Here is a 57,671-nt window from a genome sequence, read left to right on the forward strand (position 1 = left end):
TTTTTGTGAACAAGCTCAAGAGAGGAATGACGGCGTTTTCAAAATTTGGGTATACTGCTAGTAGAGTTGCCACGGTGGCACGGCGGACGCTTGAGAAATTTAGCACAAGTTGGCTTGACACTCTATAGGGCAGGCTGTAAGATGAATACGTACATTTCAGGGTGTCGAAACGGCTCGAACCAGACGAATCATTTTTTTTGTCCGAAGGCAGGGAGGTTACCAGGATGAGTGATGAACGAAAAGGCAAAGACGGACTCACCCGCCGCCAATTTTTGACCTATGCGCTGGGCGGGACCGGTGCTTTTATGACAGCATCGATCGTGGCTCCGTTGATTCCGTTTACCGTCGACCCGTTGAAGCGGGCGGGCGAAGCGAACTTTGTCGAAGTGGGAAAAGAGACGGATTTCTCGAGCGATCTGCCGAAGAAGGTGGAATTCACCGTCCATAAAAAAGACGGCTGGTACGAATCGGACGCCAAGCTGAGCGCCTGGATCATCAAGCGGGAAGACGGCAAATGGCTGGCGATGTCCCCGATCTGCACCCATCTCGGTTGCCAGGTGAACGGCTCGACAGATACGGCAGGAAATCCTGTGCCGCCGAAAGATGGCGAATGGTTCTTCCATTGTCCGTGCCATGATTCGGTGTTTGACAAGTATGGCCGGCCGAAACCGGGGGTTCCGGCGACCCGTCCGCTCGACGTGTTTGAGGTTAAGATCGAGGGCGGCAAGGTGCTGCTCGGGCCGAAAAGCGAACGAAAGGCATAGGAACAGGAGGGGTCTGACAGATGCTGAAAAAGACATACGATTGGATCGACGAACGGTTGGGCGTGACCCCGATCTGGCGGGACATCGCGGACCACGAGGTTCCGGCACACGTCAATCCGGCGAACAAGATGTCCGCATTCATTTATTGCTTTGGCGGTTTGACCTTTTTGATTATCACTACGCAAATCATCTCCGGCATGTTTCTGGCGATGTACTATGTACCGGACATCATCAATGCTTACAAGTCTGTGAAATATATCACGGATGAAGTGATGCTCGGCAACATCGTCCGCGGCATGCACTTCTGGGGTGCCAGTCTTGTCATCATCATGATGTTCTTGCATATGCTGCGCGTGTTTTTCACCGGTTCTTACAAAGCCCCGCGCGAATTGAACTGGGTGGTTGGCGTTCTGATTTTCATGGTTGTGATGGGATTCGGCTTCACCGGGTACCTGCTGCCGTGGGACCAGAAAGCGTACTGGGCGACGGCGGTCGGTGCGAAAATCGCCGGTTCCGTTCCTTTCATCGGGAAGTATATTCAGATTTTGCTGATAGGCGGAGCGGATCTGGGCGCGACGACATTGACCCGATTCTTCGCGATCCACGTGTTCTTCTTGCCTGCAGCCCTCCTTGTGCTGTTGGGATTGCATTTCTTTATGATCCGGAAGCAAGGTATCTCGGGTCCGCTATAAGAATCCGATTTTCCCGACAAATTCAAAGGAGGTTGCTCTTCAATGGCTGGTCATGACAAAGAACGAATTCCCGGCGTACCCCGTTACCGTCGCCCGAAGGACATGCCGCATGACGGGACGGAGCCGTTTTTTCCAAACTTTTTGCTGAAAGAATGGATCGTCGGTTCGGTCGTGCTCGTCGCTTTCATCATCTGGATCATCTTTAACCCGGTTGAGTTGCAGTCGGTGGCCGACCCGACCGACACGTCGTTCATTCCGGTTCCCGACTGGTATTTCCTGTTCCTTTACCAGCTCCTGAAATACATCCCGGGGGATTATATCTGGTTGGGGACCGTCGTGATTCCGCTGATTGCCACGCTGCTGCTGATGCTTGCTCCCTGGCTGGACCGGCGGAAAGCCCGTCATCCTTTCAAGCGTCCGATCGCTACCTGGTCGATGGTGCTTGCGATCGTTTTCATGGGCTGGCTTACATATGAAGCTCATACTCAGCATGAGGCGGCGCTCGCCAAGAACCCGCCGAAGAAGAAGGTGGAGCTGCCGAAAGACACGGCGATCGTCGATCAGAACGATCCGATGTACAAACAGTTCTCGCAAACATGTGCTGCCTGCCACGGTGCTGACCTGAAAGGCCAAGTCGGTCCGGCTCTGCTTGGTGTCGGGAACAAATACTCGGCCGAACAGATCGAAGAGATCATCAAAAACGGGAAACCAGGCGGCATGCCTCCCGGTCTGCTGCAGGGAGACCAAGCGAAGAAAATGGCCGAATGGCTGGCGAAACAAAAGCAGAAGTAACAAGACAAAAAACTGGCCCGCGATGGCCAGTTTTTTGCTTGCTGGCGAGCGTTTTTCATGTTGAACCGTGACGGAGGGAGGACGGGAGATGATCGTTTTGCGGTACCTGCGTGATTTGTTCGTTGACAGGCGTTTCTTATGGATGTTGTTTTGGATCAATTTGCTGGGGACGGTATACGGCTATTACTGGTACAGAAACCAGTTGTTGAACACGCCGCCGCTGTTGTGGCCATTTGTGCCCGATTCGCCGACATCCTCTTTGTTTTTCACGATCGTCATTCTGTTGTGGCTGTTTCGCAGATCATCTCCGGTGCTGGAGATGATGGCGGTGATGACTTCCTTCAAGTACGGGGTCTGGTGTGTGGCCGTTCTGTTGCTTTACGGAGTGGCGGACCGGTTCATTGCACCTGCCAACATCATGCTGATTTTGTTGCATGCCGGGATGGCGGTCGAAGTGCTGCTTTACCGGTTCGCTTACCGGTTCCGGCCGCACCATGTGTGGTGGGGGGCGGCGTGGCTTTTGCTGAACGATTTGTTCGACTATGGGTTTGGCGTGCATCCCTACCTGGAGGATGACCGGTTTGTGCCGGAAATCGCCGTCTTCACCGTACTGCTGAGTCTGTTTACGATCGCGCTGGCACTGTGGATGTGCATGAAGCGGCCGCCCGTTTCGTAACAGTCAGATCATCTTTTGCGTAAAAACAACAGCCGATCGGCGGCAGCATGCTGCCGGTCGGCTGCTTTTCAGATTGGCGTGGGTTTTTCGTTCTCAGGGCCGCTCCGCAGCTTGTCCTACTCCGGTTGTTTGACCAGCGGCGAGAAGCCTTCGCCCAATACGTCGTGCACATCGGTGACGATTACAAACGCCTGCGGATCGATGTCGTGCACGATCTGCTGCACCTTGATGATTTCTTCCCGGGAGACGACGCAATAGAGCACCTCTTTGTCCTGGCCTGTGTAGCCGCCGCGGCCTTTCAGCAGGGTGGTGCCCCGTTCCAGTTGATCGTGGATCGCCTTGGCGATCTCGTGCGTCCTGTCGGAAATAATCATCGCCGATTTGCTGGTGGCCACCCCCTCGATCACCACATCGATCACTTTCGCCGCGATAAACAGGGCGACCAGCGAGTACATCGCGATCATCATGCCTTGCAGCACGGCGATGATCGATATCACCAGGATGTCGATCGCAAACAGGGTGCGGCCGATGGAATAGCCCCATTTGTAGTTGACAATCCGGGCGATGATGTCCGAACCGCCGGTGGTGGCGCCAGATCGGAAAATCAGTCCGAGGCCGATCCCGTTCACCACGCCGCCGTAAAGGGCGGCGAGCAGTTTGTCGTTTGGCAAGGGGGGCGTGATATTCTCGGGAATCACGAGCGAAAACAGCGATACCAGCGCAACCCCGGCGAACGTTTTGACAAGAAAGCGGCGTCCGAACATGCGGTACCCGATATAAAACAACGGGACGTTCAGCAGCAGGAAGGAATAGCCGAATTTTAAATGAAACGCGTACAGGAGCAGCAGCGAGATGCCGAAAAAACCGCCTTCCGCCAACTGATTTTGGATGATGAAGTTGTTGATCCCAAACGATAGAATGGCGGAGCCCGCCAGAATGCTGATCCAGTTTTTCAGTTCACGCATGGTCGATTCCTTTCCGGTCCGGTTCAGGAAGTTTTTTTTTATAGCGGACCAGCACGATCCAGGCCAGGACAAGGACAGCGCCTGCCAATACCCATATGCCGTAACGGTGCAGGAAGACAAACAACAAGTTCCAATGCTCGCCCAACAGGCGTCCGAGCGAAATGAACGTCGATGCCCAAATGAAACCGCCGCTGTATGCATACAATGCGAACCGCCAGAACCGCATTCGGCTGGCACCCGCGGAAAAAGCGGTGACGTGCCGGATGCCCGGCAGGAAATAGCCGATCATGAGGACAAACGGGCCGAATTTTTGATACCAAACCTGCACCCGTTCCCAGTGCGATTGTTTGATGCCGACGCGATGGCCGTATTTGCGGATCAAGGGAAACCCGAACCCCCTGCCCAGCAGATAGGAGATCGTCATGCCGACGGCCGATCCGAGAAACGCGACAGAGAGCGCGAACGAGAACCGCATCGTGCCTTGCGACACGAGAAAACCGACGTAGGTCATGATCACTTCATCCGGGATCGGTAAGCCGACGATGCCGAACACGAGGCTTAGGAACAGGGCGATATAGCCGTAGACACTGATCAAATCCAACACCGTTTGTTCGATGGGTGAGCCCTCCTCGGCAGTCAAAATCGAAAACCAGCAGCGGGCCGGGGACCCGATTATCCGGTATTACTTTACCATAGTTGGCAGGCGTCGGACAACAGAAGCTGCCAGAAGATAGTGACGTCAAACTTCGAAGCCGATTCCGGCTGCTTGCCTGGGGGCCCGAAAATGCGTCGACCTACACAGCAGGAACTCACTCCGGCGGGTACAGTTCCCGTGGCCAGATCAGCAGGACGAGCAGCAGGAAGCTCAGATAACCGAACACCGGGTAGAGGTACGTGACGATATTCGAGAAGCCGATCTGGCTGACGAAAAAGGCGGCTGTCAAAATCAGGACGGTGATCAACGATCCGTTCAGCGGATAGCGAGGCGGGGTCAATTGACTGCTCAATCCGTACACGTTGGCGATCAGCGTACTGAAGATTTCCCCCCACAGCGCGAGAATGAACAAGATTTGCAAAGCGAGCCCGTAGGCGGATGTGATATGCGCCATCGGCACCTCGTAGTGCAGTATGTCGGGCATCCTGACAGACATGGCGTAATGCGCCCCGAGCAACATGCTGCCCAGGCCGATCGCACCGATCCAACCGCCCGCGATCAGCGACTTGCGGTCCTGGATTTCATTGCCCATCGGCACCAATACGGACACCGCCAGCCCCAGATTAAAAGCGGCGTACGACACGGCGGATGCCAGCCACGCCCAGGAACGGTGGGGGATTTGTGTCCATGCGGACGGTCCGGGCGAAGTGACGGCTGTTTTTATGAAAATCAGACAAATCAGGCAAATCATGACCGGAACGATGATCGAATTGGCCGTTAGGATCCCCTGCATGCCGCGGCGGATCGTAACGTAGGTGACCGCCATTGTGAACAGCACGCCCAGTTGAAACGGGATCCGCAGATTTTCCTGGAACAGGGCGCCGACGCCGGCGAGCATCGCGACGGTGACGCCGAACAACATGACCATCATAAACAGGTCGATCACCGCCGCCAAACGATCGCCGAACAGGAAGGCGGTCAGCTGCCGGTAGGAGTTTGCTTTCAGCCGCGCCCCCAAAAGCAGCATTTTGATGCCCACCCAACCGAACAAAAACGTGCTGACGGGAATCGCCACATACGCCCAATCCCCGTACATGCTGAAAAATTTCAGGATTTCCTGACCGGAGGCAAAACCGGCCCCAACGACCGTGCCGATGTATGTGAACCCGATTTGCAGCGCTTGTCGAACTGTCTTTTGATCCATGGTGCGGTTTCCCCCTCGCATGATATGTTTATGTACATGACGGAAAAAGCATGTCTATCCGCGGAAAGACCATGTATAATGGGGGAGTGAGTGATTTTCGAGGCGGAGGGGACGGATAGAAGAGCTTGCGAAGGCGGTCGTGTTGGGAGTTGTCAAATGGATGCTGGCGATTTTGCAGCGGGGCACGCTGGAAGTGTTTTCGATTTACGGTTGGATACTGGGAGCCGGGATTCTGATCGTACAATTTCTCGGCAAGTGGTAGGAGAGGAGTCACCGACATGCATGACTATTGGATTGCTGTGATTCAAGGGATCGTCGAAGGACTGACCGAATTTTTACCGGTCTCGTCGACGGGCCATTTGATTTTAACGGGAGACCTGCTGCATTTTGAAGGACCGAAAGCCGCGACGTTTGAAATCGTGATTCAGTTGGGGGCGATCCTGGCGGTCGCCGTGCTGTACTGGCGGCGGATTCTGCAACTGCTGGGATTGCGGCGCGACCGTTCCCGGTTCCGCTCGCAACTCAACCTGCTGCACGTGCTGCTGGCGATCCTGCCGGCGATGATCTTGGGGCTTTTGTTCCACAAAGCGATCAAAACCTATCTGTTCTCGCCAAAGACGGTGCTGATCGGGCTGGTGGCCGGCGGGATTTTCATGATTGCAGCGGAAAAATGGCAGCGGCGCGTGCGGGCGCGGGAGATCGACGATCTCAGCTATGGCCAGGCGTTTTCCATAGGACTCGCACAATGTTTGGCGCTGTGGCCCGGATTTTCCCGCTCCGGCGCGACGATCGCCGGCGGTTTGCTGACGGGGGCGAGCCACAAGGCGGCGGCCGATTTTTCCTTTTTGATCGCAATTCCGATGATGGTGGCCGCGAGCGGCTATGACCTGCTGAAAAGTTACAAGGATCTGTCGATTGCCGATCTCGATTTTTTTGCGATCGGGTTCGCCGTCTCGTTTCTCGTTGCGCTGCTGGCTGTCGTTTCGTTTCTGAAACTGCTGGAACGGGTCAAGTTAACCCCGTTCGCCTATTACCGGTTCCTGGCAGCCGCTTTGTTCTGGATATTCGTGCTTCGCTAAAAAAAGACTGTTGAGTGGGCTCAACAGTCCAGATGCCTGGATGGGTCATTGACTTACTTGTTGTTCATGCGGATGCGGAAAAAGATGATTTTCATCCGTCTGGTCAGGTAGATGAGAACGGACAATCCGGTCAGGCCGCTGATCAGCAGCAGCCAATTCTTCAATGAACCGAGTGCGGCGAGCCATTTGGCCGCCAGACTCGGTTCCGCGATGTCCACCGCCAACGGAGAGGGAACGAGCGGCGCCATCACGCTGGCGGCCGTTTGGCCGACTCCCAAATGGAACAGAACGACGGTCGCGACGGCCGCGATCACGCCGTGAATAAACCGCGCGACGATATAGGGAGTAAAACGGATGTCGGTGCCAGTCAGAACGGAGGCGATCTGCGCATGCACCGACAGTCCGCTCCACGCGATGATAAAGGAAATGATCAATAATTGTTGGATCAGCGGAGCGTGCGCGGCGGCAGTCTGGGCCGAACCGATGTCGATTTCAACGATCCCTGCCAAAAACGGGTTGACCAGCGAACTGTCAATCCCGATCAGCTTGAACAGGCCGACCAGCGGCAGGGCGAGCAGCGGAATCACGCCGGCGACCGTCAACACTTTGATCACCACGGCGAAGAACATGATAAAGCCGCAGATCATCAGCGACGTTTTGATGGAGTCATTGATCGCGTCGCCTAACAGTTTCCCCAATGAGCGGCCGTCCTCGGCGCGGGCACGGATCATTTCCCGGTAGGCGCGGGCAAACAGATTGCCGCGGATTGGCTGCAGCCGGGTGTCCTGTTCCACATGCTCCTGGTCGCGTCCGTAGAGTTTGTACAAAATGCCGACGCAAAATGCTCCGATATAGTGAGCGATTGCCAGCAGCATGCCGATCCCGGGGTTGCGCAACATACCGACCGCGACTGCGCCAAACATAAACAACGGATCGGCGGTGTTGGTGAACGCCAGCAGCCGTTCCCCCTCGACGCGGCTGCACATTTTATTTTTGCGAAACTTGGCGGTGATCACCGCATCCATCGGGTAGCCGGCCGCCAGCCCCATTGACAGGGCAAACGCTCCGACACCCGGCACGCTGAACAGCGGCCGCATCAGCGGTTCCAGCAGGATGCCCAGTGCGTGTACGACACCAACGCCAAGCATGATCTCCGACAGGATAAAAAACGGCAGCAGCGCAGGGAAGACAGAATCCCAAAACAGTTTCATTCCCGTCACGCTGGCTTCAAACGCCTGCTCTGGATAGAGAACGAGCGAAAGCGTGAGAAACACGACGACAAGCGCCAATAGTGTTGTCGCAGAGCGTTTCGGTGATCCAGGCATAAGCACAACTCCTTTTCTGTTTCATAGCGTGATCCGGCAGCTTTGCTGCCGTGACACGACTTGTGCCATTTTGGTGCATAGCGTGATCCGGCAGCTTTGCTGCCGTGACACGACTTGTGCCATTTTGGTGCATAGCGTGATCCGGCAGCAATGCTCCCCCCACCAAAGTGACAAGCACTTTGGCGGGAACCCATAATGCCGTGACACGACTTGTACCCCGTGGGTGCATGAGCGCAGGACTACCTATTCCGTAAATTCATATTCGGCTTGGGCTTGTTTATTCTTCCTTCTTGTGGTGGAATGTTGATAAAGCGGAAGGAGGCGTCACAATATGGAAAAATTGACCCTGTCCGCCATGCAGCAGGAGGTGGACGAGTATATCTCGCAGTTTAAAGAGGGTTATTTTCCGCCGATGAGCCTGATCGTCCGGCTGACGGAAGAACTGGGCGAGCTGGCGCGAGAGGTCAGCCATCGGTTTGGCGAGAAAAAGAAAAAGGCGACGGAAGCGAACGGCAGCATCGCAGAGGAAATCGGAGATGTGCTGTATTGCCTGACGTGCCTGGCGAATTCGCTCGACATCGACCTGGAACAGGCGCACCGGGCGGTCATGCACAAGTTTCGGACGCGGGACGCCGACCGGTGGACTCGCAAAGATGATTGACAAGCAAAATTTTGCGGGAGAGTGTACATATGACAGAATCGAACGGAAAAATTCGCGTGGTAGTGGTTGGCGCCAAGGGCCGCATGGGCAGAGAAGTGGTGAAGACGGTGCTGAACGATCCGCAGCTAGAGCTGGCCGGCGCCGTTGATCGCACACTGCATCAAGTGGACGTTGGCAGCGTGCTGGGGCTGGGTGACATCGGAGTTCCGTTTGCAAACCGGTTGGGCGAATGTCTGGTGCAATCGAACGCCGATGTCATGATCGACTTTACCAATCCGGCCGCCGTTCGCGACAATGTGTACACGGCGCTTGAGTACGGAGTGCGACCTGTTGTCGGCACGACGGGCATGTCGCAGGATGATTTGCTGGCGTGGGACCGGATTCTACGGGAAAAAGGGATCGGCGGCATCGTGGCACCCAATTTTGCGATTGGCGCCATCCTGATGATGAAGTTTGCGGCGATGGCGGCCCGCTATCTGCCGCATGTGGAAATTATCGAGTTGCACCATGATCAAAAGTTGGACGCTCCTTCCGGCACCGCGCTGAAGACGGCGGAGATGATCGCTGCCGAGCGGCAAAGCGTGCGGCAGGGACATCCGGACGAGGAAGAAAAGCTGGCCGGGGCGCGCGGGGCCGATTTTGACGGCATGCGGATCCATTCGGTACGGCTGCCGGGCTATGTGGCCCATCAGGAAGTGATTTTCGGCGGGGTCGGTCAAACATTGACGATCCGCCACGATTCGATCAGCCGCGAGTCGTTTATGCCGGGCGTCGCGCTGGCGGCCAAAAAAGTGATGGAATTGACCGGTCTCGTCTACGGCCTGGAACATCTGATGTTTTGACCGGCGGGGGAGGAGTAACGTGAATATCGCGTTGATTGCGCACGACCGCAAGAAAGAGACGTTGGTCAATTTCGTGGTGGCATACCGCCATATTTTTGCAAAAGCGAATCTGTTCGCCACCGGCACCACCGGCGGCCGGATTCAGGAGGCGACGGGCCTGCGGGTGCACCGGTTTCAGTCGGGGCCGCTGGGGGGCGACCAGCAGATCGGTGCGATGATTGCGGAAAACCGGATGGATCTGGTGATCTTCTTCCGCGATCCGCTGATGGCCCAGCCGCACGAGCCGGATATTATCGCCTTGCTGCGGCTGTGTGACGTGCATAACATTCCGGTGGCGACCAACATGGCGACCGCCGAGATTCTGGTGAAAGCGTTGGATCGCGGCGATTTTGCATGGCGGGAAACGGTTCACGGCGAGTGACGGACAGCCGCTTTGACGCGGCGCTGCAGGTGTTGGCCGAGTTGGAGCGGGCAGGCTATCAGGCGTATCTGGTCGGCGGCTGCGTGCGGGACATGCTGTTGGGGAAGCGGCCGGAGGATTATGACGTGGCGACAGACGCGTTGCCAGACGAGGTGCAAAATCTGTTTCCGCGCACGGTGCCGACCGGCATCCGGCACGGGACGGTCAGCGTGCTGATCGGTGGCGAGCGGATCGAAGTGACCACATTCCGGACGGAAGGGGCGTATTTGGACGCTCGCCGGCCGAGCGAAGTGCGGTTTGTCCGTTCGTTGGAGCAGGATCTGGCGCGCCGCGATTTTACGGTGAATGCGATGGCGATGGACCGCCGCGGCCACCTGCAGGATCCGTTTGACGGCCGACGCGATCTGCGGGAGAAGCGGATTCGGGCGGTCGGCGAGGCGGATGAACGGTTCCGTGAAGATGCGCTGCGGATGCTAAGAGCGATCCGGTTTGCAGCAGCGCTGCGGGCGCAGATCGAGGAACGGACATGGCAGGCGATCCGACGGCATGCGGGGCTAATGACGGAGATCGCCCGCGAGCGGATTCGGGACGAATGGAACAAGATGCTGCGGGCCGATCTATCGATCAGTATCAACTATCTCGCTGCATCTGGCCTGCTGCCGATCGTATTCCCCGACATTTCACCCCGCAAAGTGAAGGCAAGCTTCGCACCTCATCAAGGCGGCGAAGCCGCCAGGTCGCGCTATGTAGGGACCCAGGATTTTGTGGCTGAGAGGTGGCGGCAGGCGGCCGATTTTGCCAACCGCTTGCCGGATAAATCGGACTTGCGGCAGGCGGCCCTGTTTTGGCAGCTGGGGGTCGATGAAGCGACGGTGCAGGCCAGTTTGCGGCGTCTGCGCCAACCGAACTCGTTCGTGCGGTCGGTCGCTGCGATTTTGCGGGCGATCCCTGACTCGGATCCGCTTACCTGGACCGCGGAAACGTGGCGCGGCTACTTGTACCGCCACGGCAAACAGGCGGCGATCGATGCGATGCGGATATTAGGCGAGGCAAGTGAGGCGGATAACGGGAAAATCGGCCGCCTGCTGGACAAAGCAATCGAACGGCAGCCGATCTGGTCGGTTCGCGATCTGGCTGTGGACGGCCAGGATCTGATTCGCGAGCTGCAGATTCCGCCGGGGCCGTTGGTGGGGCAAATTTTGACGGAGCTGACAGAATGGACGTTGCAGCATCCGGCTTGCAACAACCGGCAACATCTGTTGGCTGCCGCACGGGTGCTGTACCAGCATTGGAAAAACGGTTCGCAGAAGGTATGAGACGATGAAAGAACAGATTTTGAAACTGTTGCGGGATAATCAGGACCGATATATTTCCGGCGAGGAAATCTGCCAGCATTTCAACGTGTCGCGCACCGCCATCTGGAAACATGTGAAAGACCTGCAGGAAGCAGGGTATGAAATCGACGCGGTGCGCAACAAAGGCTATCGCCTGCTGTCGATTCCGGACGTCGTGCTGGCGGCCGAAATCCGGGCGGGGCTGCAGACGAAACGGATGGGGCAGCACGTGGTCGATTTGCAGACGATCGATTCGACGAACGTGCTGGCGGCCAAGTTGGCGGAAGCAGGAGAGCCGGAAGGGACGCTGGTGATCGCCGATCGGCAGACAGGCGGCAAGGGGCGGCGCGGCAAGCCATGGTTTTCGCCGCCTGGCACCGGCATCTGGATGAGCCTGATCCTGCGGCCGAAATTGCCGATGGCGCACGCCCCGCAGCTCACCTTGGTGGCGGCTGTCGCCGTCAGCCAGGCGCTGACGGAAGCGACCGGCCGGAAAGCGGGGATCAAGTGGCCGAACGACATTTTTTTCGATGACAGGAAATGCTGCGGCATCCTGACCGAGATGAACATGGAGTCGGAAGAGATCAACCATGTGATTTTGGGAATCGGCATCAACGTCAATCAGACGGAGAGTGACTTCCCGGATGAGTTGCGAAGCATCGCCACATCGTTGCGCATCGTCACCGGGAATCACATGCGCCGGGCACCGTTGGTGCAGCGGATTCTCGAACGGTTCGAGGGATTGTACGACCAATACGTCGAACACGGCACGTTTGCCCCGATTCGCGAACAATGGAAGCGGCAGAGCATCACGCTCGGCCGGTATGTGTCGGCTCATACGCCGCGCGGGATTCTGACCGGGTTGGCGGTGGATATCGACGAGATGGGCGCCCTGATTCTGCAAAATCAGGACGGCCTGCAAAAAGTCTACTCGGCCGATATTCAGATGTCGTAAAATACTATACAAACCACCCGGTTTCCGGTTATACTGCAAGTGGAGGCGGTATCCATTTTGGAACTGTACTCCGGATTCCGAATTTGCAATTTGATAATAATAGGAATTGGAAATCTGCTCTGAGCCGTCAGCGGACCGAGACAGAGGTTCTTGCGTGAACATTCGTAAACCTTTTCGTGCTGCTGCGCGAAAAGGTTTTTTTATCCGCTGGAACGCCGGGGCTCCGGAAGGGAGAATCGGGAATGACGGAAAATGGCCGAACAAAAATGACGACCGTCAAGCTACAGGAGATGAAAGCAAATAAGCGGCGGATTTCGATGGTGACGGCGTATGACTATCCGACCGCCAGGGTGGTGGAAGAGGCGGGTGTCGACCTGATTTTGGTCGGGGATTCGCTCGGTATGGTCGTGTTGGGGCACGAAACGACGCTGCCGGTGACGATCGATGACATGGTGCACCATACAAAAGCGGTGAAGCGAGGCGCTCCCAATACGTTTGTGGTGGCTGACATGCCGTTTCTCTCCGCCCATGTCTCCATCGCCGAGACGGTCCGCAACGCCGGGTGCCTGATTCAGGAAGCGGGCGCTGATGCGGTGAAGCTCGAGGGCGGTCGCGAGATGCTGGAGGAGATTCGTGCACTGCTCAAGGCCAACATCCCGGTAATGGGCCACTTGGGGCTAACGCCGCAGGCGGTCAACCGGCTGGGCGGCTTCAAATTGCAGGGGAAAGATGCGGAGAGCGCCAAGCGGATTTTGCATGATGCGATCCTTTTGCAGGAAGCCGGTTGTTTCGCCATCGTCCTCGAACTGGTGCCGGCCCCGCTCGCTGAGATGATCTCGGAGCGGCTTTCCATTCCGACGATCGGGATTGGCGCCGGTGCGGGATGTGACGGACAGGTGCTGGTGATTCACGATCTGCTCGGCATCACGAATCAGTACATACCGAGGTTTGTCAAACAATATGCCGGATTGTACGAGACGATGGTCGATGCGGTCAGAACCTATGCGCAAGAGGTGCGCGAGGGAACGTTCCCGGGGCCGGACCACCAGTTTGGCATGAAAGAAGAAGTGATCGCCGCCTTGAAAAGGGAGCTGCAGCCATGAAAATTATCCATACGATTCGAGAGATACGCGAGTATGTTAGGGAACAACGGACGCTTGGCAAAACGGTGGGATTGGTGCCGACGATGGGATCGCTGCACGATGGCCATCTGTCGCTCGCCCGGCAGGCGAAAGCGGAATGTGATGTGGCTGTCATGAGCATTTTCGTCAATCCGTTGCAATTCGGGCCGTCGGAAGATTATGACCGCTACCCGCGCAATCTGGAAGGAGATGCGAGGTTGGCGGAAACGGCCGGGGTCGATGCAATTTTCGCTCCGCCCGTGCACGAGATGTACCCGCAACCGCAGATGACGTTTGTCGATGTGGAAGGGCTGACGGAAAATCTGTGCGGTGCGTCGCGGCCGGGCCATTTTCGCGGCGTGGCGACGGTGGTCACGAAGCTGTTCAATATCGTGCAGCCGGACAAGGCGTTCTTTGGGCAAAAAGACGCGCAACAGGTGCGCGTGATTGAACAGATGGTGCAGGATCTGAACATTCCGGTGCAAATCGTGCCTTGTCCGATCGTCCGGGAAGCGGACGGTCTGGCGATGAGTTCGCGCAACGTCTATTTGTCACCGGAGGAGAGGCGGCAGGCGCTGGCGATCTATCGCGCCTTGCAGGCGGCGGAAGCGATGTTCGGCGCAGGGGAACGCTCCGCTGACGCCATTCGGGAACAGGTCCGATCGATCATCGAAGCGGAACCGCTGGCAGAAGTCGATTACATCAAAATCGTCGATCTGCAGACGCTATCCGATACCAGCCTGATCGACCGCGACTGCTTGCTGGCAGTGGCCGTCCGGTTCGGCGGAACCCGTCTGATTGACAATGTGATCTTGCGTCCGTAACACCCAAAGGGGACAAGTTACGCAAGGGGGAGTCGTCCATGTACAGAATGATGATGAAATCGAAACTGCATCGTGCCACGGTGACGGAAGCGAACTTGAACTATGTCGGTTCGATTACGATCGACCAGGACCTGATGGAGGCGGCCGACATCCTGGAGAATGAAAAAGTGCAGATCGTCAACAACAACAACGGCGCCCGGTTTGAAACGTATGTGATCGCCGGGCCGCGCGGTTCGGGCACGATCTGCCTGAATGGCGCGGCTGCTCGCTTGGTGCAGCCGGGCGACACGGTGATCATCATCTCGTATGCGATGCTGGAAGAAGCGGAAGCTCGCAAGCACCAGCCGGTCGTCGTGCTGCTCAACCCGGACAACACGATCCAGGACCTGATTCGGGAAACGCACGGTGCAACTGCCACCGTTTGAACAAGTCACCGCCCTCGCCCCGCGCCTGTTCAGCAGCAAATGAAGCAGAATCGCAGACACTGAAATGGCCAGAGGCGGGTGGACATCGATCCGGATGGGGGAAGAACCGACTCGCGAATCTAGTGGTTTCCACAGTGACAGCCGGGGCGAACCAGCCGAGCCGCACTCGCAGGAGTGCGGCTTTTTGATCACGGATGATCAACTCGGCGTTGCCTGCACGGACGCAGGCGCTTTTAGCCGAGTTTCCGTATAGAAAAAGGGAGTTGCTGCAAACTAACGGCAGAGTGAAGGAGGCGGAGGATGCGCATGTTTGATAAGCCGTTTGAGCAGTTGTTTCGGGCGCTGCAACGGATCGAGCAACAGTTGATGACGGCCGGTCCGGACGAAAAGCGGATTTTGCGGGAAGAACTGATCGCCCTCCGCTCCGTTTGCGACCGGTTTGTGGAAAAATGGTTGTCGTTCGAAGAAAAAATCGCCGCGCTGTCGGAGTTTTTCGGACTGGACATCGACGTGTTCGAAACACCGAAACCCCAAGCGCCGCCATTGCCCACCAAACAGGCGGATATGCAGCCGGTTCCCGTGCTGCCGAAACCGGATGAGGAGCAGATGATCCGCTCGTTTCGCAAGGGGCTCGGCTATTTTGATCTGTTGATGTTCCCGGATGCGATTCGCGAACTGGAACGGGTTGTCGAGTTGGACCAACAGTTTACGGTCGCCCGCTTGTATTTGGCGTTCGGGTATGTGGGCAAACGGGAGTACGACAAGGCGAAACAGCATTTGAACCGGGTGGCGGCGGAGGCGAACGACCCGTTCTTGCTGGCGGCTGTTCATCATACGTACGGCCATCTGTACGCGGAGAACGGGGATTTTGCCAGGGCGGCCGAAGAGTTTAAACAGGCGGCCGAATCGATGCAGGATCTGCGGGATGTGTTTTTTAACCTGGGAGTCTGCCAGTACAACCAAAAACAATATCACGACGCGCTCGCCTCGTTTCTTGTCGCATTGGAGCAGAATCCGGACGACTGGGAGGCGGAACGGATCGTCTCCCTGCTTTGGCAGAAGCTGGGCTCACCGGACAAAGCGTATGAACATATCGAGAAGGCATATAAGCTGAACTCATCGAATTGCGACATCCTGGTACAGTTCGCGGACCTTGCGTTGCAGCGGGGACAATACGACCTGGCCCGTGCGTTGTATAACAAAGCTCGCGCATTTTATCCCGCAGCGGCCCGTCCGTTCGGCGGTCTCGGCTGGTTGGCGATGCGGGAGGCCGAGTTCGGGCAGGCGATGCTCTATTTCAAAAAACAGCTGACTCTCGCTCCGTCCGACCTGCAAGCGAAGCTGAATCTTGGCTGGGCGGCACTGCTCGGGGGCGACATCGACAAAGCGGATGAAGTGTTCGCGCTGTTGCTGGCGGAGATACCGGATTCTGCATCCGTAAAAATCGGCATGGCGCGCGTATTGCAAATGCGAAACAAACAGGAGGAGGCCCACCGGTTATTGCAATCGGTTGTCCAATTGAACGATCCGCAGGATCGGCTGCTTGGTCACATGCAAATCGGTCGGCTGGCGTTGGAGCAAGGCAACTATGCGGCGGCGATCGAGCAATTTGCACAAGCGCTGCAGCTTGACGGCAATTGCATTGAGGGCTGGTTTTACAAAGCGCTGGCCCATACGGGTCTAGGCGAAACAGATGCGGCTGACCAGTGTTGGCAGCGCTGCCGGCAGGCAACCGCCAAACGGATGGAGGCGAGCGTGTAATCCGCATGCTTCCGTCTTTTTCTTGCAGGAGAATCTCGTCTGCATGGAGAATTATATCAGGATTCTCTGTTTGAGGTGACGTGCATGACAGTCCCTTATGTGGTGGTCGATCTTGAGACGACGGGCTTTTCGGCCGAGCGGGATTCGATTGTGGAAATCGGCGCCGTGCGGATTGAACAGGGCAAAATCGTCGATACATGGGCAACGTTTGTCGCCCAGGACAAACCGTTGCCCGCTTTCTGCAAGGAACTGACCGGCATTTCCGACGAAGACCTGGCGGGGGCACCTGCTCTGGAGGAAGCGATCAACCGGTTTCTGCAGTTTGCCGACGGTGCCGATTTGGTTGCGCATAACGCGTCATTTGACCTGTCGTTTCTCAACCGGGCGTCGGAGCAGTCCGGCTACTTGCCTTATGCCGGTACGTATGTGGATACATGGGAACTCAGCCAGATTTTGTTGCCGCGGGAGCCGAGCTATTCGCTCGAGTCGCTCGCCAAGAGCCGCGGCATTGTGCACGGGCGTCCACACCGCGCCCTGTCCGATGCGTTGGCGACAGCGGAACTGTTTTTACAGCTGCTGGAGAAAGCCAGAAAGCTGCCGCTCTTGGTGCTGCAGCAGATCGAACAGTTGACGGCGGCGTCCGATTGGCCGATGCGCCATTTTTTTGCGTCATTGGCAAACGAACCGCTGCAACTGACGCAGACGGAGCCGCCGGACGATTGTGCGGTGATTCAGCAGTTGATGCACCGGCTGGTGCGGATCCCGGAACGCAAGCTGGAAGAGCGGGAACCAGTCGCGTTTGACAGCGAGATCGCAGCCACCATATTATCGGAAAACGGGCCGTTGGCCGCCAAGTACCCCGGCTACGAAGAACGGCCCTCGCAGCTGCAAATGGTGCGGGCGGTGGCCGACGCGCTGGCGGAGGGGCGCCACCTGATCGTGGAGGCGGGTACCGGCACGGGAAAATCGCTCGCCTATCTGGTGCCGGCGATCCTGCACGCAGCCGCCACCGGCGAGCGGGTGGTGGTGGCGACGCACACGATCAACCTGCAGGAACAGCTGAAACACCGGGATCTTCCCTTGCTGCAGGAGATTATGCCGGTGCCGTTCACCGCGTCCGTCTTGAAAGGCCGCAACAACTATGCCTGCCTGCGCAAAGTGGCGACCGGCATCAATTCGCAGGGGCTGATCGGCGATTGGAACGAGCGGTCATTTTACGTCCGCATGCTGACCTGGCTGATTGAAACGGAAGCGGGCGACCGGGAGGAGCTTAACCTGCAGGGGGCGCAAGCGGAGTATTGGAACCGGGTGGCGAGCGACAGCGACTCCTGCATCGGCAAGAAATGCCCGTGGTTTCGCAACTGTTACTATTTCCGCAACCGGTCGGCGGCTGAGCAGGCGGACGTGGTGATCACCAACCATTCGCTGATTTTTGCCGACATCAAGTCGGAACATCGCGTGCTACCGCCATACGACCGGTTGATCATAGACGAGGCCCATCATCTTGAGGATGAAGCGACCAAACATCTGGGCGAGGATGTGAACTATTTTCAGGTGGCGGGCGCGTTCAACCGGCTGGTGCGCGACAGCCGGCAAGGCTTGCTGCCGCAGTTGCGGACAACGATCGGGCTGCACCCGCAGTTCGCCCCGATGGCCAACCTGCTCGACCAGATGGCCGGAAAGCTGGCGGAGCTGCGACATCATTTGGACGAGACGTTCAGCTTGCTGCAGCAGTTTGCGCTCGACCTGTCGGAAAAAAGTGAAGCGGGCAGATCGACGCTGCGCCTGCGCAAGGAACATCTCGAACTGCCGGCGTGGCAGGCGATCCTTTCCGCCTATGAAAATCTGCAAACGGAAGCGGCGTCCCTCCACAATCTGATGTCGAAACTGGAGCTGACAGCGTCCGATTTTGCAGATGATCACCAAATCGCGGGGCTGATCACCGACATCGGCGGCCAGGTGCAGGAAATCGACCGGCGGATGCTGACGATGGCCCGATTTTTTCGGGAAACCGATCCCGAATCGACGGTGCTGTGGCTGGAAGCGGAGGACAAAGCGGGGCGGCCGTTTGTAAGCCTGTATATGGCGCCCGTTCACGTCGGGCCGCTGCTGCAGGAGAAGCTGTTTGACAAAAAAGACTCGGTCGTGCTGGCATCAGCTACGATCGCGGTGAACCAGGGGTTCTCCTATATCATGGAGCGGCTCGGTTTGCGGAGGGCGGAAGAGGAAGGACGGCTTCGCACGTTGCAGGTCGAGTCGCCGTTTGATTACAAACATCAGGCGTTGCTGTGCATTCCAACCGATGTGACGCCTGTGAAAGGGGTGTCGGAGCAGGTGTTCGTCGATTCGCTTTGCGAATCGATCACGACGCTCGCCCGCATCTCGAACGGCCGCATGCTTGTGCTGTTCACCTCGCACAGGATGCTGCGGGACACGTACCTGAAAGTGAAACCGAAGCTGGCGGAACATAACATCCGCGTGTTTGCGCACGGCGTCGATTCGTCTTCCCGTGTCCGCCTGGTCCATCAGTTCAAACAGGAGGAGCGGGCGGTGCTGTTCGGGGCCAATTCGTTTTGGGAAGGAGTGGACATTCCGGGCGACGATCTGTCGTGTCTGGTGATCGTCCGGCTGCCGTTCTGGCCGCCCAACCATCCGATCGCGGAAGCGAGAACGGAAGCGCTAGAGCGGCAAGGACGCAACCCGTTTATGGAATACTCGGTGCCGCAGGCGATCGTCCGCTTCAAGCAAGGGTTTGGCCGGCTGATCCGCTCGAAAAAAGATGTCGGGGCGATCGTCGTCTACGACCGGCGGCTGGTCGACGCCCGCTACGGCAGGCATTTTCTGCAATCGTTGCCCAATCCTTGGATCTACCGGGGGCCTGAGAGAGAAGTGTTGAAACTGGTCTACAACTGGCTGAAACGAGAAACATAAAGTGAACCGGCCGTTCATATACATGTCCCAGATGGCGAGGGACATGACACGCAAATCGCGCTGAAACGAAAATGGACGATGTGGCTGTTGATTGCATATTGACGTCCGTTTTCTGTTTCCCCTAAGATGAAGTAATAAGGCTTATTTTTGAATTTCGTGACAGCTTGGAGGTCAGGATGAAAACTCCCAAAATTTCAGAAGCGGTGATTCGTCGCCTCCCGGTTTACTTACGTTACCTGCAGCACTTGCGGGATCTGAACATCACCACCGTATCGTCGCATGAACTGGGCCAAAACCTCGACATCAACCCGGCTCAAATTCGCAAAGACCTGGCTTATTTCGGCGAATTCGGCCGCAAAGGGATCGGCTATGACGTGCAATATTTGATCGAAAAAATCAAGCAAATTCTAAAATTGGACAGGCGTCTCAACGTCGCGCTGGTGGGAGCCGGCAACCTCGGTACCGCGCTGTCCAACTATAACCGTTACACCAACGAGAAACTGAAAATCGTCGCGATCTTCGACGCGGCGGAAGAAAAAATCGGCAGCAAAGTGGGCTCGCTCGATGTTTTGCCAGTGGAGTTGCTGCCGCAAGTGGTGAAGGAACTGGACATCAAGATGGGGATCATCACCGTTCCGGCGGCGGAAGCGCAGAAAGTGGCCGACCAGATGGTGAAAGCGGGGATCAAGGGGATTCTCAATTTTGCGCCGGTCATCCTGCGGGTGCCGGCTGACATCCCGATCCGCAACGCCGACGTGACGACAGAACTGGAATCGCTTGCCTATTATGTGGAGTAATCATTGGTCCGTCAACGGGGACCATGCAATGAGGGGCCTGCGGATGGTCCTTTTTTGTTGACTTTTTTGGGTACACTAGCGGTGATACCGCATGAGGTGACGGATCATGAAACCGATCGTGCCGATGGAACCGAAAAGCAGCAAGACAATTCCGGGCGGAAAAGAGTGGATCGCCCAGGTGAAGTGGGACGGAGTTCGCCTCCTCGCTTACTATGACGGCAAGCAGGTCCGCCTTTACAACAGAAAACGGAACGAACGCACTTTCCACTATCCGGAACTGACCGACATCCGCCGCTACTGCAGTGCACAATCGGTCATCCTGGACGGAGAGGTGATTTCACTGGGCGCGGACGGCAAGCCTTCTTTCCGGGAAGTCATGCGCAGGGACGGCATCCGCCGGTTGGAAAAAGTGGCACAAGTACGGAAGGCGGTGCCCGTCACCTATATGATTTTCGATCTGATCCATTATAACGGCGAGTGGGTCGACCGGCGGCCTTTCAGGGAGAGAACGGAGCTGCTGGCAAGCATCATCACTCCCGGCCGGCATGTTCAGCTGGTCGATTCGCACAATGACGGCCAAACATTGTTTGATGTGATTCGGCAGCATGGGATGGAAGGGATCGTGGTAAAGAAAACCGCTTCCCTCTATGCGATCGGCGAGACAAGCGATGCGTGGCTGAAGGTGAAAAACTATCGTGATCTGATCGCGGTGATCGGCGGATTTACATTAAACGGCGGCACTGTCAATGCCGTGCTGTTGGGGCTATACGACGAAGCCGGGCAACTGTGGTATATCGGCCATACGGGAACCGGAAAATTGTCGCATGAGGATTGGAGGAAACTGACCGAACGGCTGCAACGGCTGACCACGCGCGAACGGCCCTTTGTCAATCTGCCGGAACGACACGCGGACGCCCATTGGGTTCGGCCGCGGCTGACGGCGAAGGTCCAATTTGCGGAATGGACGGAAGGCGGTTGCCTGCGCCACCCTTCCATCCAGGCGTTTGTTGACGCCCCGCCGGAAGCATGCATATTTGGACAGTCAGGTTGAAAAAAATGCCAACCGCCTGCTGCCCCTGCCGATTCATAATCGGTTCTGCAATCGCCCATACTTACTGTGTGCGCAAAACACCATGAAGGAGCCTGGCAGCATGTTGCAGACACCTGAGGTTTGGGAGGTCGGGAGTCGATTTCGTCCCAATCGGCAGACGGAACTGTTCTATCGCTCGTGGATTCCCATGCAACCGCATCTCATCCTGGTGATGATTCACGGAGCCGGTCAACATTCCGGACAGTTTCTGGAACTGGCTGCTTATTGTTTCCGGCACGATATCGCTTTCTACGCTTTGGATCTGCGCGGCTTTGGCCAATCGACCGGGAAGCGCGGCCATATCACCTGTTTTGCCGAATACCTGGATGATCTCGAGCGGTTTATCGAGTATGTGCAGCAACAACATCCGGAAAATCCCGTATTTTTATTGGGGCACAGCCTCGGCGGTACGATCGTCGTACGTTATGGGCAGGAGCGCGGCCAAAGCTGTGTACAGGGGGCGATTCTGTCGGCCCCCGCTTTGCGGCTTCGATTGCAGATCCCAAACTCCCTCTATTCCGTATGCCGGCTGTTGTCCGGCATCTCGCCGGAATTCTGTGTCGAATTGCATCGCTTTAGCAAACGAATCGCCAAGATTCCCCGGTTTCGCAGCTTTTTTAACGGAAAAGGGGAACTGTCTGACGCGGCCGATCCGTTATCGACCAGCCAATTTACCGTTCGCTGGTTTACCGAGTTGCTGTCGAACGGCAACCAGGCGTTGAGCAAAGCGGCCGATTTTCGCATTTCCGTACTATGTATCTGCGGCGCCGACGACCCGTTGATCGATCCGGCTTCCGTGCAACAATTTCACGATTCCTTGCCGATCAAAGACAAACAATTCATCCTGTTGCCCGGGAGAAAGCATCGTCTGCTGCACGACCAGCAGCGGGAAATGGTGTTTGCACAGATCGTCAACTGGCTGAAACAACGGGCGCTGGTGACCCAGACTTGAAACAGCGGCAAAACCGGCATGGCTGGATGGTGCAGGGGCGGCCCATCGCAGGGGAGGAAGCGGTTTGCAGATCAAGGTGATGACGTACAACATTCACCACGGCAGGGGAACCGACAAGCAGTTCAACTTGGAGCGAATCGCCGCAGTCGTTGAGGAACACGAAGCGGAACTGGTCGGGCTGAATGAAGTGGACCGCCATTTTTCAAAAAGAAGCGAGTTTCTGGACCAAGCCGCCTGGTTGGCAAACCGGCTCAACATGCATCACGCGTTTGGCGCGGCGCTCACAGTAAGGGCACGCGGGAGCGGCCGGCTGAGGCAATACGGCAACGCCTTCTTATCCCGACATCCGATCACAGCTTACAAGAACCATCCGTTTCCTTTCGATTTCCGCCTGACAGAAGGGCGCGCATTGCTGGAGATCGAAGTGCAAACTCCCGAACGAACGCTGAAAATCTATGTCACCCATCTCAGCCTGAACCCTTTTCTGCACAAAAAGCAAACCGATTTTATCGTCAACAAGTTGGCGAATGAGTTGCAGCCGGTGATTCTGTTGGGAGATTGGAACATGCGCCCGCGGTCAGCCGCATGGAAAAAAATCGGCCGGCAGCTGACCGATGTTTGCCAGGCCGCAGGCGAGGGTCCTTGCCTGACGTATCCGGCGAAACGGCCGCGGTCACAGCTGGACTACATATTCGTCAGCCGCCATTTTCAGGTGCTGTCGGTGACCGTTCCCGGAAAGCATGCGGGCGCATCCGATCATCTGCCGCTCTTGGCGACGCTGCGGCTGAACGGCAAAGCCAGTTTTTCATAAGATTCCCGGTTTCAGGATATACTGTCAGTCGTCAAAATCCAGGAAGGGTTCGGATTCGCATGAAAAAAGTTATTTTTTTGCTTGTCGACTCACTGATGCCGACCGTGCTGGAAGAGTGCCTTCGCCTGAAAACGGTTCCCGCCCTGCAGTTTTTGAAGGACAGGGGACGCTACTGGCGGGAATGCGTGACCGTTTTCCCGACGATGACCGCTTCCGTGGACAGTTCGCTGGTGACCGGGACATATCCTGACGCGCATCGGGTGCCCGGCCTGATTTGGTACGATCCGCAGGAAAAAAAAATCATCGATTATCTGAACGGATGGCGGTGCGTCTGGAAGCTGGGGATCGACCACTGCGCCCGGAACGTACTGTACGACCTGAACGAGCGGCATTTGAGCAAGCAAGTGACGACTGTGTTTGAGGAATTGGCGGCACGCGGCAAAACGTCCGCATCGCTGAACACAATCATTCACCGGGGGCCCAAGAAACATCGCGTCAGGCTTCCGTTTCTCGCCAGACTGCTCACCCGGTTTCGGTTTCACGACAATGTGTCCGGCCCTGATGTGCTGACGTTGGGGGCGATGGTGGTAACGCCGGTCTCGCCGCAAATCCCCCGGCATGTGCAGGGGATGCGGCAGCGTTTCGGGATCAACGACTCATTCGCTGTGCATGCCGCGAAAGCGCTGATCGAATCCGGGCAGCAGCCTGATTTTATGCTGGTTTATCTGCCGGACAACGATCACCAGGTGCACAGGGCAAACCCGGCTCACGCGGAGAATACCCTGATCCGCGTCGACCAGCGGATTCAGCAGATCCTGAACGCGTTCGGTTCCTGGGAAGCGGCGGTCGACCAGTGCGTGTTCATCGTGACCGGCGATCACGGACAGACGCGGATCGGCAATGAACGAGAGTTTAACATCGATCTTGACAGATTGCTGGAACCGTTTCGCGTTCTGCAATTGGGAGAAGAGTTGCGGGATCACGATCTGGTGGTCTGCAACAATGAACGGATGACCTACCTGTATCCGCAAAACCTGGAGAGGCAGGAGGCGATTTTGCAACAGCTCACATCCGAATCGCGGATCGACCTGATCGCCTGGAAACAGGGCAACGGAGTGATGGTGCGCGAGGGAGGCTCGGGCAGGGAAGTCTTTTTTGCACCGGGCGGACCGTATGTGGATCTCTATGGGTCAGAGTGGACGATCAGCGGGGAATGGATTGTGCTGGATTTGTACGAAGATCAGGGGATCGTCCGGTATCGCGATTATCCCGACGTCCTGCACAGGTTATACGGGGCGCTGTACTCGCAGGACGTACCGATGATCGTGATTACCGCCCGGCCGCGATATGAATTTTTGACCCGTCTGTATCCGCGGCATTTGAATGGCGGGTGCCACGGTTCGCTGCACAAATATGATTCGCTGGTTCCCCTGATCGTGACCGGAACCGACCAACCCCTGAACGAACATCCACGCCTGGTCGATTTAAAACAATTTATTGTGAAACTGTTTGACGCTCACCCGGTCCCGTGACCGGGTTTCATCACATCACGAATTAAAATTTTGCGTGCAGGGAAGTGGCGACAGTGGAAACGAAGCTGGCAGCCGAACATCCGGTGCGGGTGACCAATCTGGGCAAGTTGCTGTGGCCGGAAGCGGGCATTACGAAGGCGGACTACATTCAATATGTGATCGACATGGCCCCCTGCCTGATCCGGCACTTGCAGGACCGACCGCTCACCGTAGTGCGGTTTCCGCACGGGATTCACGCCGATTCGTTCTACCAGAAGAACGCGCCGAAAGACACCCCGGAATGGGTGCAGACGTTTGCCGTTTACTCGAAGGAGAGCAAACGGGACATCCATTATATTCTCGCGAATAACACCGCCACCCTGATTTGGCTCGCCAATCAGGCTTGCATCGAATTGCATCCGTGGTACAGCAAGATTCAGAATCCGGACTCGCCGACCAACATCGCGATTGATCTCGATCCGACCGTACCCGATTTTGAAAAGGTGCGAAAAGTGGCGTTCTGCATCAAGGAAATCCTCGACAACTTGCGGTTCCCCAGTTATCCGAAGACGTCCGGCGCGACCGGGCTGCAGATTTTCATTCCGCTGCGAAGCGGCTTCACGTTTCGGGAAACGCGCGTGATCACCGAATTTATCGCGCGGTACATGGCGAACCGGTACCCCGATCTGGTGACGATCGAACGACTGGTGAAGGATCGGGGGGATAAGGTATATGTCGACTATTTGCAGCACGCACCGGGCAAAACCCTGGTCGGCGCTTACTCACCCCGGCCCGTTCCGGATGCGACTGTGTCGGCGCCCGTCACCTGGGAGGAACTGGTGCAGGGGGCGGTGCCGGAAGATTTCACGATCCGCACAATGCCGGAGCGGGTGAAAAAAGTCGGCGATCTGTTCGCGCCGATGGAGCAGGAGGGAATCGACATCACGCACATTTTGCATTTGATCCGTAACCACCCGTGAACGCCGCCTCCCTGTCATGCTGACGATCGGAAGACGGTGCAAAGAAACCTGTCCTTGCAGCCGTCCGGCTGCCCGTTGCATGTATTGACAATCGGAAGACCCCCTGTTTAAATGATACCGTGAACTTGAATTGGCAGGTGGATGGAGATGCAGGCTGAGTTTGCCATTATCGGCGGAACGGGCGTATACGATCCGGGAATGCTGGAGTCGGTGGCGTTCCGCACAGTCGAAACACCGTACGGAGAAGCGTATGTGACGCTGGGGGAGTACGCGGGCCGTTCGGTCGCTTTTTTGGCCCGTCATGGCAAGGGACATGCTGTTCCTCCGCATAAAGTGAACTATCGGGCGAACATCTATGCGTTGCGCGAACTGGGAGTAACGCAAGTGCTGGCGACGGCGGCCGTCGGTTCGGTGCGGCGCGAGTATCCGCCCGGCAGCCTCGTGCTGATCGACGATTTTATCGACATGACAAAATCGCGCAGCAGCACATTCCATGAAGGGGAAGACGGAGTCGTCCATATCGACATGACAGACCCGTATTGCGGCCGCTTGCGGCAACAGGTGGCGGCGGTTGCAAAAGCGGAGGGGATCGATCTGATCCAGGGTGGCACTTATGTTTGCACGGAAGGTCCCCGCTTTGAAACGGCTGCCGAAATTCGTATGTACGCGCAATGGGGCGGTGACGTGGTAGGCATGACGTCGGTGCCGGAAGTGGTGTTGGCGAAAGAAGCGGAAATGTGCTACGCGGCCGTCGCGATTGTCACCAACTACTGCACCGGGATTTCCGAAACGGCTCTCACTCACCAGGAAGTGGTGGACCGGATGAAAGCGAACATCGATCAGGTGCGGCGGCTGTTCTTCCGCGTGATCGAGACGGGAACCGGCGAACGCACATGCAGCTGTCCGCATGCGTTGGCTGAGCTGGGCTCCCTCTAAAACGTTACTGTTCGCACTGCCTTCACTCTCGGCCGCGAATGCGTTGAGCGAGCCAGGCTCTCTTCGAAACCTGCCGGGGAATGGTGATACAAATTGGAACCGATCAAATGGAACGGGACAACCTTGCAACTGTTGGACCAATTGCAACTGCCGGAAAAAATCGAATGGGTGGAATGCAAAACGGTGGAAGACGTAGCGTTGGCGATCGAAAAGATGCAAGTCCGCGGAGCGCCGGCGATTGGTGCGGCCGCCGCGTTCGGGATTGCTCTCGGTGCACAGCAGGGAGCGGAGTTGAGCAAGCCTGATTTTCTCGCATATCTGCAGACGGTGTGCGATCGCTTGGCACGTACCCGGCCGACGGCGGTCAATCTGTTCTGGGCGATCCGCCGCATGCAAAATCTGATCGAGCAAAACGCCGAACTGGAAGTCAAACCGCTGGTCGAGCTGATCACGCGGGAAGCGCAGTCGATCGCGCAGGAAGATGTCGAAATGAACCGGGCGATCGGCCGCAACGGGCTGCGTTTCATTCCGGATAACGCCCGCATCCTGACGCACTGCAACACCGGTTCGCTGGCAACCGCCGGCTATGGCACCGCGCTCGGCGTGATTCGCGCTGCTCACGAAGCGGGCAAAAACATCTCCGTGTTGGCAGACGAAACGCGTCCCTATTTGCAGGGAGCAAGGCTGACCGCCTTCGAGCTGCAGCAGGACGGCATCCCGGTGACGGTGATCACCGATTCGATGGCCGGCCACCTGATGAAAGAGAAACGGGTCGATCTGGTGATCGTGGGAGCCGACCGGATTACGGCAAACGGGGATACCGCGAATAAAATCGGCACCTACTCGCTGGCGGTTCTGGCTCACCACCACGGGATTCCGTTCTATGTGGCGGCGCCCACGTCGACGCTTGATTTTTCACTGGAAAGCGGCGATCAGATCGAAATCGAACAGCGTTCACCCGACGAAGTGGCGGTTATCGGCGGCAAACGGATGGTGCCGGAGAGAGTACCAGTGCTGCATCCCGCTTTTGACGTAACGCCGCATGAACTGATTACCGCCATCATTACGGAAAAAGGCGTCGTGGAATCGCCCAGCCGGGAAAGAATGGAAATTCTCAACCAGAAAGGGTAATTCAGCATGGACAACAGGATTGGAGAGATTCGGGAACAGGTCTTGCAAGCGGCGAAAGAGATGTACGAACGGGGTTTGGTCGCTTCCGTCTGGGGCAACCTGTCGGCCCGCGTGCCCGGCACCGGACTGATTGTTGTCACTCCCAGCGGAGTCGACTATCGCTCGCTGCAAGCGGAGGATCTGGTGGTGATCGAGTTGGAAACCGGCAGGGTAGCGGAGGGCAAACTGAAACCCACCTCCGAACTGCCGATGCACCTGGCGATCCTGAAAGCCCGGCCGGACGTCAATGGGGTGATGCACACGCACAGCGTCTACGCGTCCGCCTGTTCCGCCGCACACAAGGAGATTCCGCCGATTGTCGAAGATTTGGCGCAAGTGGTGGGCGGCTCCGTATCCGTCGCCCGTTATGCGCTGCCGGGAACCCCGGAACTGGGCGCCAATGCGGTCAAGGCGCTGAACAAAAAAGGGGCGGTCTTGCTGGCCAACCATGGCGTCGTCGGCGTCGGCCATGACATCATGGAGGCGCTTCGCGTCTGCACGATCGTGGAAAAGGGCGCCCAGATTTTTGCGATTGCCAAAATGATCGGCTCACCCGTCCTCTTGTCACACGAAGACGTGGCGTACCTGCGTGATACTTACAAAGACCACTACGGTCAGAAATAGGAGGTTACGATGGCTAACACGATCGCAATCAAAAACGCGACGATCCTGACGATGACGGAAGAATCGTGGATCGAGCGCGGGTATGTGGTGATTGAAGGAAACCGGATTCGCGCGGTGGGGCAAGGCGATTTTCAGCCGGGCCAACCGGTTGGCCGGGAAATCGACGCGGCCGGCAAAGTGCTGCTGCCGGGGCTTGTCAATACGCACGGCCATGCGGCGATGGTGCTGCTGCGCGGCTATGCGGACGATCTGCCGCTGATGGAATGGCTGGAAACGAAATGCTGGCCGATCGAAGACAGGATGACGGCGGATGATGTGTATTGGGGTGCGCAGCTGGCGATTTTGGAAATGTTGAAGAGCGGCACTACCTGTTTCACGGACATGTATTATTTTATGGACGAGGTCGCTCGGGCGGCGGCAGATTCGGGCATCCGGGCCGTTCTGTCGCGCGGCATGGTCGGGTTTCCGCCGAAAGATGAAATCCTGCTGCAGGAAAGCCGCGAATTCGTGAAAAAATGGCACGGCGCCGCGAACGGACGAATCACTACGCTGCTCGGACCGCACGCACCTTACACGTGCCCTCCCGACTATTTGAAGAAAGTGATCTCGCTGTCGGAGGAACTGGATCAACCGCTGCAGATCCACCTGTCCGAAACCGCGGGTGAAGTGGAACGCTGCATGGCGGAGCACGGATGCACTCCGATCCAACTGATGGAAAAATTGGGTTTGTTCGAACGGCCAACCCTGGCCGCCCATTGCGTGCACGTAACGGATGAAGATATCGAGATTATGGCGCGGCGCGGCGTGCACGTGGCGCACAATCCCGATTCCAACCTGAAGCTGGGCTCCGGCATCGCCCCGGTCGTCAAAATGCTTGCTAAAGGCATTACGGTCGGACTTGGAACGGACGGTGCGGCATCCAATAACAATCTTGACATGTTTGAAGAGATGCGGCAAGCAGCGATGATCCACAAAGGGGCGGGCCTCGACCCGGTTGCCGTGCCGGCTTATAAAGCGTTGCAAATGGCGACCAACGGCGGGGCGAAAGCGGTGTTCCTGGAAGACACGCTCGGGACCATTCAACCTGGCGCGTTGGCCGATCTGATCCTGGTCGATTTTGATCGTCCGTATTACTATCCGCGCCATAACGTGATCTCCCATCTGGTGTATGCGGGTCAATCCGGCGACGTCACGGATGTGATCATCGACGGTCAAGTGGTCGTCGAAAACGGGCGCGTCCTGACGCTCGACGAAGAGCGGATTTACCGCGAGGTGGAACGGGTCTGCAAGCGGCTGTTTGCGTGAACGGGCAAGGAACAATTGCCGCCAATTGGGCAATTGTTCCTTCTGTTTGTTTACATTTTGTTTGCATAGCGGGGGACATTGACAGGAAATTATAAATAACAATACGGATTTCTGGTTCGCAATAGGTTGTGCTGACGGTAGCTGGCCAGATGAAGACTCGCCCAATTCTCGATTCGCAGCAGATCGTTCAGCTGCAGCTCGTTCGCTTTTTCGGCGGCAAGCCGCTTGAGCTGTTGTGCGGGTAGCGGCAACGGGGGTTGAATCTCCACTCTCGATCACCCCTTTTGGGAAGTACTCATAGTATTTCTCGCGCGATTTTGTGTATGTTGCAAGCTTTTTACCATGACAGGGGTATACAGGGCGGATAACGTGCTACAATAGAGGTGAGTGCCGATGGAGGTTCATGAGCAGGAATTGCTGGCGACCGTCGAGGTGGAAGCGGGCTATTTTTACAAAATCGTCGACTTCCTCAACCGGACACTGAAGCCTTACAATCTGGCGTTCGGTCTGTCGAAGGAAGCGGATGGCTCGCTCTGGCTGTCGGTGTATGAAGTGACGGAGCATCGAAACCATCATTAAAGTCCGGGGGTAGAGGGGAAACCGATGAAGAAGGTACTGTGGATCGGTTTGCTTGTGGCGCTGGTGCTGTTCGGCGGCGCCCTGTTTGGATTGAAAGAACTGACGTACGCCCAAATGCCGGATCTGAACGATGCGGCGCAGACGGCGCTTGACCACTCAGTCCTGTATCAGATCGATTTTGTCAAATTGTATACGGGAGGACCGAAATGTTACGCCTTTTTCGGCAAGGACAAGCTGGGCCGGCAGGTGATCGTGTTTGCCACGAAAGACAAGGTGCTCGGCTCCGAATACCAGGACAAGGGACTGACTGCCGCAAAAGCGGAGGAGACCGCCCGGCAAACGTTCGGCTATACGCTAATTGACAGCGTCACTCCGGGCATCATGGATCGAAACAGCAAACAGCCGTTTGCCGACAAGACGTCCGGCAAGTTTCTCTGGGAAATTTACGGAACCAACAAACAAGGGCAAAAGCAATACACCTATCTGGATTTTTATACCGGAAAGGAACTCGCGACTTACGTGTTAAAACCGATTCGCTAGCGGTTGGCCGCAAGCGGAGATTTGCCAACATGCGCCTGGCATGTTGGTTTTTTTCTGTCAAATGTCTGGTCAACATTACCTTCGAAAAGATAGAATAAGATATGATATACTAGCTCTATGAGATTATGTAAACCGATTGCGGGAGATCGCAATTTTTTTGTAAGTTTACGGCCTAACACCGCTAAAACGTTGGAGGAGGGGGGATCCGCCATGTCACGTATCCGGTTGTTGCCGACGCTGCTGTTTTTTGCGGCAGCTTTGACGCTGTTGTTTGGAGGATGGATTTTGTACCGGGATTACGGCCTGGTTCGCCCTCTGAAAAATGAGTTGACTGGCACCCGTCAGGTGAGCGACGTCGAAGTCAAGCTGAACGGACCGTACAAGACGATCGAGGTCTCGCTTAACAAGGTGCCCGATCTGCAGACCGCGTACCATTCGATCAAAACGACAATCGGTGAAACGCTCGCTCCGGACGTCACCATCAAATTGGTGGACCGCCGGACGCCTGAACTGGAGTCGCTGTTCCAATCCTATCAGCCCATGATTTATGAGGGAATCGCGAAAGGATCGTTCACCGACATGATTGAGAAAGTTCAGGAACGAGGGGCGAAAGACGGTCTGGACCGGGCAATGGTAACGATGGATCACGACAATCTGTATATCCAACTGGAAAAAGGCGACCGTTATCTGTACGAGGTGATTCCGTATGCCGGCGGCAAAACGGCAACGCCGTCACAGGGGGTGAAATCGCTATGATCAGGGAAGCGATTCTCGGCATCGGCATTGCGGTGACTGTCTTCTGCGGCTATCTCGGCGTCAATGTGCTGCCGTTCACCCTGTTGATCGGCTTGTTGTTCGGCATCTCCGTGCTGGTGGAAAAACGGGGGACCGTGTCAGCCGGCCACCGTGAACAAGCCGCCTCCCAACAGGTGGAATTTGATAATATCGGCGGCCAGGAAACGGCCAAGCGGGAGCTGATGGAAGCGCTCGATTTTCTGCGCCACCGCGACAAAATCAGATCGCTCGGCATCCGTCCGCTGAAAGGAATCCTGCTGACCGGTCCGCCCGGAACGGGGAAAACGCTGATGGCAAAAGCGGCCGCCACCTACACAGACTCCGTGTTTGTGTCGGCAAGCGGTTCCGAATTTGTCGAGATGTATGTCGGAGTGGGTGCTTCCCGCGTCCGTGAGCTGTTTAAAAAAGCACGCTATCTTGCGAAAAAAGAAGGCAAGGATTCGGCGATCGTGTTCATCGACGAGATCGATGTGATCGGCGGCAAGCGGGGTGGCGGGCAAGGCCATCAGGAATATGACCAGACGCTCAACCAGCTGTTGACGGAAATGGATGGCATGCAAACCACTTCGAATCCGCTTGTACTGGTGATTGCGGCCACCAACCGGGTGGATATTCTGGACCCCGCGCTGCTGCGGCCCGGACGGTTTGACCGGCAAATCAAGGTGGATTTACCTGACAAGGAAGGCCGGCTGCATATTTTGCGGATCCAGACCCGCAGCAAACCGATTGCGGACGATGTGGACCTCGAGATGATCGCGAAAGAAACGTACGGATTTTCCGGCGCGCAGTTGGAAAGCTTGACCAACGAGGCGGCGATTCTGGCGCTGCGGGAAGACAAGACAAAAATTGAGACCCGCCATTTCCGCGACGCGGTCGATAAGGTGCTGCTTGGTGAAAAAACGGGCAAGCGCCCGTCGCCGGAAGAGTTGCACCGGGTGGCGGTGCACGAACTGGGGCACGCGATCGCATCGGAAGCGGTCCGGCCGGGCTCTGTCGCCCATATCACGATTGCCCCACGCGGCAATGCGCTTGGGTTTGTCCGGCAGGTACCGCATCACGACGCCTACCTGTATACGAAGGATCAGTTGGAAGGCCAGATGAAAGTGGCGCTGGCAGGCGCCGTAGCGGAAGAATTGATCTTCGGCAACCGTTCCACCGGCGCATCGAACGACTTCCAGCAAGCTTCCAATCTGGCACGGACGCTGGTCACCTGCGGTCTATCCGGCCTCGGCATCGTCGATGCGGAAAACTTGCAGCAGAGCGTTCTGGATGAAGAGATCCGGCGGATTCTGGCGGAGATCGAAAAGCGGACGCAAGAACTGCTGTCACCTTACAAAACCGGAATCGAACAATTGTCGAAACGGCTGGTCGAAGAGGAAAGCATGAGCGGCGAATCGTTCCGCGAATGGTTCAAACAACAGCAAACCGGCCAACTGGCCTTGGCATGACCGAAACCGATTCATGGCTTGCCGCTCTCGAATCGGTTTTCATCGGGCATAATCAGCTCCGCGTTACGCGGAGCTTCTTTCATTTTCCGGCTGACGGTTTTCTCAGGGCATGCTGCTCGCCTGGTTCCTTTTTGCCGCCGTTTGTGGTACTGTTGATGATGGAATTTGTACAAACTGGAGGGGCTTTGGTTGAAGACGACCATTCAAAATATCGGCCAATTTGTCGGACAGGAAGTATGGATCGAGGGCTGGCTGTGGAACAAGCGTTCCAGCGGCAAAATCCAATTTTTGCAGCTGCGCGACGGCACCGGCTTTATCCAGGGGGTAGTCGCCAAGGCGGAAGTGCCGGAGCAGGTGTTTGAGACCTGCAGCAAGCTGGCACAGGAATCGTCCGTTCGCGTGAAAGGGATCGTCCGCAAGGATGACCGGGCGCCGAGCGGGTATGAACTGACCGTAACCGATGCCGAACTGGTGCAGCTGGCGCTTGATTATCCGATCACGCCGAAAGAGCACGGTGTCGATTTCCTGCTGGACCACCGCCATTTGTGGATCCGCTCGCCGCGTCAACGGTCGATTCTGAAGATCCGGGCGGAAATCATCAAGGCGATCCGCGCCTATCTGGACGGCAACGGATTTGTGCAGGTCGACCCGCCGATCTTGACGCCGTCCTCCTGTGAAGGGACCACCACTCTGTTTCACACCAAATATTTTGATGAAGACGCCTATTTGACGCAATCCGGCCAGCTTTATATGGAAGCGGCGGCGATGGCGCTCGGCCGGGTCTATTCGTTCGGCCCGACGTTTCGTGCGGAAAAATCGAAAACGCGCCGCCACCTGATCGAATTCTGGATGATTGAGCCGGAGATGGCCTACTGCACACACGAAGAAAACATGGCCATTCAGGAAGGATTGGTGCAGCACATCGTGCGGCATGTGTTGGAGAACTGTCAGCAGGAACTGAAGACGATCGGACGCGACACGAAACCGCTGGAAAACGTGATCGCCGGCCCGTTCCCGCGGATCACCTACGATGACGCGGTCAAGCTGCTGCAGGAAAAAGGCCATGATTTCCCGTGGGGAGAGGATTTTGGCGCACCGCACGAAACGGAAATCGTCCAGCACTTCGACCGGCCAGTGTTTATCGAAAAGTTTCCGGCGAAAATCAAGGCGTTCTACATGCAACCGGATCCGGAGCGCCCGGAAGTGGTGCTGGGAGCCGACCTGCTGGCGCCGGAAGGATACGGCGAAATTATCGGCGGCTCGCAGCGGATTCACGACCTGGAGCTGTTAAAGCAGCGGCTTGCCGAACACAATCTGGGCGAGGCGTACGATTGGTACCTCGACCTGCGCAAATATGGAAGCGTGCCGCATTCCGGCTTTGGCATCGGATTGGAGCGGACGATCGCCTGGATTTGCGGATTGGATCACGTGCGGGAAACGATTCCCTTCCCCCGTTTGTTGTACCGTCTGTACCCGTAATGGATGATCTGCTCGGCGCATGGCGGATTCGACAAATTTTGATATAATAGAGATCATCCTTGAGCGGGGGGACGGGTGTGTGATGAGCGATTTCAGGATGATTTCGACGCGTATCGAAAAAGAGTACGATCCGCTGCTCAACGAGTGGGAATCCCGCATCCAGTTCGTGGTGCATGACAGGGCACTGTATTCGGGATTTTTGGCGGACATTCCGCCGCTGCAGTTGCATACACTCATCTGCTTGTGTTTGTTTATGAAAGACAGCGGGAAAATCGAGATTTCGGTTGCCGACCTGGCACGCGCGCTGGGCATTTCGTTCGATCAGGCAAAAAAACGGATCGACTCGCTGCTCGCGTTTCGCTACCAGGACAAGCCGATCGTGCACGTCAACAAAACGCGCGAGCTGAACGATCCGAATGAACGGCTTTCCTTGTCGATCCTCCCCGTTTCTCCGATCACGTTTGTCGATGAACGGACGGAAAAGCAATCGCCGCCGATTGCGTCCGACAACGCCGATTATCTGTTTGAATATTTGCGGTTGATGCTGGGCGTGGACCGGTTGCCGGAGCAAGACAGGGAACTGCTGGTTGCCCTGCAGCACTATCCGTACGAACTGCCGCCGCAGGTGATCGAAGTCCTGATCGAGCACGTGATGGAGTACAAACAAACGTTTGACCGCCAGTATCTGATGACGATCGCCCACTCCTGGTCGATCGCCGGCATTTATACGAAGGAACAGGCGCTGAGGTGGATACGGGAAACGAAGATGCTGACTTCCCCCGCCAAGTCGGAAGACGCCCCCGAGGCGTACCTGCTGCAATATTTGCGGGAACGCATCCGCAAACAACCGTCCGCCGTGCAGATCAACATGGTTTTTCAGCTGCTGGACGAGCCGTTTCGGTTTGAACCGGGCTGCATCGAGGTACTGATCGATCACGTGGTGGCCCAGATCTCGCTGACCAAGGGCAAGCCCGATTTTCCGAAAAAATATGTAGAAGTGATCGTCCAGGACTGGCTGGAACGGGGAGTCCGCACGCGGCAGGCGGCGATCCAGGAAGTGGCGGAGTGGAACAAGCGGTACCTGATGAAACCGCCGGAAGCGGCCGACAAAAAAGACCGCGTCCCGTTTCCCGCCAAATCGCCCGCCGCAGCCAGGGTGAAAAGCGAGTATCTCGATAAGCTGCGCAAAGCCGGGTTGAAATAGGAGGCTATCGGATGGAAAAGCTGACCGCCATCGGTTCGCTGTTGCGGCATCCGTCCTTTCACAACAAACAAAACAGCCTGCTCGACCGGAAAATGCTGGAGCAGCCGAAGGAGTATTGGGAGGCGGTGTTTCCCGAGCTGAAAGCGGTCGACCTGCCGTCTGCGTTCTACTCGGCCGGTGTCTCGCTGCGTCTTCTGCACATCTATCTGGACCGGAAAAAATGTGAAGGATGCACCGGATTTGCGACCTGCCCGAAAGACGCGGACGCGAAGGGGCACCAATTTTCGATCGGGCTGACGGAAACGGGCATCATCGAACAGGTCGGCCAGTGCGATTTTTACCGGAAGCACCTGGAACAGCAGCAGGAACAGCGGCTGTGGGCGTTCTCCGGGTTAAACGAAGGGCACCGGCGGATGACGTTTGACAACTATCCGGATGAGCAGAAACGGCTGAACCGGGAACTGTGCGTCAAGGCATTTCAATTTGCCAACGAATATGTTCCAGGAGCCGATATGAAAGGCCTGTACATCTATGGCGGATTCGGCACGGCGAAAACGCATCTCGCCTGCGCCATCCTCAACCGGTTGATCGCTCGCAAAATCAGGGTGCTCTACGTGCAGGCGGAAAAAACGTTCGCCGCGCTGTCCGACCTGTATTTTCGCGAGAAACGGGACGGATTGCCGACCCGTTCGGAAATCCTCGATAAATATATCTCGGCTGACGTACTGGTGATCGACGAGCTGGGCCATGAAAATGTCAACGAGTCGTCGATCTGGGCTTTGTACACGATTCTCAACGGGCGCGAACCGGAGCGAAAGCCGGTGATCATCACATCGAATTTTTCGCCGATCGAACTGGCAGAACGGTATCTCAGCCGTGCTTCGGAAGAGACCGGCCGGCGGGCGGAAGCGCTGGTCTCCCGCCTGCTATGGCTGACCGAACAGTACGAAATGATTGGGGAAGATTACCGTTCCCGCGGGATTTAATCGACCAATCCGCACGAACAACAGCAAACGGCCTCAATCGCAGGTCGGATTTTCTTTCTATTGACAACCTACCGACCGGACGGTATGTTATAAACAACGAAAGGTGGGGAATCCCTCGCATGAATGTGCAGGACCAGTTGATCAAGACGGCTGTCCGTCTGTTTGAGGAACGGGGATATGCCGGAACGTCCGTGCAGGATATCGTTTCGGCGGCCGGTGTCACAAAAGGCGCTTTTTATCATTATTTTACCAGCAAAGAGGATGTCCTGATGGTGTTGCATCAGCAATACATCAACCGCTTGCTGGAACAGTCAAGGGAGGTGTGCAATGATCCGGCGCTGCCGCCGAAACAGAAATTGCGCGAGTTGATGCGTATCCTGTTGGGCGAAATAGCCGAGTACGGTGCGTACGCGAAAGTGTTTTTTCAGGAAAAGCATCATCTGTCGCCCACGCACATGGAACATATTCGTGAAAAACGGGATACGTATTTTTCCATGTTTGAAGCAGTGGTGCGGGAAGGAATCGCGTCTGGCGATTTTCGTCCGGATCTTGACCCGATCATCACTACGATGGGCATATTCGGCATCTGCAACTGGACTTACCGTTGGTTCCGGCCCGACGGCCGGTTGGCGATCGAGGAGATCGGCCGGATGTTCAGCGAGCTGATTGAAAAAGGGATTACTCCAACTACTTGAACACGATTCATCTGCATGAAGGAGGCAACTGACATGCACATCCAGGAATTGTTTCGTCTCAATGGAAAAGTTGCGATTGTCACCGGAGGCGGAAGGGGGCTGGGGGAACAAATCGCAGTTGGCCTTGCGGAAGCGGGCGCAGATGTAGTCGTCTGCTCTCGCAAAAAAGAAGCTTGTGACGAAGTGGCCCAACAACTGCGGGCAATGGGGCGCAAGAGTTTGGCGATCGCATGCGATGTGACGGATCCGGAAGATGTGGAGCGGGTCGTCCGGGAGACGAAAGAGGCGTTTGGCAACATCGACATTCTCGTCAATAACTCCGGCATTTCCTGGGGAGCCCCGACGGAAGAGTACCCGCTCGAAAAGTTCAAACAGGTGCTGAACGTCAACGTGACGGGTGTATTTTTGATGTCGCAGGCGGTGGGACGCGAAATGATCGCACAGCAATACGGGCGGATCGTGAACATTGCGTCCGTTGCCGGCCTGGTTGGAAGTGACCCGCGTTATATGAACGCGATCGGTTACAACGCGAGCAAAGGGGCGGTGATCGCATTCACGCGCGATTTGGCGATCAAATGGGCACGCCACGGCATTACGGTGAACGCGTTGGCGCCAGGGTTTTTCCCATCCAAAATGTCCAATCCGCTGCTGCAAAAGTTTGGCGAGCAAATTCGGGAGAGAACTCCGCTGGGACGGTTTGGCGGTGAGGACGATCTGAAAGGGGCCGCCGTGTTTCTCGCCTCCGACGCGGCGAAATACATCACCGGCCAGGTGCTGGCTGTGGATGGCGGTGTTACCGCAATCTGAAGCTCGTATACCCCGATAAAGGTCAGACCTTTATCAGAGGTGATTTCCATAAAATGATTACGGTAAACCTATGATTCTAGCACGCAATTGCGATCGAATTGGCTAACACGAGCCGGTCTCCTAACAGACCATGCAGATAACCACTTTTCGTACAGGAGACGTAGGAAAACAGTTTGACTCGACAGTTTAGACTATTCCCGTCTCGTTTCGCATACCGTTACCATATGAATCGTCCAAATGAATCGTCATTGTTTAAAATTTTTGAACTTTGTTTGTCCGGCTCATACCGACTGGTTGGTTTCTAACGTCTTTCAGCTAGATTGCCGGCTATCAACTTACAAGGAGGGTGGGCAAACCGCAAGAGGTGGCTGGTGTGGTGGCGTTTGACGGGAGCCGATTTGGTAGTCGATAGTAGATGGCTGATTCGATAAGTATGGATGTAGGTCTCGCATTCGGATTGGAGGGAGTATGGTTGAGCCTGGAACTGTTTCAACCGTTTGTCGGCGTGGAATCGACACCCGTAAGAAATGAGGTGGAAAAAGGAGCGATTCGCAAGTTCGCCGACGCAATTGGTGACCCGAACCCGATTTACCGGGATGAGGAGTATGCGAAAACGACCCGTTACGGTCGGATCGTGGCACCGCCTACTTTCAGCCGGACGTTTGACTACGGCGAAATTCCCGGCCTGCAGGTCAAGCGGGAAGGGCTGATTCACGGGGAACAGCAGTTTGAATATGTTCGGCCGATTTTTGCCGGGGACGTGTTATATTGCTCGACCAAACTGGCCGATGTCTATGAGAAAGAAGGCAAGCTGGGGCGGATGACATTTTTGGTGTACGAGCAAAAAGGGATCGACGAAGCGGGCGAAACGGTGTTCATCGCCCGTTCCAACGTAATTTACCGGGGATAGGAGAGGATCTTTGTGGCTGGAAGACAGTTTCAACCAGGTGACACGATCGGTCCGCTTGTCAAACCGCCCGTCACGAAAACCCAGTTGGTGATGTATTCCGGTGCTTCCGGCGATTTCAATCCGATTCATACGGTCGACGAGTTCGCGAAGGAAGCCGGGCTGGGTGGCGTGATCGCGCACGGTATGCTGACGATGGCGTTCGTCGGCCAGGTGCTGACCGATACGATCGGTTTGGCAGGCGACTTGCGAAAATTCGGCGTTCGCTTCACCGGAATGGTTCGGCCTGGCGATGTGATCACCTGCCAAGGACGGGTTACGGAAACCCGAATGGAGGGGGAACAGCAGGTTGTTTCCTGTGAGGTTTGGGCATCGACGCAAAACGGCGATCAAGTGGTCGCCGGACAGGCGGAATTTGCCGTTCCGATTGCCTAGTATTCCAGCAAAAAGGAGTCGAGAAAAATGAGGCTGAAAGATCGGGTAGCAATTGTGACGGGTTCCGGCAGGGGAATCGGAGCTGCGACCGTGCAGCGGCTGGCGGAAGAAGGAGCGAAAGTGACGGTGACCGACATCAACGCGGAAGCGTGTGAGGAAACCGCGGCGGCGATCCGCGCAGCAGGCGGCGAAGCGATTGCGATTGCCTGCGATATCACAAACCGGCAAGCGGTGGAAGAAATGGTGCAAAAAACGGTCGATACGTTCGGCCGGCTGGACATCCTCGTGAATAACGCGGGCGTCATTCGCGACAATCTGGTCCACAAAATGACGGACGACGACTGGGATACGGTCATGAACGTCCACCTGAAAGGAGCGTTTTTCGCCTCGCAAGCGGCCCAGCGCTTCATGGTGCCGCAACGCTACGGCAAAATCGTCAATTTCAGCTCCACTTCCGCCCTCGGCAACCGGGGCCAGTTGAACTACGCGACAGCGAAAGCGGGGATTCAGGGGTTTACCAAAACGCTGGCGATTGAACTGGGCAAATTCAACATCAACGTCAACGCGGTGGCACCCGGATTCATCGAAACGGATATGACGAGAGCGACCGCGGAACGGATGGGAATCACGTTTGAAGAATTGAAACAGGCAGCGGCGGAACGTTCCCTTTTGGGCCGTACCGGCAAGCCGATCGATGTGGCGAACGCGGTGCTGTTCTTCGTATCGGACGAATCCAGTTTTATCACCGGCCAGGTCCTGTATGTGCGCGGGGGAATCTGACATGGACCTCAAGTTTTTCAAAGAGGTGCCGGAATCCGGTTCCGCAGAAATCAAGATCACTCCATCTTTTGTGATTCTGGATCGAAAGCGGTGATTTCCACTGTTGAAAGAGGGGGATTGCGGATGGCAGATGTAACCGTGATCGGCGGCGTGAGCCACGCGAAGGGGAAAGAGTTTCAGTATGAGGCAATGTCGCTGCCGCAGATGCTGGACCGGTCAGCCGAACGGCATCGGAACAAAACGGCCATCACTTTTTATCAGATGGAGATTTCATACGGGCAACTGCAGGGGTTGACACGGCAGGTGGCGGCAGCGCTGCGGCGCATCGGTGTCGGCAAAGGCGACAAGGTTGGTTTGATGCTGCCCAACTGTCCGCAATACGTCGGTGCTTTTTACGGAGTTTTGCGGCGCGGGGCGGTCGTCGTGCAGGTCAACCCGATGTACACCGAGCGGGAGATCGAATATGTGCTGCAGGATTCCGGCGCGGATGTGTTGTTTGTGTTGGCCGATTTGTACCCGCGTGTCAAGAATGTAGAGGGATACGAGAATCTCAAGAAAGTGATTGTTGTACAGTTGGCACCGATCTCTCCCGAGTTGGCGGAAAACGCCGTTTTCTGGGGCGATTTTTTGGACAGGGCACCCGCCGTTGCCGACGAGCCGGTCGATCCGGAGCAGGATGTGGCCGTTCTTCAGTACACCGGCGGTACCACCGGACGTTCCAAGGGCGCGATGCTCACCCATCGCAATCTGGTTGCCAACGTCCAGCAAATCAATGCCCATACGAGCGAAGAACCGCTCACGGAGGGAGACAAAATTCTCACGGTGATCCCGCTGTTTCACGTCTACGGCATGACCTGCGCGATGAATCTCGGCATCCTGACGGGCACCAACGTCATTTTGCTGCCGCGGTTTGATCCGCTGGAAGTGCTGCAAACGATCAAGCAGCACCGGCCTACCTATTTTCCCGGTGTGCCGACGATGTACGTCGCCTTGAATTCGTATCCGGGATCGGAACACTATGGAATCGACGCAATTCGCATCTGCAACAGCGGATCTGCACCGCTGCCGGTCGAATTGATCGAATCGTTCGAGAAAAAAACGGGTGCCAGCATGTTCGAAGGCTACGGTCTGTCGGAAGCTTCCCCGACCACCCACAGCACTCCCCGGACCGGCCTGAAAAAACCGGGCAGCATCGGGATACCGCTGCCGGCGACGGAAGCCCGCATCGTGGATTTGGAAAGCGGTACCCGGACGCTGCCGATCGGTGAAGCCGGGGAACTTGTGATCCGCGGTCCGCAGGTGATGCAAGGCTATTGGAACATGCCGCAGGAGACGGTGCATGCGATCCGTGACGGCTGGCTCTATACGGGCGATATCGCGCGGATGGACGAAGACGGGTATTTTTCCATCATCGACCGGAAAAAAGATCTGATCATTGCAAGCGGTTACAATGTATATCCGCGCGAAATCGAAGAGGTTTTATACACCCACCCGTGCGTGCTGGAAGCGGTTGTGGTCGGAGTGCCGGACGAATACAGGGGGGAGACGATCAAAGCGTTTGTCGTTCTGAAACCGGGAGCCAGCGCGAGCACGGAAGAGATAGAGCGGTTTTGCCGGAAAAATCTGGCCGCTTTCAAGGTGCCGCGGCAAATCGAGTTCCGGGAATCGCTGCCGAAAACGGCGGTCGGCAAGATCTTGCGCCGGGTGCTGGCGGAGGAAGCGAAGCGGCAGGGGGCCGGTATGTAATCACCGATACGGGGGTGAATCGTGTGGATCTGTTCTTCCAGCAGTTGATCAACGGTCTTGTGCTCGGCAGCATTTACAGTCTGGTGGCTTTGGGGATCACGCTGATCTACGGGATCATGCAGCTTCCCAACTTTGCGCACGGGCATCTCTACATGCTCGGCGCTTATTTGACCCTGTTCATGATAACTCTTTACGGTTTCGCCTACTGGCCTGCCGTTCTCGTGTCAGTGGCCGCTCTTGTCCTGGTCGGCATGCTGCTTGAGAGAATCGTGTTTCGACCGCTTCGCAGCGCTCCCCACATCAATTCGATGATCGCGGCGGTCGGCGTGATGCTGTTTATTGAAGCAACCGCCCGGGCGTTGTGGGGGTCCGATTACCGGCGGCTGGAAACTCCCTACGACGATGTGATCCACCTGTTTGGCGTCACCATCACCGAACAGCGGTTGATTGTGGTCGCGGCGGCAGTCCTGCTGATGGTCGGCTTGCATCTGTTTCTGAAGCGGACGGTGATCGGGGCGACGATCGAAGCGATGGCCCAGAACCGGGAAGGGGCGTTTCTCGTCGGGATTAATGCGAACCGCGTGTCACTGTTGACGTTTGCGATCGCTTCCGGGCTCGCGGCCGCGGCCGCTTCTCTGGCAGCTCCGTTAAACCTGGTGTATCCGTCGATGGGAGCGATGGTGAACCTGAAAGCGTTCGTGATCATCGTTCTTGGCGGCATGGGCAGCATACCGGGCGCCGTGCTTGGCGGCTATATTCTCGGCCTGGCGGAGAGCCTGTCCGGAACCTATATCAGCAGCGAATACAAAGACCTGGTGGCGTTCCTCATTCTGGTGCTGATTCTGACCGTCAAGCCCACCGGGTTGCTGGCAAAGGAGGCCCGCTGATGAAATCGTTCCCGGACTCCAAATGGATCGCTGCCGGCCTGATCCTGATCACCCTGTTGTTCCCATTTTTGACTGATAATTCGTATTACCTGAACATTCTGATCACAATCTTTATTTTTACGATCGCAACCAGCGGGATGAACATGATCGCCGGCTATACCGGCCAGTTGTCGCTGGCGCACGCCGGATTTTTCGGGATCGGCGCCTATACGTACGGCCTTCTGATGGCAAAGGCGGGGATGCCGTTTCTTGTGGCGCTGGCAGCTGCCATTTTGCTGACCGGGGCGGTCGGCGCGGCTGTCGGCATCATTTCGCTACGGACGAAGGGCCATTACTTCGCGATCTTTTCGCTGTGCGTAGGCGTCATCCTCCTGCTGGTGATCGAAAAATGGGAATCGCTGACGGAGGGCGTCCGCGGCCTGCTGGGGATTCCCATTGCAAAAATCGGCCCGCTCGAGTTTGCGACCCTTTCCTCGCAATATTACCTGATCCTCTGCTTCCTGCTCCTGACATCCTGGATCAACTACCGGATCATCCACTCGTTGGTCGGCAGAACATTCGTCTCGATCCGCAACAGCGAGGAGCTGGCGGAAGCCCTCGGGATCAACGTGATGCGCAACAAGTTGCTGGCATTTGTACACGCGACAGTGCTGGCCGGTTTGGCTGGCGCGCTGTATGCGGGCTATATTCGCTTTATTGGTCCCGACATTGCGTCGGTCGAGCACACGTTCGACATGCTGCTGTATCTGCTGGTCGGCGGCATCGGCACCCTGTGGGGCCCGTTTGTCGGTACGACGCTGGTCACGGTCGGGATGCAGCTTCTGCAGTCCTGGCAAGAGTATCGGATGGTGATTTTCGGGCCGCTCTTGGTTCTGATTGTGATGTACTTGCCGTATGGCATTATCGGAGCCATCCATCGCCGCAGGATGAAACGGGTTGCGGCCGGCCAAGCCGGGGTGCCGCAGGAAGCGGGAGCTCGAATAGCAATGCAGGATCGCCGGATGGCGGGAGGGGAAGTCGATGCTTAAGGCGGAAAAATTGACGAAACGTTTTGGCGGCAACACGGCGGTGAACGAGGTCGATTTTGAAATCCGCGCGGGGCAGATCACCGCCGTCATCGGGCCGAACGGGGCGGGCAAAACCACATTTTTCAATCTGATCAGCGGTTTTCACCAACCTTCCGGCGGTCGGCTGCTGTTGAACGGCCGGGATGTAACCGGCAGCCCCTCCTATCAGATGGCGCGGTTGGGAATTGCCCGCACGTTCCAGACAACCAAGCTGTTTGCGGAAGCGACCGTCATCGACAATCTGATCATCGGCCACCGGCTGCGGACCAAAAGCGGGCTGTGGGGAGCGATCATGCGCACCGGCCGCTACCGGCGGGAGGAACAGAAGTGCCGGGAGAAAGCGATGCAAGCGCTCGCGTTTGTCGGGGCGGCCGAGCTGGCCGAACGGCCGGTGGCCAGCATTTCGCAGGAAGCGCAAAAACGGGTGGCGATCGCGCTCGCCCTGGCAACCGATCCGCAACTGGTGCTGCTGGATGAGCCGGCGGCGGGCATCAATGCGAACGAAACCAGCCGCCTGGCCGAGCTGATCCGCAAGATGAAAAACGCGGGGCTGACTGTTTGCATCATTGAACACAAAATGCAGATGATCATGAACCTCGCCGACCGGATCATGGTGCTCAACCAGGGGGCGAAGATCGCGGAAGGAACCCCGGCGGAAATCAGCCAGAACGAAACGGTGATCGCAGCCTATCTGGGAGGGGCTTACCATGTTGAAGCTTAACGATCTGTCAGTCAAGTACGGGAGCTTCACGGCGCTCCATTCGGTGAACCTGGAAGTGCGGGCAGGCGAACTGGTGGTTCTGTTGGGGGCCAACGGCGCCGGGAAAAGCACGATTTTTCGTGCCATCAGCGGTCTCCTGAAGCCAGCGGCGGGCAGCATCGAATTCATGGGTCAACCGATCAGCGGCTGGTCGCCCGACCGGATCGTCAGGGCGGGGATTGCACAATGTCCGGAAGGACGGAAGCTGTTTCCGGATATGTCGGTGCTGAAAAATCTGACGCTCGGCGCTTATATCCACCGCCGGGACAAGAGGGGTATCGCCGCATCGCTCGAACAAATTTTTCAACTGTTTCCGATCCTCTATGACAAGAAAGATCAGCCGGCCGGTTCGTTAAGCGGCGGCCAGCAGCAAATGGCGGCGATCGCCCGCGCCTTGATGTCCAGACCGAAGCTGCTCTTGCTGGATGAACCGTCGGTCGGTCTGGCGCCGCTTGTGGTGCAGCAGATGTTCGAGACGATCAGCGAAATCAACCGCAGCGGAACAAGCGTCCTGCTGGCAGAACAAAACGCGTGCGCCGCCTTGCAGATCGCCCACCGCGGCTATGTGATCGAAAACGGGCAGCTGGTGCTCGAAGGCAGCAGCGAGTCATTAAACCGCAACGAGGAGGTGAGGCGCGCTTATATCGGAGCTTGATTGTGCGGGCAACCGGTTTTTTACGGGAACGAGAAGATAAGGGTCAAAGGGGAGAGGGGCAAATGAAACAGAAATGGAAATCTCTTTTCGCCTGGTCGACCGCCGCGTCGCTGCTGTTTTTGACCGCATGCGGCAGCCAGCAGACGGGGGGCGGGAGTAACGGAGGAAGCGGCGGTCAAACGAAGGTGGTCAGCATCGGATGGTCCGGACCACAAAGCGGCGGAGCGGCATTGTATGGAAAAAATACGCTGGATGGCTTACAGATGGCGATCGACGACATCAACGCGGCAGGCGGCATCAAGGTCGGAAAAGACACGATCTCGCTGAAGCTTGCTGCATTGGACGACAAATATTTGCCGAACGAAACGGTCACGAACGCGCGTCGCCTGAAAACGGAAAACAAAGCAACGATTATCTTCACTCCCCATTCGGGTGGTGTGTTAGCCTTGCAAAACATCAACGTCCAGGAAAAATTCCTGATTGCCGCCTACACCAGCGAACCGAAAGTGACGGAAGCGAAAAATCCGCTGACCGTTCGCATCCCGCCGCGCTACGACATTTATCCGAAACCGTTCTCCGAGGAAATGATCAAGCGGTTTGGCAAAAAAGTGGCGCTGGTGCCCGGAACTCACCAGTACGCGAAAGACTGGACGACCGTCTTCAAGAAAACCTGGACAGAGCTGGGCGGCGAAATCGTTGCGGAAAGCCCGGTAGACTACAACAAGGAGAGCGACTTTTCGGCGGCTGTCAGCAAGGCTTTGGCGGCGAAACCGGACGTCTTGTTTGTGGGCGGGGCGTCGCAGCCGACCGCGCTGGTCATCAAAGCGGCCCGCGAACAAGGCTTTAAAGGCGGTTTCATCGTGATGGACCAGGCGAAAGTGGAAGAAATAGAGCCGATCCTGAAAGACCCGAAGCTGCTGGAAGGCGTGATCGGCGTACAGCCAGCGTCCCTGTACCCGACGGAAGGAACCAGGAAATTCGTTGAAAAATACAAGCTAAAGTTTGGGGCAGACAAAATTCCGACTTCAGAAACGCTGTACCATTACATGACGATGTACGTACTGGCGAAGGCGATGGAACTGGCGGGGACAACCGACGACCCGGCGGCGATCAAGGCCAAAATCAGCGATGCGTGCAAGCAGTTGACGGATGACAAAATTCCGCTGCTGGCCAAAGGGTTGGCAGACGACGGCGCATTGATCACCAGCCCGACAGCCACGACCATGAAAAACGGCAAATATATCGAAATCCCGCTGCCGGCACCAAAATAACCGCTCAAACGCTTCCCTCCAGATTGTGGGGAAGCGTTCTTTTTTATATCATGGAAGCAACTTCATCGGTTCGAGGTGGCATATGCAGCACGGTGACCGGATCAAAGTGGTACGCGGTATCCATATTCGCGTGCAGCATGCGTACAAAAATTCGATTCTGTTCGGCGGGGTCTACGGTTCGACAGCGATCGGCCGCGACACGGAGTTTTCCGACATCGAGATGATGTATGTGGTAAAAGAAGGCGGCCCGCAGGCGGATAAAACGTTTCTCTACCGGGGAATCCCGATCGAAGTGAATCTGCTTCCCATCGCACGGATCCACCGGCGCCTGGCCGAGCCCGACCTGCAACTGCCGTGGCTGATGGGAAACTTGGCTGCGTTGCAGTTGTTGGCCGGAGAAGAAAAACAGCGCCGGGAACTGCTCGATACGTACAGCCGTTTGCCGGATGCGGCGATCGCCCGATTTTTCCTCGCGCATGGGGCGGAAATCGCGTACGAATCATTCAACAAAATCCGCTCGCTCCCGCGCCGCGGCAACACACGGGAACGGGAACTGTTCGTGTACGAAGTGGTGCGGGAGATCGCGCTCGCGCTGGCGCTGCTCAACAGACGACCGATCACGCGCGGCTATTACGCGGCTGTCAAGGAAAGTTACGAGTTTCCGCACATTCCCGAAGCTTACAGGGAGTTGACGGAAACGTTCATCCGGGCGGAAGAGGTGAAAGAAGCGATCGAAGCGGGGCAGAATCTGCTGGCGAGCTATGAACGGTTTTTGCAGGAAAGGGGAATTTGCGTTCCACGCGTCGAAACATTGGATGAGGTAGCGTGGTAATGGCGTGAAAACCCGTTTTTCCGCCGCGTCAGGGCAAAAGTTTTTGCGTTGCAATCGATACAAGCGCTTGTTATAATGAGCCTGCCGAAAGAGGAACCCGTTTGGAGTGAAACAGATGGCAGACCGCATTTTCATGTACGACCAGAAAGAAAAAACGGACACCCGCTATGTCGGCTTTGTCGGAGATTCCGGCCGGTTTGATTTGATGATCGTAACGACCGCCCATTTTTACGGAAAAAAAGTGGTGATCTGCCTGCAGACAAGCCGGGCGGCGATCCTCGACCAAAAAGATGCGGCCAATGCAGGGTATTTGGCGGAAGCGTTCGCCCTCCCGACCGAAGCAGAAGCGCAGGAGTTGTCCGAATTCCTGCTTGCCAACATCTGAATCCAGGGCCCCTTTGGTACTTCGTATCAAAGGGGTTTTTGATCATGGATGATCAACTTGTTGGCGAATGGTGAAATCACGGATGAAAACCGGTAAATGAACCCCCTGCGGGCAACGGGAGGGAGCAAATTGAGCGAACGGAAAGAAGGAAACGGCTACTGGAAGACAGCCGGCGGCATCGGAGCGCTGCTGGCCGCGCTGAGCGGAAAACTGAAATTTCTGCTGCCCTTGTTGAAGCTCGGCAAAGCGGGCGGTACCATCTGGAGCATGGCTTTGATGGTGGGAGCTTACGCTTTGATCTATCCGTGGACGTTTGCCGTAGGGATCGTCGTGATGCTGTTTTTTCATGAGATGGGACATGTGTGGGCGGCCGGACGCAAAGGGTTGCCCGTTTCCGCACCGGCGTTCATCCCTTTTCTGGGAGCGCTGATCACCTTGAAAAAACAGCCGGCCGACGCGAAGACGGAAGCGTACGTCGCATTCGGCGGCCCGCTGGTGGGAAGCATCGCCGCATTACTCGCCTTCCTGGCAGCCAAGCTGACCGGATACCGGCCGCTGTACGCGATTGCGCAGGTTGGATTTTTTCTCAATCTGATCAATCTGCTGCCGATCCACCCGCTCGACGGAGGCCGCATCGTCACCGCGATCTCCCGCTGGCTGTGGGCGGTCGGGCTGATCGGTGGGCTGGTTATCATTCTCTATCTGAAGGCGGTGGTGTTCCTGTTTTTCTGGGCGCTGTTCGCCTGGGAACTGTACCAAAAATTTGTCCGCGAGGCACCGGCAGAACGGAAGCAGGTTGTGAAATGGACGGTGGACGCGGCCGTTTTTGACGAAGCGGGCATCCTGATCCCTGCTGAAGAGCACCGGAGGGAGCTGCCGTTTGTCCAATATTGCACGCTTGCCGATCAGCAGCACATCTGTGCCGTCGACTACCCGGGAATCGGCAAAATCGGGGAGTTTCCGTTTGGTGCAGGACGCATCGAGCAGGTGGAGTTGTTTAGGACGATCCGACAGAGGGAATCGGTGACGTTTCTCGTGCGGGTGGCCTACACGGCTGATGCCCGGTATGCTGCGATCCGGGAAGAGGAATATTATCGGGTGTCCGCGAAAACGCGAATCGTCTACGGACTTGCCTATTTTGGCTTGGCGGCGGTGCTCGGCTGGCTGATGTATGAAACGGCGATGACGATACCCAAACCTCCGTTAACCGGCTAAAATTGCGAGAAACATCGAGAATCCGTCTGATTTTTCGCCTTTTCATCGCTTGTACGGGGATTTTTGTTCGATTTGTTTCGCCCGGAAGATTGAGCCGTATCGACCCGCATGGTACTATTACTCTAGTACCGAGCGAATGAGCCATTAGCTCAGTTGGTAGAGCACCTGACTTTTAATCAGGGTGTCGATGGTTCGAGTCCATCATGGCTCACCACGGGCCTATAGCTCAGTTGGCTAGAGCGCACGACTGATAATCGTGAGGTCGGAAGTTCGAATCTTCTTGGGCCCACCAACCGGCACGCGGGAGCGTGCTTTTTTTGTTGCTTGCGACTGTCAATCTCCCTTTCAGAAACTTCCCACTCCCCTTCCGGATACAATTTCCCGCCTGCAGCAGACAAGATGGCAAAAGACCGCCTGAGTGTTCCGAATTGGAACGCTTGGACCGTTTTGGGGACCTGAATTCGCACCCGTTTTTTTTGTTGTACAAAAAAAAGGGGATAAAGCGGAATCTCGCAACATATGATTCTTGTAAAAAGATGATGAGAGGAGCCATACGATGAACCGTCATCCCAGGCAGAGACCGTTCCGGTCGATGACCGTGCATGTCGGAACCGGGCAAATCCGCACTGTCGTCATCACGATGTGCGTGGCGGTCGCCGTTTTGTTGATTTTGATAAGCGCCGTGGCGGTGCAGTTGCTGGCAGTGGGCAATCAGAATTCGGTTGCCATGCGGCTGCTTCATTCAGTCAGCAACCAGTCGCTCAGCTCGATCATGCGGCAGGAGATTCCGATGTATGTGTCGTCCGACCCGAACCTCGATGCAGCGAAAGAGAAGCGCTCCCATTGGTCGGCGATGCTGTTTTATCTGTTTTCCGACATTGATGTGGGGCAGCCGGTGACGATGCTGGGCGGACAGATCCCGGCGATGGCGGTCAGCAACTTCGAGCCGCTGACGAAAGACCATCAGGAACCTCCCGGTGAAGACAAACTGCCGCCGCAAAACGGCAACCCGGACCAGCCTCCCGCGCCGCAACCGCCGCCGCAGCCGGTGCAAACGGACGGCAAGCCGCTTGTCTACATTTACCATACGCACAACCGGGAATCGTTTTTGCCCGAACTGAAAGGCATCACCGACTTTGACGCCGCGTACGATCGCGACAAAAACATCACGCTGGTCGGCGAACGTCTGCAGAAATCGCTGAAAGAAAAAGGAGTGGCGGCTATTCAGACGAAAAACGATTACTGGTTCAAAGGCAAGGATGAGAATGAATACGATTTGTCGCGGAAAACAGTGCAGGACATCCTGAAAAAATACGACAGCGTGAAAATGCTGTTTGACATCCACCGGGATTCGTTCGACCGAGACAAGACAACATTCAAATGGAACGGTCAGGATGTCGCCAGAGTGTCGTTTATCATCGGCGGTTCCAACCCGAACTGGCAGCAGAACTCGCAGTTTGCCCTGAAGCTTCATAACCGGCTGGAGCAGCTGTATCCGGGCCTGTCGCGCGGCGTGCACAAGAAACTGCCGAATCCCGCCTACGACACGAAATACAATCAAGACCTCTCACCGAATGCGGTTCTGATCGAAATCGGCGGCCCGCAAAACAGTTTAGAAGAGGCGTACCGCGCAGCCGATCTGCTGGCAAATGTGATCGCCGAACTGGCAAAAGAAGATCAGGCCAAATAGGCATAGTCGCAAGCATATAACCGCGTGGCAGCAACGGGGCACAAACAAACCACATCGGTAAAACCATTGAAAACGCCTGAAAAAATCGGTACACTGGCGGGGAAAGAGTGAAACGACCGGTGCCAGGCAACCGGTTTCGTTGCATGCGGAAGAATCGGAATCGAAACGGGTGAATGGTTCATGAAACGTTTGAAGATCTGGTGGATGGGCTTCCTGTTGGCGTTGTGCATCGCTCCGTCAGCCGCTTTTGCGCATGCGAACCTATTGACGATGACGCCCCATAATGGACAAGTCGTCCCCGCCAGCCCGGAAGAAATCGCTTTGGAGTTCAGCGAACCGCTGGAACCGGATTTGATCGATCTCAAAATGTACGACTGGAATGCGCGGCCCATCCAGCTTGACGGGCCCAAATTGACACCGGGCAAAGCGTCCCGGATGTACGCGAAACTTCCCCGGTTGGAGGAAGGGACATATACCGTCGTCTGGAGCGTCGTTTCGGAAGACGGCCATCCGGTCAACGGCTCCTACGCTTTTTCAGTGGGCAGCGTTTCGCCGGGCGAAACGGCGCCGATCGGCGAGAACTCGCTCGATCAAAAGAAATTTTTGCTGATCGCTCTCCGGTACCTGGTGGAAGCAAGCATCCTGCTGGCAAGCGGTCTGGCCTGGCTTGCCTGGTTTGGGAAGCGATTCGGTTTGCCGAGTTTTGCGCAACTAGCGGGACGCGGGTGGCGACTCGGCTGGCTGCTGTTGGTTGGCGGTTTGATCGGCGAATGGTTCGTGTATTCGGCAACCTTGCCGGGGGGCGGTCTGACATCGCAGCTGCTGGCTGGCAAGTGGAAACTGCTCGGCCAATCCCCGTTTGCCGGGATGGTGCTTGCGCAGTTGGTGCTGCTCTGCTTGCTGGCGATCCCCCGGATGGTGGAAGGCTGGTACCTGTTCATTTGGCTGCTGCTTGCGGGCAGTCTGGCGTTTGGCGGCCACGCATGGGGGATTGAACCGCTGTGGCTCGCTTTCCTGCTGCGAATCGTGCACTTGCTGACGATTGCCATTTGGCTGGGAGGACTTGGCTGTTTGCTGCTCGCTTTGCGCTGGGAATGGACCAGCGGGCAGCCGATCGACCGGGCCGCTTTCCGGCCGTTTTTTGCACGCGTTGCCTCATTTGCGGCAGGCGCGATACTGCTGACCGGAGTTGGCATGGCGGCGATCCAGACCGATTGGACATCGCTTGTGCAGCGGGGCGGCGCGTGGGGAAACCTGCTGCTTGTCAAAATCGGCCTGATCGCAAGCATGCTCCTGTTGGCGCTGAACCAGACCCGCCGATGGAAACGGGACGGTCGCACATTGTCACAGAGTTTGTTGCGCTGGGAAACGGCGGCCGGTATGCTGGCGCTCCTGGCTGGCGTGTGGATGAGCCAGATCGCCTATCCGCTGCCGGTCAAAAGCTATTCGGAAACACTGCAGGCGGATCGGCTGCAGGCTGTCGTGCAGATTTCCCAATTGCAGCTCGGCTGGCAGACGATGACGATCCGCCTGCCGGATACGGCGGCCGGCATGGAACCGAAGCAGGTGCAGGTGGAACTGAATATGACCGAAATGGATATGGGGCTGGAACCGATCCCGGCCCGTAAACTCGACAAAGGATCCTACCAGGCGGATCTGCCGTTTACCATGTCGGGAAAGTGGACGTTTGTGATCGATGCCGAGTATCCGGATGGCAGGCACATCCGATGGACGGATACGGTGTTCATACCAGGCGGGGGCGAATAACAAATCGTAATAATTCTTATTTACAAGCGTAAGCATCCATTGTAGAATGGGGTCGGACAGACTCGGATCACAATCGGCAGTATGAAGGAGAATGAAAATGAGGCGGATTCGGTTGGATATGGGACGACTTGCACAGGCGTTGATCCTGTTCGGCTTCTGCGTGTTTCTGATCAAGCTGTTTCAAACGGGGGAGATCCACAAATTGGTGTCCCCGACTATGGCGGTCTTGCTGCTGATCACACTCGGCGTTCTGATCGTCATGACTATTTATGCGGCGATCACTGTGTTTCATGCGGCAGACTACTGCAGCCACGCGCACGGCCATTCACATCACCACCATGAACATGAGCACCGATCCGGGCCGCGCAAAAGCTGGATTGTTTTCCTGGTACCGGTGTTGTTGGGGCTGGCTGTTCCGACGCAGTCGCTCGGCAGCTCGATGCTGAACAGCGGCCTGTACACAACCCAGCCGGCAAGACCTCCGGCCCTGATCGAGAACAAGCAGACCGATCCGGGCGTCTCCCCGGCGGTGCCGCAGCAGCAGACTGCAGCCGGCAGCTCTGCGGCAAGCGACAAGGTGGACTTGAGCAAAGTGCCGAAAGCGGAGGTCAAGGGAATGCCGCTACCGCCCAAACCGGCACCCGGCTCCCGCTTGCCGTTGATCGAACTGGAGAGCAACATCCTGCTTGCACCGGAGTATTATTTCAACCAGCGTTTTCGGTTTCAGGGGCTGGTGTATCACCCGCCGGGGTGGCCGGACAACCGGCTGATCCTGATGCGCTTCGTGATGGTGCATTGTGCGGCCGACACCGTTCCCCTGGGCATTACGGTGGAAATGAAAGATGCGGCCAAGTATCCGAACGATACCTGGCTGGAGATCGACGGCACGCTGTCGGCCCGCAAGTGGCCGGAAATCGACCGGGTGCCGCCGGTGAGCTGGTATTACGGCTATGAACTGAAGCCCGTGCTGATCGCCCACAGTGCGCAGAAAATTCCGGAACCGAAAGATCCTTATGAGTATCCCCCAAGCATCAACCTGGCAGGGGGAGGGAAGTAACATGTGGCAAGGCGCACAGACGATTTTTTTGTCGATTGTGCTGGAATCGTTGCCGTTCATTCTGCTGGGCGTCCTGCTGTCCTCGCTGATCCAGGAACTGGTGTCGCAGGACGCCATGCTGCGATTGATGCCGAACAATCGGGTGCTCGCCGTAGTGGTTGCCGGCTTGCTGGGGCTGGTGCTGCCCGTTTGCGACTGCGGCACGATTCCGGTCGCCCGCAGCCTGATGCGAAAAGGGGTTTCCGTCTCGGCGGCGATGGCTTTTACGCTGGCGGCGCCGGTGGTCAACCCGTTGACGATGACGGCCACCTACGTGGCGTTCGGCATGAATCCCGCGATGATGTGGGCGCGGGTAGCGGCCACATTCGGAATCTCGGTTGTCGTCGGTTGGTTCCTGTTGTCGATCGAAGCGAAAGCCGGCAGACGGGCGATCGCTGCAAAGTATGAACTGCCTGTGTTGGAATTGGCGGCAACCGCTGCCGCCCCACCGCCTCGCCGGTCGGCCCGGAGTGTTTTCAGTGCGGTGATCGGACATGCGATCATCGAATTTTTCGAAGTCGGGGTGTTTGTCATTCTGAGCGCAGCGGTGGCTGCCCTGCTGCAAACGTTTTTACCAGCGTCGGTGGTGACTTCGATCGGGCACCATCCGGTCTGGTCGGTGCTGGCAATGATGGGGCTGGCGATTCTGCTGTCTCTCTGCTCGGAAGCGGACGCGTTTGTCGCCCGCTCGTTGGCGGGCCTGACCACCAACGGCGGCGTACTGGGATTTTTGGTGATCGGCCAGATGATCGATTTGCGGAACATGTTTTTGCTCCCTCGCGTGTTTCCCCGTTGGGCGGTGAAGCTCGCCTTCTGTCTGGTGATCGTGCTCACCCTCGGATTGGGAATCTGGATCAATTGATTGGCACTCTGCTTGCCCAGGCGTTGCTGGTGCCGGCCGCCTATTGGGTGAAATGGTTGAGTGCGCTGTTTGCATGAGGTCCGCTCGCCTGCCGGGCACCGGCGCTGCATCCGTCTTCCGCGACACCCTGCATCAGTCGCCAGCAGGCGAAACGTTCACTGGCTGAACTTGTTGAGAGCGGTGAAAAATTCCTTCAGAAACTCGTAGAACAGCTTTTCCGAAGGCGCCAGCTCACGGTTGTTGGGAATGATGACGCCGACCGTGCGCGTCACGTTCGGTTCGATCACTGGAATTTTAACGGTTGTGCGCGGTGTGTTGTCGATCAGCGTCACTTCCGGCAGCAGCGTCACCCCCAGCCCGGCGGCGACCAACCCTTTGATCGCGTCAATATCCTCCCCTTCAAACGATACGTTCGGTTGGAAGCCCACCTGCTGGCACGCATCCGTCACGATTTTCCTCAGGACAAAGCCAGTGGGAAACAGCACGAACGAATCGTTGCGCAGTTGGTACAGACGGATCGCCGATTGCTCGGCCAGCGGGTGGTGGGAAGGCAGCAGGGCGACGATTTGCTCGACGAAAAAAATCTGCCCGCGCACCTCCCTGTCATTTGTCGGTACGGGACCGACAAACGCCAGATCGATCTCCCCCCTGATCACCGCGTCCCTTAAATAGGACAGGGAACCTTGCCGCAATTCAAATCCGACATCCGGGTACTGCGAACGAAACGCCGAGATTACGGTCGGCAGCGTATGAGCCGCCAGGCTGCTGGGAAAGCCGACGCGGATCGTGCCCCTTTCCGGATCGAGAAACTCGTCGATCTCCTGTTTCGCTTTGTCGATCTCTTTCATCGCCATTTCGATGTGCTCCAGAAAAATCTTGCCAACCGGAGTCAGCCGCACATTCCGCCCCTCCCGGATGAACAGCTGGACCCCCAGCTCCTCTTCCAGATTGACGATCTGCCGGCTGACGGCCGATTGCGCCACATGCAGAGCGTGCGCCGCTTCCGTCACATGCTCCCGTTTCGCTACCTCAATAAAATATTTCAACTGCCGCAACTCCATCCAAATCCCCTCGATTTGTATCGTTCTCTTTTTGCGATCATTTTTATCTAAATTATATATTGTTAATATGAATGTTCAACCCTAAAATAGATATCAACCGTACTGTTTGATGTGCGTTCGATTCGTACAGAGAGAAACCGGACAAAGAAAAAAAGGCGCCGGTAAATTTGCAAGATTTCAACAGAAGAAGGAGTGGAGGTCATGACGATGCGAGGGTTGCCGGGCAAGCAGGGGCTGTATGACCCATCCTATGAACATGATGCGTGCGGGATCGGTTTTATCGCCAACCTGAAAGGGAAAGCGTCGCACGAAACGGTGAAAAAAGGGTTGGAGATGCTGTGCCGGATGGAGCATCGGGGGGCGCTTGGCAGCGACCCGGAAACGGGCGACGGCGCCGGCATCATGCTGCAGATTCCGCATGCGTTTTTTGCGAAAACCTGCGGCGAGGCGAAGATTGAACTGCCTGCACAGAGCAGATATGGCGTCGGCATGCTGTTTTTGCCGATGGATGAGACTCGCCGGGCAGTTTGCGAGAAACGGCTGGAATCGATCATTCAGGCGGAAGGGCAGCACCTATTGGGTTGGCGCACCGTTCCGACCGACAGCGGCAAAATCGGCCAGTTGGCGAGAGCGAGCCAACCGTTCATCCGCCAGGTGCTGATCGGCGCTAGCGACGACATCGCGGATACGATCTCGTTTGAACGAAAACTGTATGTCATCCGCAAGCAATTTGAAAAAGCGGTCGGCCGCGATGTGTACGTCGCAAGCCTCTCAAGCCGGACGATCGTCTACAAAGGGCTCTTAACGCCGCAGCAGTTGGGCGATTTTTACCTGGATCTGCGGGATCCGTCGTTCGCGTCCGCCTTTTCGCTGGTGCACTCGCGCTTCAGCACGAACACGTTCCCGAGCTGGGAGCGGGCGCATCCGAACCGCTATCTGATTCACAACGGAGAGATCAACACGCTGCAGGGTAACATCAACTGGATGATGGCGCGGGAAAAAATGTTCGCGTCGGACGCTTTCGGCGACGACATCAAAAAAGTCTTGCCGATCATCGACATGGAGGGCAGCGACTCGGCGATTCTGGACAACTGTTTTGAATTTTTCGTGCTGGCGGGACGCTCCCTGCCGCACGTGGCGATGATGATGATACCGGAACCGTGGGATCAGGACCCCCACATGACCGACCCGAAAAAAGCGTTTTACGAGTACCACAGCTGCCTGATGGAAGCGTGGGACGGCCCAACCGCCATCTCGTTTACGGACGGAAAACGGATCGGAGCGATCCTCGACCGGAACGGCCTGCGTCCGGCCCGTTACTATGTGACGACGGACGACACGATCATCTTTGCGTCCGAATTCGGCGTGCTCGACGTGCCGGAAGAAAACGTGCTCCAGAAAGGGCGCCTCAGCCCCGGCCGGATGCTGCTGGTCGATCTCGAACAGGGACGGATCGTGTCCGACGAGGAGATCAAACATCAGATCGCAAGCGAACATCCGTACCGTAAATGGCTGACAGACAACCTGCTGCCGCTGGAAAATCTGCCGGCGGCTGATGCGGAACCGGAGCTGGACAGCAAGACGATTTTGCAACTGCAAAAAGCGTTCGGCTATACGCAGGAAGAACTGAACAAACAGCTGGCGCCAATGGTGACGGAAGCGAAAGACCCTCTTGGCTCGATGGGGATCGATACGCCGCTGGCCGTGCTGTCCGACCGGCCGCAGCTGTTGTACAACTACTTCAAACAGTCGTTTGCGCAGGTGACCAACCCGCCGATCGACGCGATCCGCGAAGCATGCGTCATTTCGACGGTGACGACGCTCGGCTCGGAAGGCAACCTGCTGCAGCCTGACGCCGCAAACTGCCGTCGCATCCGGCTGGAAATGCCGATTTTGTCCGATGAACAATTGGCGCAGCTGCGGTACAATCCGCATTCCGATTTTAAAGTGAAGACGCTGCCGATCCTGTTCCCGGCTGCCAACGGCGAAGAAGAGCTGGAGAATGCGCTCGACCGGTTGTTCGCGGCGGCCGATGCGGCGATCGAAGACGGGTACAGCCTGCTGATCCTGTCCGACCGGGGAATCGATTCGGAGCGGGCGGCCATTCCGGCATTGCTGG

At 56.6% G+C, this 57,671-nt stretch carries 57 protein-coding genes and 2 tRNA genes (1 of these 59 only partly in view); 53 read left to right on the forward strand and 6 right to left on the reverse strand.

From position 1 onward, the window contains the following. The first annotated feature begins 224 nt into the window (after window positions 1-224). The 4 genes from C230_RS0117025 to C230_RS0117040 all read left to right on the forward strand — a co-directional run bounded on the left by C230_RS0117025 (window position 225) and on the right by C230_RS0117040 (window position 2,924). Window positions 225-764, forward strand: a complete 540-nt coding sequence (locus C230_RS0117025) for a ubiquinol-cytochrome c reductase iron-sulfur subunit (RefSeq protein ID WP_018133264.1) — start codon at window positions 225-227, stop codon at window positions 762-764. Window positions 765-784: 20 nt separating this feature from the next. Further along, window positions 785-1,456, forward strand: coding sequence for a menaquinol-cytochrome c reductase cytochrome b subunit (qcrB, locus tag C230_RS0117030; RefSeq protein ID WP_018133265.1), 672 nt, complete (start codon window positions 785-787; stop codon window positions 1,454-1,456). Between the two features lie 42 nt (window positions 1,457-1,498). Next, a complete protein-coding gene (locus C230_RS0117035; protein WP_018133266.1) occupies window positions 1,499-2,248 on the forward strand; it encodes a menaquinol-cytochrome c reductase cytochrome b/c subunit in 750 nt (249 codons plus the stop codon). Between the two features lie 88 nt (window positions 2,249-2,336). Next, on the forward strand, window positions 2,337-2,924 hold the full coding sequence (locus C230_RS0117040) for a DUF1405 domain-containing protein (RefSeq protein WP_018133267.1): 588 nt from the start codon (window positions 2,337-2,339) through the stop codon (window positions 2,922-2,924). 116 nt (window positions 2,925-3,040) lie between these two features. On the opposite strand, the gene C230_RS0117045 is transcribed toward C230_RS0117040, so the two are convergent. From C230_RS0117045 to C230_RS0117055, 3 genes are all read right to left on the reverse strand, one after another. Then, the gene (locus tag C230_RS0117045) at window positions 3,041-3,889 is read right to left on the reverse strand and encodes a YitT family protein (RefSeq protein WP_018133268.1); all 849 of its coding nucleotides are present in this window, start codon (window positions 3,887-3,889) and stop codon (window positions 3,041-3,043) included. Further along, entirely contained in the window at window positions 3,882-4,529 is a 648-nt protein-coding gene (locus C230_RS0117050) for a DedA family protein (RefSeq protein ID WP_245534008.1), read from the reverse strand. Before C230_RS0117050 ends, C230_RS0117045 begins: the two co-directional genes overlap by 8 nt. A 169-nt stretch (window positions 4,530-4,698) precedes the next feature. After that, on the reverse strand, window positions 4,699-5,748 hold the full coding sequence (locus C230_RS0117055; RefSeq protein WP_018133270.1) for a YkvI family membrane protein: 1,050 nt from the start codon (window positions 5,746-5,748) through the stop codon (window positions 4,699-4,701). Between the two features lie 278 nt (window positions 5,749-6,026). On the opposite strand from C230_RS0117055, the gene bacA reads away from it, so the two are divergent. Then, complete coding sequence (gene bacA / locus C230_RS0117065; RefSeq protein WP_018133272.1) at window positions 6,027-6,827, forward strand: undecaprenyl-diphosphate phosphatase; 801 nt, start codon at window positions 6,027-6,029, stop codon at window positions 6,825-6,827. A 53-nt stretch (window positions 6,828-6,880) separates the two neighbouring features. Here the strand turns inward: bacA and ylbJ are convergent, their stop codons facing one another. Further along, complete coding sequence (gene ylbJ / locus C230_RS0117070; RefSeq protein WP_018133273.1) at window positions 6,881-8,152, reverse strand: sporulation integral membrane protein YlbJ; 1,272 nt, start codon at window positions 8,150-8,152, stop codon at window positions 6,881-6,883. Window positions 8,153-8,483: 331 nt separating this feature from the next. On the opposite strand from ylbJ, the gene C230_RS0117075 reads away from it, so the two are divergent. The 20 genes from C230_RS0117075 (at window position 8,484) to C230_RS0117170 (ending at window position 29,603) form a co-directional block, all read left to right on the forward strand. Further along, window positions 8,484-8,813 carry a nucleotide pyrophosphohydrolase gene (locus C230_RS0117075; RefSeq protein WP_018133274.1) on the forward strand — a complete coding sequence of 110 codons (330 nt, stop codon included), beginning with the start codon at window positions 8,484-8,486 and terminating at the stop codon, window positions 8,811-8,813. Window positions 8,814-8,842: 29 nt separating this feature from the next. Then, entirely contained in the window at window positions 8,843-9,655 is an 813-nt protein-coding gene (dapB, locus tag C230_RS0117080) for a 4-hydroxy-tetrahydrodipicolinate reductase (protein WP_018133275.1), read from the forward strand. Between the two features lie 19 nt (window positions 9,656-9,674). Next, window positions 9,675-10,076, forward strand: coding sequence for a methylglyoxal synthase (gene mgsA, locus C230_RS0117085; protein ID WP_018133276.1), 402 nt, complete (start codon window positions 9,675-9,677; stop codon window positions 10,074-10,076). After that, entirely contained in the window at window positions 10,049-11,392 is a 1,344-nt protein-coding gene (locus tag C230_RS20875; protein ID WP_083910638.1) for a CCA tRNA nucleotidyltransferase, read from the forward strand. Before mgsA ends, C230_RS20875 begins: the two co-directional genes overlap by 28 nt. 4 nt (window positions 11,393-11,396) lie before the next feature. Continuing rightward, the gene (locus C230_RS0117095) at window positions 11,397-12,365 is read left to right on the forward strand and encodes a biotin--[acetyl-CoA-carboxylase] ligase (protein WP_018133278.1); all 969 of its coding nucleotides are present in this window, start codon (window positions 11,397-11,399) and stop codon (window positions 12,363-12,365) included. A 242-nt stretch (window positions 12,366-12,607) separates the two neighbouring features. Then, window positions 12,608-13,468, forward strand: coding sequence for a 3-methyl-2-oxobutanoate hydroxymethyltransferase (gene panB, locus C230_RS0117100; RefSeq protein ID WP_018133279.1), 861 nt, complete (start codon window positions 12,608-12,610; stop codon window positions 13,466-13,468). Further along, on the forward strand, window positions 13,465-14,310 hold the full coding sequence (gene panC, locus C230_RS0117105; protein ID WP_018133280.1) for a pantoate--beta-alanine ligase: 846 nt from the start codon (window positions 13,465-13,467) through the stop codon (window positions 14,308-14,310). Before panB ends, panC begins: the two co-directional genes overlap by 4 nt. Before the next feature lie 38 nt (window positions 14,311-14,348). Continuing rightward, window positions 14,349-14,735 carry an aspartate 1-decarboxylase gene (panD, locus tag C230_RS0117110; protein WP_018133281.1) on the forward strand — a complete coding sequence of 129 codons (387 nt, stop codon included), beginning with the start codon at window positions 14,349-14,351 and terminating at the stop codon, window positions 14,733-14,735. Between the two features lie 300 nt (window positions 14,736-15,035). Beyond that, window positions 15,036-16,496: a tetratricopeptide repeat protein gene (locus tag C230_RS0117115; RefSeq protein WP_018133282.1), complete on the forward strand. Its 1,461-nt coding sequence runs from the start codon at window positions 15,036-15,038 to the stop codon at window positions 16,494-16,496. An 84-nt stretch (window positions 16,497-16,580) separates the two neighbouring features. Beyond that, window positions 16,581-19,427: an ATP-dependent DNA helicase DinG gene (gene dinG, locus C230_RS0117120; protein WP_018133283.1), complete on the forward strand. Its 2,847-nt coding sequence runs from the start codon at window positions 16,581-16,583 to the stop codon at window positions 19,425-19,427. A gap of 176 nt (window positions 19,428-19,603) precedes the next feature. Continuing rightward, window positions 19,604-20,224, forward strand: a complete 621-nt coding sequence (locus C230_RS0117125; protein WP_018133284.1) for a redox-sensing transcriptional repressor Rex — start codon at window positions 19,604-19,606, stop codon at window positions 20,222-20,224. Window positions 20,225-20,330: 106 nt separating this feature from the next. Continuing rightward, window positions 20,331-21,275, forward strand: a complete 945-nt coding sequence (locus C230_RS0117130; RefSeq protein ID WP_018133285.1) for an ATP-dependent DNA ligase — start codon at window positions 20,331-20,333, stop codon at window positions 21,273-21,275. Window positions 21,276-21,375: 100 nt separating this feature from the next. After that, window positions 21,376-22,266: an alpha/beta hydrolase gene (locus tag C230_RS0117135; protein ID WP_018133286.1), complete on the forward strand. Its 891-nt coding sequence runs from the start codon at window positions 21,376-21,378 to the stop codon at window positions 22,264-22,266. A gap of 64 nt (window positions 22,267-22,330) precedes the next feature. Beyond that, the gene (locus tag C230_RS0117140) at window positions 22,331-23,077 is read left to right on the forward strand and encodes an endonuclease/exonuclease/phosphatase family protein (RefSeq protein ID WP_018133287.1); all 747 of its coding nucleotides are present in this window, start codon (window positions 22,331-22,333) and stop codon (window positions 23,075-23,077) included. Between the two features lie 59 nt (window positions 23,078-23,136). Beyond that, entirely contained in the window at window positions 23,137-24,609 is a 1,473-nt protein-coding gene (locus C230_RS0117145; protein WP_018133288.1) for an alkaline phosphatase family protein, read from the forward strand. Between the two features lie 53 nt (window positions 24,610-24,662). Continuing rightward, window positions 24,663-25,568 (forward strand): non-homologous end-joining DNA ligase, encoded by a 906-nt coding sequence (ligD, locus tag C230_RS0117150; protein ID WP_018133289.1) that lies wholly within the window; start codon window positions 24,663-24,665, stop codon window positions 25,566-25,568. Between the two features lie 147 nt (window positions 25,569-25,715). Next, window positions 25,716-26,504, forward strand: coding sequence for an S-methyl-5'-thioadenosine phosphorylase (mtnP, locus tag C230_RS0117155; protein ID WP_018133290.1), 789 nt, complete (start codon window positions 25,716-25,718; stop codon window positions 26,502-26,504). A 93-nt stretch (window positions 26,505-26,597) separates the two neighbouring features. After that, window positions 26,598-27,635: an S-methyl-5-thioribose-1-phosphate isomerase gene (gene mtnA / locus C230_RS0117160; RefSeq protein ID WP_018133291.1), complete on the forward strand. Its 1,038-nt coding sequence runs from the start codon at window positions 26,598-26,600 to the stop codon at window positions 27,633-27,635. A 6-nt stretch (window positions 27,636-27,641) separates the two neighbouring features. After that, the gene (locus C230_RS0117165) at window positions 27,642-28,298 is read left to right on the forward strand and encodes a class II aldolase/adducin family protein (protein WP_018133292.1); all 657 of its coding nucleotides are present in this window, start codon (window positions 27,642-27,644) and stop codon (window positions 28,296-28,298) included. Between the two features lie 9 nt (window positions 28,299-28,307). After that, a complete protein-coding gene (locus tag C230_RS0117170; protein ID WP_018133293.1) occupies window positions 28,308-29,603 on the forward strand; it encodes an amidohydrolase in 1,296 nt (431 codons plus the stop codon). Window positions 29,604-29,692: 89 nt separating this feature from the next. Here C230_RS0117170 and C230_RS0117175 read toward each other — a convergent pair whose 3' ends face one another. After that, on the reverse strand, window positions 29,693-29,872 hold the full coding sequence (locus C230_RS0117175) for a hypothetical protein (protein ID WP_018133294.1): 180 nt from the start codon (window positions 29,870-29,872) through the stop codon (window positions 29,693-29,695). A gap of 124 nt (window positions 29,873-29,996) precedes the next feature. On the opposite strand from C230_RS0117175, the gene C230_RS0117180 reads away from it, so the two are divergent. The 27 genes from C230_RS0117180 to C230_RS20895 all read left to right on the forward strand — a co-directional run bounded on the left by C230_RS0117180 (window position 29,997) and on the right by C230_RS20895 (window position 54,491). Next, window positions 29,997-30,182, forward strand: a complete 186-nt coding sequence (locus C230_RS0117180) for a DUF4264 family protein (RefSeq protein ID WP_018133295.1) — start codon at window positions 29,997-29,999, stop codon at window positions 30,180-30,182. A 24-nt stretch (window positions 30,183-30,206) separates the two neighbouring features. Then, window positions 30,207-30,722, forward strand: a complete 516-nt coding sequence (locus C230_RS0117185) for a hypothetical protein (RefSeq protein WP_018133296.1) — start codon at window positions 30,207-30,209, stop codon at window positions 30,720-30,722. Between the two features lie 210 nt (window positions 30,723-30,932). Continuing rightward, window positions 30,933-31,478, forward strand: a complete 546-nt coding sequence (locus C230_RS0117190) for a hypothetical protein (protein WP_018133297.1) — start codon at window positions 30,933-30,935, stop codon at window positions 31,476-31,478. Beyond that, a complete protein-coding gene (locus C230_RS0117195; RefSeq protein ID WP_018133298.1) occupies window positions 31,475-32,965 on the forward strand; it encodes an AAA family ATPase in 1,491 nt (496 codons plus the stop codon). The genes C230_RS0117190 and C230_RS0117195 overlap by 4 nt, the downstream gene beginning before the upstream one ends. A gap of 189 nt (window positions 32,966-33,154) precedes the next feature. Further along, on the forward strand, window positions 33,155-34,444 hold the full coding sequence (gene asnS, locus C230_RS0117200) for an asparagine--tRNA ligase (protein WP_018133299.1): 1,290 nt from the start codon (window positions 33,155-33,157) through the stop codon (window positions 34,442-34,444). An 82-nt stretch (window positions 34,445-34,526) separates the two neighbouring features. After that, a complete protein-coding gene (locus C230_RS0117205; protein ID WP_018133300.1) occupies window positions 34,527-35,648 on the forward strand; it encodes a DnaD domain protein in 1,122 nt (373 codons plus the stop codon). Window positions 35,649-35,659: 11 nt separating this feature from the next. Then, on the forward strand, window positions 35,660-36,634 hold the full coding sequence (locus tag C230_RS0117210; RefSeq protein WP_018133301.1) for an ATP-binding protein: 975 nt from the start codon (window positions 35,660-35,662) through the stop codon (window positions 36,632-36,634). 119 nt (window positions 36,635-36,753) lie between these two features. Continuing rightward, window positions 36,754-37,329: a TetR/AcrR family transcriptional regulator gene (locus C230_RS0117215; protein ID WP_018133302.1), complete on the forward strand. Its 576-nt coding sequence runs from the start codon at window positions 36,754-36,756 to the stop codon at window positions 37,327-37,329. A gap of 33 nt (window positions 37,330-37,362) precedes the next feature. Then, window positions 37,363-38,136 carry an SDR family oxidoreductase gene (locus tag C230_RS0117220; protein WP_018133303.1) on the forward strand — a complete coding sequence of 258 codons (774 nt, stop codon included), beginning with the start codon at window positions 37,363-37,365 and terminating at the stop codon, window positions 38,134-38,136. Window positions 38,137-38,608: 472 nt separating this feature from the next. Beyond that, the gene (locus C230_RS0117225) at window positions 38,609-39,046 is read left to right on the forward strand and encodes a MaoC family dehydratase N-terminal domain-containing protein (RefSeq protein ID WP_018133304.1); all 438 of its coding nucleotides are present in this window, start codon (window positions 38,609-38,611) and stop codon (window positions 39,044-39,046) included. A gap of 12 nt (window positions 39,047-39,058) precedes the next feature. Then, window positions 39,059-39,478: a MaoC family dehydratase gene (locus tag C230_RS0117230; RefSeq protein ID WP_018133305.1), complete on the forward strand. Its 420-nt coding sequence runs from the start codon at window positions 39,059-39,061 to the stop codon at window positions 39,476-39,478. Window positions 39,479-39,505: 27 nt separating this feature from the next. Beyond that, window positions 39,506-40,258 (forward strand): 3-oxoacyl-ACP reductase FabG, encoded by a 753-nt coding sequence (gene fabG, locus C230_RS0117235; RefSeq protein ID WP_018133306.1) that lies wholly within the window; start codon window positions 39,506-39,508, stop codon window positions 40,256-40,258. A 123-nt stretch (window positions 40,259-40,381) separates the two neighbouring features. Then, entirely contained in the window at window positions 40,382-42,004 is a 1,623-nt protein-coding gene (locus tag C230_RS0117245; RefSeq protein ID WP_018133308.1) for a long-chain-fatty-acid--CoA ligase, read from the forward strand. A gap of 23 nt (window positions 42,005-42,027) precedes the next feature. Next, a complete protein-coding gene (locus C230_RS0117250; protein ID WP_018133309.1) occupies window positions 42,028-42,891 on the forward strand; it encodes a branched-chain amino acid ABC transporter permease in 864 nt (287 codons plus the stop codon). After that, a complete protein-coding gene (locus C230_RS0117255; RefSeq protein WP_018133310.1) occupies window positions 42,891-43,919 on the forward strand; it encodes a branched-chain amino acid ABC transporter permease in 1,029 nt (342 codons plus the stop codon). The genes C230_RS0117250 and C230_RS0117255 overlap by 1 nt, the downstream gene beginning before the upstream one ends. Then, a complete protein-coding gene (locus tag C230_RS0117260; RefSeq protein WP_018133311.1) occupies window positions 43,912-44,679 on the forward strand; it encodes an ABC transporter ATP-binding protein in 768 nt (255 codons plus the stop codon). Before C230_RS0117255 ends, C230_RS0117260 begins: the two co-directional genes overlap by 8 nt. Further along, window positions 44,666-45,373, forward strand: a complete 708-nt coding sequence (locus tag C230_RS0117265) for an ABC transporter ATP-binding protein (RefSeq protein WP_018133312.1) — start codon at window positions 44,666-44,668, stop codon at window positions 45,371-45,373. The genes C230_RS0117260 and C230_RS0117265 overlap by 14 nt, the downstream gene beginning before the upstream one ends. A 62-nt stretch (window positions 45,374-45,435) precedes the next feature. Beyond that, window positions 45,436-46,644, forward strand: a complete 1,209-nt coding sequence (locus tag C230_RS0117270; RefSeq protein ID WP_018133313.1) for an ABC transporter substrate-binding protein — start codon at window positions 45,436-45,438, stop codon at window positions 46,642-46,644. An 82-nt stretch (window positions 46,645-46,726) separates the two neighbouring features. Next, window positions 46,727-47,476, forward strand: coding sequence for a kanamycin nucleotidyltransferase C-terminal domain-containing protein (locus C230_RS0117275; RefSeq protein WP_018133314.1), 750 nt, complete (start codon window positions 46,727-46,729; stop codon window positions 47,474-47,476). Between the two features lie 115 nt (window positions 47,477-47,591). Next, window positions 47,592-47,861, forward strand: a complete 270-nt coding sequence (locus C230_RS0117280) for a DUF3055 domain-containing protein (protein WP_026174400.1) — start codon at window positions 47,592-47,594, stop codon at window positions 47,859-47,861. Between the two features lie 129 nt (window positions 47,862-47,990). Next, window positions 47,991-49,076: a site-2 protease family protein gene (locus tag C230_RS20880; protein ID WP_018133316.1), complete on the forward strand. Its 1,086-nt coding sequence runs from the start codon at window positions 47,991-47,993 to the stop codon at window positions 49,074-49,076. A 138-nt stretch (window positions 49,077-49,214) separates the two neighbouring features. Continuing rightward, window positions 49,215-49,290, forward strand: a tRNA-Lys gene (locus tag C230_RS0117290). A 1-nt stretch (window position 49,291) separates the two neighbouring features. Beyond that, window positions 49,292-49,368, forward strand: a tRNA-Ile gene (locus C230_RS0117295). 264 nt (window positions 49,369-49,632) lie between these two features. Next, complete coding sequence (spoIIP, locus tag C230_RS21570) at window positions 49,633-50,766, forward strand: stage II sporulation protein P (protein ID WP_018133317.1); 1,134 nt, start codon at window positions 49,633-49,635, stop codon at window positions 50,764-50,766. 180 nt (window positions 50,767-50,946) lie between these two features. Next, window positions 50,947-52,533: a copper resistance protein CopC gene (locus C230_RS20890; RefSeq protein WP_018133318.1), complete on the forward strand. Its 1,587-nt coding sequence runs from the start codon at window positions 50,947-50,949 to the stop codon at window positions 52,531-52,533. Window positions 52,534-52,630: 97 nt separating this feature from the next. Beyond that, window positions 52,631-53,590 (forward strand): TIGR03943 family putative permease subunit, encoded by a 960-nt coding sequence (locus tag C230_RS0117310; protein WP_018133319.1) that lies wholly within the window; start codon window positions 52,631-52,633, stop codon window positions 53,588-53,590. 1 nt (window position 53,591) lies between these two features. Next, window positions 53,592-54,491, forward strand: a complete 900-nt coding sequence (locus C230_RS20895; protein ID WP_018133320.1) for a permease — start codon at window positions 53,592-53,594, stop codon at window positions 54,489-54,491. Between the two features lie 155 nt (window positions 54,492-54,646). Here the strand turns inward: C230_RS20895 and C230_RS0117325 are convergent, their stop codons facing one another. Further along, window positions 54,647-55,552 carry a LysR family transcriptional regulator gene (locus tag C230_RS0117325; RefSeq protein WP_018133321.1) on the reverse strand — a complete coding sequence of 302 codons (906 nt, stop codon included), beginning with the start codon at window positions 55,550-55,552 and terminating at the stop codon, window positions 54,647-54,649. 201 nt (window positions 55,553-55,753) lie between these two features. Here C230_RS0117325 and gltB point away from each other — a divergent pair, with 201 nt between their 5' ends. Continuing rightward, a protein-coding gene (gene gltB, locus C230_RS0117330) for a glutamate synthase large subunit (RefSeq protein ID WP_018133322.1) crosses the window boundary here: on the forward strand, window positions 55,754-57,671 show its start. 2,681 nt of this gene lie beyond the right edge of the window; 1,918 of the gene's 4,599 nt are visible here — the first part of the coding sequence; the start codon lies at window positions 55,754-55,756; its stop codon lies beyond the right edge, outside the window.

It is taken from the genome of Effusibacillus pohliae DSM 22757, from assembly GCF_000376225.1.
Lineage (GTDB): Bacteria > Bacillota > Bacilli > Tumebacillales > Effusibacillaceae > Effusibacillus > Effusibacillus pohliae.

Excerpts from the sequence above, each read along its gene's own strand:
- C230_RS0117135 (WP_018133286.1), top strand. The coding sequence starts at position 21,376 with ATGTTGCAGACACCTGAGGTTTGGGAGGTCGGGAGTCGATTTCGTCCC.
- C230_RS0117245 (WP_018133308.1), top strand. The coding sequence starts at position 40,382 with ATGGCAGATGTAACCGTGATCGGCGGCGTGAGCCACGCGAAGGGGAAA.
- C230_RS0117025 (WP_018133264.1), top strand. The coding sequence starts at position 225 with ATGAGTGATGAACGAAAAGGCAAAGACGGACTCACCCGCCGCCAATTT.
- spoIIP (WP_018133317.1), top strand. The coding sequence starts at position 49,633 with ATGAACCGTCATCCCAGGCAGAGACCGTTCCGGTCGATGACCGTGCAT.
- qcrB (WP_018133265.1), top strand. The coding sequence starts at position 785 with ATGCTGAAAAAGACATACGATTGGATCGACGAACGGTTGGGCGTGACC.
- bacA (WP_018133272.1), top strand. The coding sequence starts at position 6,027 with ATGCATGACTATTGGATTGCTGTGATTCAAGGGATCGTCGAAGGACTG.
- C230_RS0117125 (WP_018133284.1), top strand. The coding sequence starts at position 19,604 with ATGAAAACTCCCAAAATTTCAGAAGCGGTGATTCGTCGCCTCCCGGTT.
- C230_RS0117325 (WP_018133321.1), bottom strand. The coding sequence starts at position 55,552 with ATGGAGTTGCGGCAGTTGAAATATTTTATTGAGGTAGCGAAACGGGAG.
- C230_RS0117280 (WP_026174400.1), top strand. The coding sequence starts at position 47,592 with ATGGCAGACCGCATTTTCATGTACGACCAGAAAGAAAAAACGGACACC.
- dinG (WP_018133283.1), top strand. The coding sequence starts at position 16,581 with ATGACAGTCCCTTATGTGGTGGTCGATCTTGAGACGACGGGCTTTTCG.
- C230_RS0117210 (WP_018133301.1), top strand. The coding sequence starts at position 35,660 with ATGGAAAAGCTGACCGCCATCGGTTCGCTGTTGCGGCATCCGTCCTTT.
- C230_RS0117185 (WP_018133296.1), top strand. The coding sequence starts at position 30,207 with ATGAAGAAGGTACTGTGGATCGGTTTGCTTGTGGCGCTGGTGCTGTTC.
- C230_RS0117215 (WP_018133302.1), top strand. The coding sequence starts at position 36,754 with ATGAATGTGCAGGACCAGTTGATCAAGACGGCTGTCCGTCTGTTTGAG.
- C230_RS20875 (WP_083910638.1), top strand. The coding sequence starts at position 10,049 with ATGGCGGGAAACGGTTCACGGCGAGTGACGGACAGCCGCTTTGACGCG.
- dapB (WP_018133275.1), top strand. The coding sequence starts at position 8,843 with ATGACAGAATCGAACGGAAAAATTCGCGTGGTAGTGGTTGGCGCCAAG.
- C230_RS0117075 (WP_018133274.1), top strand. The coding sequence starts at position 8,484 with ATGGAAAAATTGACCCTGTCCGCCATGCAGCAGGAGGTGGACGAGTAT.
- C230_RS0117165 (WP_018133292.1), top strand. The coding sequence starts at position 27,642 with ATGGACAACAGGATTGGAGAGATTCGGGAACAGGTCTTGCAAGCGGCG.
- C230_RS0117180 (WP_018133295.1), top strand. The coding sequence starts at position 29,997 with ATGGAGGTTCATGAGCAGGAATTGCTGGCGACCGTCGAGGTGGAAGCG.
- C230_RS0117310 (WP_018133319.1), top strand. The coding sequence starts at position 52,631 with ATGAGGCGGATTCGGTTGGATATGGGACGACTTGCACAGGCGTTGATC.
- C230_RS0117255 (WP_018133310.1), top strand. The coding sequence starts at position 42,891 with ATGAAATCGTTCCCGGACTCCAAATGGATCGCTGCCGGCCTGATCCTG.
- C230_RS0117195 (WP_018133298.1), top strand. The coding sequence starts at position 31,475 with ATGATCAGGGAAGCGATTCTCGGCATCGGCATTGCGGTGACTGTCTTC.
- C230_RS0117045 (WP_018133268.1), bottom strand. The coding sequence starts at position 3,889 with ATGCGTGAACTGAAAAACTGGATCAGCATTCTGGCGGGCTCCGCCATT.
- C230_RS20895 (WP_018133320.1), top strand. The coding sequence starts at position 53,592 with ATGTGGCAAGGCGCACAGACGATTTTTTTGTCGATTGTGCTGGAATCG.
- fabG (WP_018133306.1), top strand. The coding sequence starts at position 39,506 with ATGAGGCTGAAAGATCGGGTAGCAATTGTGACGGGTTCCGGCAGGGGA.
- C230_RS0117205 (WP_018133300.1), top strand. The coding sequence starts at position 34,527 with ATGAGCGATTTCAGGATGATTTCGACGCGTATCGAAAAAGAGTACGAT.
- panD (WP_018133281.1), top strand. The coding sequence starts at position 14,349 with ATGTACAGAATGATGATGAAATCGAAACTGCATCGTGCCACGGTGACG.
- C230_RS0117145 (WP_018133288.1), top strand. The coding sequence starts at position 23,137 with ATGAAAAAAGTTATTTTTTTGCTTGTCGACTCACTGATGCCGACCGTG.
- C230_RS0117040 (WP_018133267.1), top strand. The coding sequence starts at position 2,337 with ATGATCGTTTTGCGGTACCTGCGTGATTTGTTCGTTGACAGGCGTTTC.
- C230_RS0117035 (WP_018133266.1), top strand. The coding sequence starts at position 1,499 with ATGGCTGGTCATGACAAAGAACGAATTCCCGGCGTACCCCGTTACCGT.
- C230_RS0117170 (WP_018133293.1), top strand. The coding sequence starts at position 28,308 with ATGGCTAACACGATCGCAATCAAAAACGCGACGATCCTGACGATGACG.
- C230_RS0117190 (WP_018133297.1), top strand. The coding sequence starts at position 30,933 with ATGTCACGTATCCGGTTGTTGCCGACGCTGCTGTTTTTTGCGGCAGCT.
- C230_RS20890 (WP_018133318.1), top strand. The coding sequence starts at position 50,947 with ATGAAACGTTTGAAGATCTGGTGGATGGGCTTCCTGTTGGCGTTGTGC.
- C230_RS0117115 (WP_018133282.1), top strand. The coding sequence starts at position 15,036 with ATGCGCATGTTTGATAAGCCGTTTGAGCAGTTGTTTCGGGCGCTGCAA.
- C230_RS0117270 (WP_018133313.1), top strand. The coding sequence starts at position 45,436 with ATGAAACAGAAATGGAAATCTCTTTTCGCCTGGTCGACCGCCGCGTCG.
- C230_RS0117095 (WP_018133278.1), top strand. The coding sequence starts at position 11,397 with ATGAAAGAACAGATTTTGAAACTGTTGCGGGATAATCAGGACCGATAT.
- panB (WP_018133279.1), top strand. The coding sequence starts at position 12,608 with ATGACGGAAAATGGCCGAACAAAAATGACGACCGTCAAGCTACAGGAG.
- C230_RS0117275 (WP_018133314.1), top strand. The coding sequence starts at position 46,727 with ATGCAGCACGGTGACCGGATCAAAGTGGTACGCGGTATCCATATTCGC.
- C230_RS0117260 (WP_018133311.1), top strand. The coding sequence starts at position 43,912 with ATGCTTAAGGCGGAAAAATTGACGAAACGTTTTGGCGGCAACACGGCG.
- C230_RS0117220 (WP_018133303.1), top strand. The coding sequence starts at position 37,363 with ATGCACATCCAGGAATTGTTTCGTCTCAATGGAAAAGTTGCGATTGTC.
- C230_RS0117055 (WP_018133270.1), bottom strand. The coding sequence starts at position 5,748 with ATGGATCAAAAGACAGTTCGACAAGCGCTGCAAATCGGGTTCACATAC.
- C230_RS0117130 (WP_018133285.1), top strand. The coding sequence starts at position 20,331 with ATGAAACCGATCGTGCCGATGGAACCGAAAAGCAGCAAGACAATTCCG.
- ylbJ (WP_018133273.1), bottom strand. The coding sequence starts at position 8,152 with ATGCCTGGATCACCGAAACGCTCTGCGACAACACTATTGGCGCTTGTC.
- mtnP (WP_018133290.1), top strand. The coding sequence starts at position 25,716 with ATGCAGGCTGAGTTTGCCATTATCGGCGGAACGGGCGTATACGATCCG.
- panC (WP_018133280.1), top strand. The coding sequence starts at position 13,465 with ATGAAAATTATCCATACGATTCGAGAGATACGCGAGTATGTTAGGGAA.
- C230_RS0117265 (WP_018133312.1), top strand. The coding sequence starts at position 44,666 with ATGTTGAAGCTTAACGATCTGTCAGTCAAGTACGGGAGCTTCACGGCG.